This window comes from Micromonospora globbae, from assembly GCF_003610785.1.
Classification (GTDB): Bacteria; Actinomycetota; Actinomycetes; order Mycobacteriales; family Micromonosporaceae; genus Micromonospora; species Micromonospora globbae.
The window spans coordinates 113,860-168,919 of sequence record NZ_RAQQ01000005.1; the positions used below are offsets into that span (position 1 = coordinate 113,860).

General features: G+C 73.5%; 58 protein-coding genes, 1 tRNA gene and 1 pseudogene (2 of these 60 running past the window's edge). 28 read left to right on the forward strand and 32 right to left on the reverse strand.

The window, feature by feature from the left end; all coding sequences use genetic code 11:
* Positions 1-258 carry the 5' end (the start) of a DUF3027 domain-containing protein gene (locus tag D7I43_RS08500; protein WP_396843830.1) on the reverse strand. Its footprint begins 672 nt before the window's first position, so the window shows 258 of its 930 coding nt (coding positions 1-258); the start codon lies at positions 256-258; the stop codon falls past the left edge of the window.
* Between D7I43_RS08500 and D7I43_RS08505 the strand changes: the two genes are divergently transcribed.
* A complete protein-coding gene (locus D7I43_RS08505) occupies positions 257-1,873 on the forward strand; it encodes an MFS transporter (RefSeq protein WP_120328065.1) in 1,617 nt (538 codons plus the stop codon). The genes D7I43_RS08500 and D7I43_RS08505 overlap by 2 nt on opposite strands.
* Complete coding sequence (locus tag D7I43_RS08510) at positions 1,870-2,520, forward strand: futalosine hydrolase (RefSeq protein ID WP_120327871.1); 651 nt, start codon at positions 1,870-1,872, stop codon at positions 2,518-2,520. Before D7I43_RS08505 ends, D7I43_RS08510 begins: the two co-directional genes overlap by 4 nt.
* Here the strand turns inward: D7I43_RS08510 and D7I43_RS08515 are convergent.
* Entirely contained in the window at positions 2,515-3,354 is an 840-nt protein-coding gene (locus D7I43_RS08515) for a GNAT family N-acetyltransferase (protein WP_120327872.1), read from the reverse strand. The two genes, D7I43_RS08510 and D7I43_RS08515, sit on opposite strands and share 6 nt — an antisense overlap.
* A gap of 678 nt (positions 3,355-4,032) precedes the next feature.
* Between D7I43_RS08515 and D7I43_RS08525 the strand changes: the two genes are divergently transcribed.
* The gene (locus tag D7I43_RS08525; protein WP_120327873.1) at positions 4,033-4,863 is read left to right on the forward strand and encodes a 1,4-dihydroxy-6-naphtoate synthase; all 831 of its coding nucleotides are present in this window, start codon (positions 4,033-4,035) and stop codon (positions 4,861-4,863) included.
* Here D7I43_RS08525 and D7I43_RS08530 read toward each other — a convergent pair.
* Positions 4,824-5,210 (reverse strand): cold-shock protein, encoded by a 387-nt coding sequence (locus D7I43_RS08530; protein ID WP_120327874.1) that lies wholly within the window; start codon positions 5,208-5,210, stop codon positions 4,824-4,826. The genes D7I43_RS08525 and D7I43_RS08530 overlap by 40 nt on opposite strands.
* Positions 5,211-5,238: 28 nt before the next feature.
* On the reverse strand, positions 5,239-5,862 hold the full coding sequence (locus tag D7I43_RS08535) for an HAD family hydrolase (protein ID WP_120327875.1): 624 nt from the start codon (positions 5,860-5,862) through the stop codon (positions 5,239-5,241).
* A gap of 77 nt (positions 5,863-5,939) precedes the next feature.
* Here D7I43_RS08535 and D7I43_RS08540 point away from each other — a divergent pair, with 77 nt between their 5' ends.
* Positions 5,940-8,417, forward strand: a complete 2,478-nt coding sequence (locus D7I43_RS08540; RefSeq protein WP_120327876.1) for a helicase-associated domain-containing protein — start codon at positions 5,940-5,942, stop codon at positions 8,415-8,417.
* A 112-nt stretch (positions 8,418-8,529) separates the two neighbouring features.
* Here the strand turns inward: D7I43_RS08540 and D7I43_RS08545 are convergent, their stop codons facing one another.
* On the reverse strand, positions 8,530-8,760 hold the full coding sequence (locus tag D7I43_RS08545) for a hypothetical protein (protein WP_120327877.1): 231 nt from the start codon (positions 8,758-8,760) through the stop codon (positions 8,530-8,532).
* An 87-nt stretch (positions 8,761-8,847) separates the two neighbouring features.
* Positions 8,848-9,738 carry a L,D-transpeptidase family protein gene (locus D7I43_RS08550; protein WP_120327878.1) on the reverse strand — a complete coding sequence of 297 codons (891 nt, stop codon included), beginning with the start codon at positions 9,736-9,738 and terminating at the stop codon, positions 8,848-8,850.
* 179 nt (positions 9,739-9,917) lie between these two features.
* Here D7I43_RS08550 and D7I43_RS08555 point away from each other — a divergent pair, with 179 nt between their 5' ends.
* The gene (locus tag D7I43_RS08555; protein WP_120327879.1) at positions 9,918-11,597 is read left to right on the forward strand and encodes a DNA repair helicase XPB; all 1,680 of its coding nucleotides are present in this window, start codon (positions 9,918-9,920) and stop codon (positions 11,595-11,597) included.
* A gap of 160 nt (positions 11,598-11,757) precedes the next feature.
* Here D7I43_RS08555 and D7I43_RS08560 read toward each other — a convergent pair whose 3' ends face one another.
* Positions 11,758-11,985 carry a winged helix-turn-helix domain-containing protein gene (locus D7I43_RS08560; protein ID WP_192902106.1) on the reverse strand — a complete coding sequence of 76 codons (228 nt, stop codon included), beginning with the start codon at positions 11,983-11,985 and terminating at the stop codon, positions 11,758-11,760.
* Between the two features lie 358 nt (positions 11,986-12,343).
* Here D7I43_RS08560 and D7I43_RS08565 point away from each other — a divergent pair, with 358 nt between their 5' ends.
* Both D7I43_RS08565 and D7I43_RS08570 read left to right on the forward strand, forming a co-directional pair.
* Entirely contained in the window at positions 12,344-12,622 is a 279-nt protein-coding gene (locus D7I43_RS08565; RefSeq protein ID WP_120327881.1) for a DivIVA domain-containing protein, read from the forward strand.
* The gene (locus tag D7I43_RS08570) at positions 12,619-12,885 is read left to right on the forward strand and encodes a hypothetical protein (RefSeq protein WP_120327882.1); all 267 of its coding nucleotides are present in this window, start codon (positions 12,619-12,621) and stop codon (positions 12,883-12,885) included. Before D7I43_RS08565 ends, D7I43_RS08570 begins: the two co-directional genes overlap by 4 nt.
* Positions 12,886-12,974: 89 nt before the next feature.
* On the opposite strand, the gene D7I43_RS08575 is transcribed toward D7I43_RS08570, so the two are convergent.
* Positions 12,975-13,937 carry a zinc metalloprotease gene (locus D7I43_RS08575; RefSeq protein ID WP_120327883.1) on the reverse strand — a complete coding sequence of 321 codons (963 nt, stop codon included), beginning with the start codon at positions 13,935-13,937 and terminating at the stop codon, positions 12,975-12,977.
* 401 nt (positions 13,938-14,338) lie between these two features.
* Here D7I43_RS08575 and D7I43_RS08580 point away from each other — a divergent pair, with 401 nt between their 5' ends.
* The 3 genes from D7I43_RS08580 (at position 14,339) to D7I43_RS32720 (ending at position 15,289) form a co-directional block, all read left to right on the forward strand.
* Positions 14,339-14,530: a type II toxin-antitoxin system HicA family toxin gene (locus D7I43_RS08580; RefSeq protein ID WP_120327884.1), complete on the forward strand. Its 192-nt coding sequence runs from the start codon at positions 14,339-14,341 to the stop codon at positions 14,528-14,530.
* A 12-nt stretch (positions 14,531-14,542) separates the two neighbouring features.
* Positions 14,543-14,983 (forward strand): type II toxin-antitoxin system HicB family antitoxin, encoded by a 441-nt coding sequence (locus D7I43_RS08585; protein ID WP_120327885.1) that lies wholly within the window; start codon positions 14,543-14,545, stop codon positions 14,981-14,983.
* Between the two features lie 147 nt (positions 14,984-15,130).
* A complete protein-coding gene (locus tag D7I43_RS32720) occupies positions 15,131-15,289 on the forward strand; it encodes a hypothetical protein (RefSeq protein WP_158610084.1) in 159 nt (52 codons plus the stop codon).
* A 3-nt stretch (positions 15,290-15,292) separates the two neighbouring features.
* On the opposite strand, the gene D7I43_RS08590 is transcribed toward D7I43_RS32720, so the two are convergent.
* The 6 genes from D7I43_RS08590 to ligD (D7I43_RS08615) form a co-directional block, all read right to left on the reverse strand.
* Positions 15,293-16,138 (reverse strand): patatin-like phospholipase family protein, encoded by an 846-nt coding sequence (locus D7I43_RS08590; RefSeq protein ID WP_120327886.1) that lies wholly within the window; start codon positions 16,136-16,138, stop codon positions 15,293-15,295.
* 114 nt (positions 16,139-16,252) lie between these two features.
* A complete protein-coding gene (locus tag D7I43_RS08595; RefSeq protein ID WP_120327887.1) occupies positions 16,253-17,008 on the reverse strand; it encodes a TIGR03089 family protein in 756 nt (251 codons plus the stop codon).
* A 61-nt stretch (positions 17,009-17,069) separates the two neighbouring features.
* Positions 17,070-17,423: a TetR-like C-terminal domain-containing protein gene (locus D7I43_RS08600; protein WP_120327888.1), complete on the reverse strand. Its 354-nt coding sequence runs from the start codon at positions 17,421-17,423 to the stop codon at positions 17,070-17,072.
* 52 nt (positions 17,424-17,475) lie between these two features.
* Positions 17,476-18,345: a GNAT family N-acetyltransferase gene (locus D7I43_RS08605; protein WP_120327889.1), complete on the reverse strand. Its 870-nt coding sequence runs from the start codon at positions 18,343-18,345 to the stop codon at positions 17,476-17,478.
* Positions 18,346-18,416: 71 nt separating this feature from the next.
* Positions 18,417-19,331, reverse strand: coding sequence for a non-homologous end-joining DNA ligase (gene ligD, locus D7I43_RS08610; RefSeq protein WP_120327890.1), 915 nt, complete (start codon positions 19,329-19,331; stop codon positions 18,417-18,419).
* Positions 19,321-20,262, reverse strand: a complete 942-nt coding sequence (gene ligD / locus D7I43_RS08615; RefSeq protein WP_120327891.1) for a non-homologous end-joining DNA ligase — start codon at positions 20,260-20,262, stop codon at positions 19,321-19,323. The genes ligD (D7I43_RS08610) and ligD (D7I43_RS08615) overlap by 11 nt, the downstream gene beginning before the upstream one ends.
* A gap of 84 nt (positions 20,263-20,346) precedes the next feature.
* On the opposite strand from ligD (D7I43_RS08615), the gene ku reads away from it, so the two are divergent.
* The gene (gene ku, locus D7I43_RS08620) at positions 20,347-21,375 is read left to right on the forward strand and encodes a non-homologous end joining protein Ku (RefSeq protein ID WP_120327892.1); all 1,029 of its coding nucleotides are present in this window, start codon (positions 20,347-20,349) and stop codon (positions 21,373-21,375) included.
* Between the two features lie 51 nt (positions 21,376-21,426).
* Here ku and D7I43_RS08625 read toward each other — a convergent pair whose 3' ends face one another.
* The gene (locus D7I43_RS08625) at positions 21,427-21,819 is read right to left on the reverse strand and encodes a PPOX class F420-dependent oxidoreductase (protein ID WP_120327893.1); all 393 of its coding nucleotides are present in this window, start codon (positions 21,817-21,819) and stop codon (positions 21,427-21,429) included.
* 120 nt (positions 21,820-21,939) lie between these two features.
* Here D7I43_RS08625 and D7I43_RS08630 point away from each other — a divergent pair, with 120 nt between their 5' ends.
* The 7 genes from D7I43_RS08630 (at position 21,940) to D7I43_RS08660 (ending at position 27,487) form a co-directional block, all read left to right on the forward strand.
* Positions 21,940-22,329 carry a MerR family transcriptional regulator gene (locus tag D7I43_RS08630; RefSeq protein ID WP_120327894.1) on the forward strand — a complete coding sequence of 130 codons (390 nt, stop codon included), beginning with the start codon at positions 21,940-21,942 and terminating at the stop codon, positions 22,327-22,329.
* Complete coding sequence (gene trxA, locus D7I43_RS08635; RefSeq protein WP_120327895.1) at positions 22,302-22,646, forward strand: thioredoxin; 345 nt, start codon at positions 22,302-22,304, stop codon at positions 22,644-22,646. The genes D7I43_RS08630 and trxA overlap by 28 nt, the downstream gene beginning before the upstream one ends.
* Positions 22,647-22,772: 126 nt before the next feature.
* Entirely contained in the window at positions 22,773-23,417 is a 645-nt protein-coding gene (locus D7I43_RS08640; protein WP_120327896.1) for an FKBP-type peptidyl-prolyl cis-trans isomerase, read from the forward strand.
* Positions 23,418-23,599: 182 nt separating this feature from the next.
* Positions 23,600-24,424, forward strand: coding sequence for an SCO6745 family protein (locus D7I43_RS08645; RefSeq protein ID WP_120328066.1), 825 nt, complete (start codon positions 23,600-23,602; stop codon positions 24,422-24,424).
* A gap of 106 nt (positions 24,425-24,530) precedes the next feature.
* Positions 24,531-25,184, forward strand: coding sequence for an HAD family hydrolase (locus D7I43_RS08650; RefSeq protein WP_120327897.1), 654 nt, complete (start codon positions 24,531-24,533; stop codon positions 25,182-25,184).
* A gap of 41 nt (positions 25,185-25,225) precedes the next feature.
* Positions 25,226-26,362, forward strand: coding sequence for a glutathione-independent formaldehyde dehydrogenase (locus tag D7I43_RS08655; protein WP_120327898.1), 1,137 nt, complete (start codon positions 25,226-25,228; stop codon positions 26,360-26,362).
* A 108-nt stretch (positions 26,363-26,470) separates the two neighbouring features.
* Positions 26,471-27,487 (forward strand): NADPH:quinone reductase, encoded by a 1,017-nt coding sequence (locus D7I43_RS08660; RefSeq protein ID WP_120327899.1) that lies wholly within the window; start codon positions 26,471-26,473, stop codon positions 27,485-27,487.
* A gap of 199 nt (positions 27,488-27,686) precedes the next feature.
* Here D7I43_RS08660 and D7I43_RS08665 read toward each other — a convergent pair whose 3' ends face one another.
* On the reverse strand, positions 27,687-29,321 hold the full coding sequence (locus D7I43_RS08665) for a fatty acid--CoA ligase (RefSeq protein WP_192902111.1): 1,635 nt from the start codon (positions 29,319-29,321) through the stop codon (positions 27,687-27,689).
* 98 nt (positions 29,322-29,419) lie between these two features.
* Here D7I43_RS08665 and D7I43_RS08670 point away from each other — a divergent pair, with 98 nt between their 5' ends.
* Positions 29,420-29,911, forward strand: coding sequence for an NUDIX domain-containing protein (locus tag D7I43_RS08670; RefSeq protein ID WP_120327901.1), 492 nt, complete (start codon positions 29,420-29,422; stop codon positions 29,909-29,911).
* 243 nt (positions 29,912-30,154) lie between these two features.
* Here D7I43_RS08670 and D7I43_RS08675 read toward each other — a convergent pair whose 3' ends face one another.
* Positions 30,155-31,831 (reverse strand): MDR family MFS transporter, encoded by a 1,677-nt coding sequence (locus D7I43_RS08675; RefSeq protein WP_240032862.1) that lies wholly within the window; start codon positions 31,829-31,831, stop codon positions 30,155-30,157.
* Positions 31,832-32,039: 208 nt separating this feature from the next.
* Positions 32,040-32,588, reverse strand: a complete 549-nt coding sequence (locus tag D7I43_RS08680) for a type 1 glutamine amidotransferase domain-containing protein (protein ID WP_120327902.1) — start codon at positions 32,586-32,588, stop codon at positions 32,040-32,042.
* A 179-nt stretch (positions 32,589-32,767) separates the two neighbouring features.
* Here D7I43_RS08680 and rfaE2 point away from each other — a divergent pair, with 179 nt between their 5' ends.
* Both rfaE2 and D7I43_RS08690 read left to right on the forward strand, forming a co-directional pair.
* Positions 32,768-34,717: a D-glycero-beta-D-manno-heptose 1-phosphate adenylyltransferase gene (gene rfaE2 / locus D7I43_RS08685; protein WP_120327903.1), complete on the forward strand. Its 1,950-nt coding sequence runs from the start codon at positions 32,768-32,770 to the stop codon at positions 34,715-34,717.
* Positions 34,714-35,592, forward strand: coding sequence for a glycosyltransferase family 2 protein (locus D7I43_RS08690; RefSeq protein ID WP_120327904.1), 879 nt, complete (start codon positions 34,714-34,716; stop codon positions 35,590-35,592). The genes rfaE2 and D7I43_RS08690 overlap by 4 nt, the downstream gene beginning before the upstream one ends.
* Positions 35,593-35,673: 81 nt before the next feature.
* On the opposite strand, the gene D7I43_RS08695 is transcribed toward D7I43_RS08690, so the two are convergent.
* The 3 genes from D7I43_RS08695 to D7I43_RS08705 are packed head-to-tail and all read right to left on the reverse strand — an operon-like array spanning position 35,674 to position 37,867.
* Positions 35,674-36,777, reverse strand: coding sequence for a glycosyltransferase family 9 protein (locus D7I43_RS08695; protein ID WP_120327905.1), 1,104 nt, complete (start codon positions 36,775-36,777; stop codon positions 35,674-35,676).
* Positions 36,778-36,786: 9 nt separating this feature from the next.
* Positions 36,787-37,329: an Hsp20/alpha crystallin family protein gene (locus D7I43_RS08700; RefSeq protein ID WP_120327906.1), complete on the reverse strand. Its 543-nt coding sequence runs from the start codon at positions 37,327-37,329 to the stop codon at positions 36,787-36,789.
* A gap of 31 nt (positions 37,330-37,360) precedes the next feature.
* Positions 37,361-37,867, reverse strand: a complete 507-nt coding sequence (locus tag D7I43_RS08705; protein WP_120327907.1) for a DUF2231 domain-containing protein — start codon at positions 37,865-37,867, stop codon at positions 37,361-37,363.
* 180 nt (positions 37,868-38,047) lie between these two features.
* On the opposite strand from D7I43_RS08705, the gene D7I43_RS08710 reads away from it, so the two are divergent.
* The 3 genes from D7I43_RS08710 (at position 38,048) to D7I43_RS08720 (ending at position 40,854) form a co-directional block, all read left to right on the forward strand.
* On the forward strand, positions 38,048-38,665 hold the full coding sequence (locus D7I43_RS08710) for a pyridoxamine 5'-phosphate oxidase family protein (RefSeq protein ID WP_120327908.1): 618 nt from the start codon (positions 38,048-38,050) through the stop codon (positions 38,663-38,665).
* 142 nt (positions 38,666-38,807) lie between these two features.
* Entirely contained in the window at positions 38,808-39,533 is a 726-nt protein-coding gene (locus D7I43_RS08715) for a winged helix-turn-helix domain-containing protein (RefSeq protein WP_120327909.1), read from the forward strand.
* Positions 39,523-40,854, forward strand: coding sequence for an MFS transporter (locus D7I43_RS08720; protein WP_120328068.1), 1,332 nt, complete (start codon positions 39,523-39,525; stop codon positions 40,852-40,854). The genes D7I43_RS08715 and D7I43_RS08720 overlap by 11 nt, the downstream gene beginning before the upstream one ends.
* Before the next feature lie 76 nt (positions 40,855-40,930).
* Here the strand turns inward: D7I43_RS08720 and D7I43_RS08725 are convergent, their stop codons facing one another.
* Together D7I43_RS08725 and D7I43_RS08730 are read right to left on the reverse strand one after the other, a co-directional pair.
* Positions 40,931-41,602, reverse strand: a complete 672-nt coding sequence (locus D7I43_RS08725) for a GNAT family N-acetyltransferase (RefSeq protein ID WP_120327910.1) — start codon at positions 41,600-41,602, stop codon at positions 40,931-40,933.
* 70 nt (positions 41,603-41,672) lie between these two features.
* Entirely contained in the window at positions 41,673-42,368 is a 696-nt protein-coding gene (locus D7I43_RS08730) for a hypothetical protein (protein ID WP_120327911.1), read from the reverse strand.
* Between the two features lie 117 nt (positions 42,369-42,485).
* Here D7I43_RS08730 and D7I43_RS08735 point away from each other — a divergent pair, with 117 nt between their 5' ends.
* Positions 42,486-42,728 carry a hypothetical protein gene (locus D7I43_RS08735; protein WP_120327912.1) on the forward strand — a complete coding sequence of 81 codons (243 nt, stop codon included), beginning with the start codon at positions 42,486-42,488 and terminating at the stop codon, positions 42,726-42,728.
* Positions 42,729-42,827: 99 nt separating this feature from the next.
* On the opposite strand, the gene D7I43_RS08740 is transcribed toward D7I43_RS08735, so the two are convergent.
* Complete coding sequence (locus D7I43_RS08740) at positions 42,828-43,325, reverse strand: pyridoxamine 5'-phosphate oxidase family protein (protein ID WP_120327913.1); 498 nt, start codon at positions 43,323-43,325, stop codon at positions 42,828-42,830.
* A gap of 374 nt (positions 43,326-43,699) precedes the next feature.
* Here D7I43_RS08740 and D7I43_RS32725 point away from each other — a divergent pair, with 374 nt between their 5' ends.
* The gene (locus tag D7I43_RS32725) at positions 43,700-44,290 is read left to right on the forward strand and encodes a hypothetical protein (RefSeq protein WP_158610085.1); all 591 of its coding nucleotides are present in this window, start codon (positions 43,700-43,702) and stop codon (positions 44,288-44,290) included.
* A gap of 212 nt (positions 44,291-44,502) precedes the next feature.
* On the opposite strand, the gene D7I43_RS08755 is transcribed toward D7I43_RS32725, so the two are convergent.
* Positions 44,503-44,576: transfer RNA gene (locus D7I43_RS08755), tRNA-Thr, on the reverse strand.
* A gap of 145 nt (positions 44,577-44,721) precedes the next feature.
* Between D7I43_RS08755 and D7I43_RS08760 the strand changes: the two genes are divergently transcribed.
* Positions 44,722-46,464: a metallophosphoesterase family protein gene (locus tag D7I43_RS08760; protein ID WP_120327916.1), complete on the forward strand. Its 1,743-nt coding sequence runs from the start codon at positions 44,722-44,724 to the stop codon at positions 46,462-46,464.
* Positions 46,465-46,614: 150 nt separating this feature from the next.
* On the opposite strand, the gene D7I43_RS08765 is transcribed toward D7I43_RS08760, so the two are convergent.
* From D7I43_RS08765 to tmk, 6 genes and pseudogenes are all read right to left on the reverse strand, one after another.
* On the reverse strand, positions 46,615-47,454 hold the full coding sequence (locus D7I43_RS08765) for a PSP1 domain-containing protein (protein ID WP_120327917.1): 840 nt from the start codon (positions 47,452-47,454) through the stop codon (positions 46,615-46,617).
* Positions 47,455-47,900: 446 nt separating this feature from the next.
* Positions 47,901-48,587 carry a hypothetical protein gene (locus D7I43_RS08775; RefSeq protein ID WP_120327919.1) on the reverse strand — a complete coding sequence of 229 codons (687 nt, stop codon included), beginning with the start codon at positions 48,585-48,587 and terminating at the stop codon, positions 47,901-47,903.
* Entirely contained in the window at positions 48,587-48,892 is a 306-nt protein-coding gene (locus D7I43_RS08780) for a hypothetical protein (protein ID WP_120327920.1), read from the reverse strand. Before D7I43_RS08780 ends, D7I43_RS08775 begins: the two co-directional genes overlap by 1 nt.
* Before the next feature lies 1 nt (position 48,893).
* Positions 48,894-49,223, reverse strand: coding sequence for a YbaB/EbfC family nucleoid-associated protein (locus D7I43_RS08785; protein ID WP_120327921.1), 330 nt, complete (start codon positions 49,221-49,223; stop codon positions 48,894-48,896).
* A 152-nt stretch (positions 49,224-49,375) separates the two neighbouring features.
* A pseudogene (locus tag D7I43_RS08790) lies at positions 49,376-50,566 on the reverse strand (DNA polymerase III subunit delta'); the annotation flags it as partial.
* A 65-nt stretch (positions 50,567-50,631) separates the two neighbouring features.
* Positions 50,632-52,695: a dTMP kinase gene (gene tmk, locus D7I43_RS08795; RefSeq protein ID WP_240032878.1), complete on the reverse strand. Its 2,064-nt coding sequence runs from the start codon at positions 52,693-52,695 to the stop codon at positions 50,632-50,634.
* Positions 52,696-53,097: 402 nt separating this feature from the next.
* Here tmk and D7I43_RS08805 point away from each other — a divergent pair, with 402 nt between their 5' ends.
* A complete protein-coding gene (locus tag D7I43_RS08805) occupies positions 53,098-54,306 on the forward strand; it encodes an amino acid deaminase/aldolase (protein WP_120327924.1) in 1,209 nt (402 codons plus the stop codon).
* Between the two features lie 262 nt (positions 54,307-54,568).
* Here the strand turns inward: D7I43_RS08805 and D7I43_RS08810 are convergent, their stop codons facing one another.
* Positions 54,569-55,060, reverse strand: partial view of a TetR/AcrR family transcriptional regulator gene (locus D7I43_RS08810; RefSeq protein WP_120327925.1) — the 3' portion only. 84 nt of this gene lie beyond the right edge of the window; only the last 492 of its 576 coding nucleotides appear in the window; its start codon lies off the right edge, out of view; the stop codon is at positions 54,569-54,571.

Consider the following 55,060-nt stretch of genomic DNA (forward strand, 5'->3'; position numbering starts at 1 on the left):
CGTCACCAGCCGCTCGCCCTCGGCCACCGCCTGGAGGTGATCGCCGACGTCGGACGGGTCCACCTCGGTGATGCCGGCGCGCGCCACGTCGACCGCGGCGGCGCAGATCTGGTCGAGACGGGCGGCACGGGTGGAGGCGGGCCTGGTCACCCGACCATTGTTCCCCATGCCTACGCCTCCTGCGACAGGGACTCCCCGACCACGTTCTGCGCACATGGTGCGGCACGGGAGGATCAGATGGGCGAGGATGGTGCACATGCCGCTGTCCTCCCGCCCTAAGCGATCCGTCCTCGGGCGGACCGTCGGCACCGGCATCCGCTTCGTCCGGCTGCTGCTGCGCGGCTCGATCGGCAGCGGCCGGTGGGTGACCCGGCGGGCCGTCCGGGTCCGGGCCCGTGGTGCGGGTGGCGAGGTCGGGATGGTCCGCCTCTTCGACCTGCACGCGGTCTCCTGCGCCGGGGACACGCTGATCGCCATCGGCCTGGCGGGGACGATCTTCTTCAACGTGCCGCTCGGCGAGGCGCGCAGCAAGGTGGCGCTCTACCTGCTGGTGACCATGGTGCCGTTCGCCATGCTCGCGCCCGTGGTCGGGCCGCTGCTCGACCACTTCCGGCACGGCCGCCGGTACGCGCTGGCCGCCACCATGCTCGGTCGGGCGTTCCTCGCCTGGCTGATCTCCGACTACATCCACGGCTTCGGGCTCTATCCGGCGGCCTTCGGGGTGCTGGCGCTCTCCCGGGCGTACGGGGTGGCGCGCTCGGCCGCCGTACCGCGGCTGCTTCCCGACGGGCTGGGCCTGTCCCAGGTGGGCGCACGGGCGAGCGTCTACGGCACGGTGGCCGGCGCGCTGGTCGCCCCGATCGGCCTGGCCGCGTTCTGGTTCGGGCCGCAGTGGCCGCTGCGGGTCGCGTCCGTGATCTTCCTGGTCGGCATGGTGATCGCGCTGCGGCTGCCACCGAGGGCCGACTCGGAGCCGCCGGAGCGGGTGCCCCGCCCGCTGCGGGCGCTGCTCCGCCGCTCCGGCGACCGGCCGCTGGGCCGCGGGCGCCCGGCGGGCCGTCTGGTGATCGCCTCCCTGATCGGGGCGGCCACCCTGCGCGCGCTCTACGGCTTCCTGCTGCTGTTCCTGGCCTTCGCCATCAAGAAGGGCGATCTCACGACGGCCGCGTTCGGCCGCGACCTCACCGACGAGGCGGCGCTCGGCCTGGTCGGCGCGGCACTGGCCGTGGGGACCTTCCTGGCCACCGCCATCGGCACCCGGCTGCGCATCCACCGTCCGGCCGCCATCCAGTCCAGCAGCATGATCATCGTGGCGGGCGTGGCGGTGCTCGCCGTGGTGAAGTTCTCGCTGCCCATGGTCGCCCTGCTCTGCCTGGTCACCGCGCTGTTCAGCGGCGTCGCCAAGCTGGCCGTGGACGCGTCGATCCAGGAGCGCATCCCGGAACGGCTGCGGGCCAGCTCCTTCGCCCACTCGGAGACGGTGCTGATGCTCGCGTTCGTGGCCGGCGGCGGCCTCGGGCTGGTCCCGTTCAACGGCCTGACCGGCATCGCGGTCGCCGCCGGGGTCGGCGTGCTCGCCGCCGTGCGCGGGGTGCTCGTGGCGGCCCGGTTGCGCGGCGAGCGCCTCGCCGGCCGCCCGCTCGGCGACGACGAGCTGATCGACGAGTCGAGCGACGACCTCACCGGCGGCGCCGGGCCGGAGGGCGACGATCCCCGCCCGACGTCGCCCCCTCCGGCGCCCAGTGAGACCGCCGGCTACGAGCCGGGGCTCGCCCCACCCGGCTACCACATCTACCGTCCCTCGTCGGCAGTCGGCGGCGCGGGCGGGAGCGACGACGAGTCCCGCCGGGGGCCGCGCGGGCCGGTGTCGTGAGCGGTCTGCTGGTGGTCACCGCCGTACCCGCCGAGGCGGACGCGATCCGGGCGGGCCTCACCGATCCCGCGGTGACCGTAGCCCCGGTGGGGGTGGGCCCGGCCGTCGCGGCTGCGGCCACGGCGCGGCTGCTGGCGCTGGCCGAGGCGGCCGGCCGGCCGTACCGGGCCGTGGTCAGTGCCGGCGTGGCGGGCGGCTTCGCCGAACGGGTCGCGGTCGGCGGCACCGTGCTGGCCACGGCGAGCATCGCCGCCGACCTCGGCGCCGAGTCCCCGGACGGCTTCATCCCGATCGACGCGCTCGGCATGCCGCCGGCGCTCCTGGGCGGCGGCAGCACGATGCCCGCCGACCCGGATCTGCTGGCCGCGCTCCGGGCGGCGCTGCCGGAGGCCACGGTCGGGCCGGTGCTCACCGTCAACACGGTGACCGGCACCGCGGCGAGCACCGCGGCGCTCAGCCGCCGCTACCCGGACGCCGTGGCCGAGGCCATGGAGGGGTACGGCGTGGCGGTGGCCGCCGCCCAGGCCGGGCTGCCCTTCGCCGAGCTGCGTACCGTCTCCAACCCCATCGGCCCCCGCGACCGGGGCGCCTGGCGGATGCGCGAGGCGCTCGCCGCCCTGACCGAGGCCGCCCCCGCCCTGTCATGACGCGCGCGGGTGTGCCGCTGTGCGGTCGAGCCGCAGCGCCACCGGCCGGCTCGCCGACTCGGTGAAGCCACACGCCGCCAGGAACCGGATCTCCTCGAACTCCGCCACGGCCCGCACGGTGTGGATCCCTGCGCGATCCATCTCCGCGGTGAGCCGGCCGATCAGCCGCCGACCGATACCCAGCAGGCGAAGTTCCGGGATCACGACCACGCCGTCGAGGATGAGCTCGCGCTGGTCGCCAAGGTTCTCTCCGAGCAGCAGGTCCGTGCTCCGCTCGTGAGCGCGCAGTTCACCGACCGGTGCGCCGTCGGGCAGCTCGGCGAGAAGCCGCCACGAGCCCTCCGGCAGCTCACCGGTGACCCGCCGCAGCCGTACCTGCTGACGTACCCGTTCGCGCCAGCGACGTTCGTCCCGACGCCGGCGGTCGAGGTCGTACGTCACCGCCGGCACCCGTAGCGGCCACCGTTCGCGCGGCAGGGTGTACCAGTGCGCCCACCACGCGCCCGGCCAGTCGGTGAGCTTCCGTACCTCCCGCAGGTCGAGGTGTGGCGGGTAGCGCCGGCCGGCCTCGTCCCGCCGTTCGTCGTCCGGCGTGGCCGGCACCTGGCCGAGCCCTGGAGGGCCGGAGACGCCGATCGTCATCGCTCCACCCGCCGCGCGTACCAACCGTTCCACGGTCGCGAACCCCGGCTCGGCGCCACGGCCGCTCTCGATCCTCGCCAGCGTGCTCTTGGGTACGCCCGACCGCTCAGCCAGCTCCCGCTGGCTGAGGTCGGCCTGTCGCCGCAACGCGCGCAGCACCGCCCCCACGTCGATCGGCTCGGTGCCCGTCACCCCGCGATCGTCCCGGTAGGAGCCGCCGGGCTTCAACAGCCTTCCCGTGCTTGTGGACAACCCTGTGGACAGCCGCCTTCCGGGGCGGCTGGGCGGCGCGCCCGCTGTCGAGCTGCCCCAGATCTGAGACTGAGCGCATTCCGGACCAAGCGGTATCAACAGGCGCACACGGAGGATCGAGCGCAGCGAACCGAACGATCAGCCGTTTCCACAGCTGCGGCGACCACGGGCCTGCCGGCCGGGTCGATCGGTGGTCACCACGGCCCCCGGCGGCGCTCCCCGCGACGCTCTCCCGTCAGCTCTCCCGTCAGCTCTCCCGGCGGCTCTCCGGCGGCGCTCTCCGGCGGCTCTCCCGTCAGCTCTCCCGGCGGCTCTCCGGCGGCGCTCTCCGGCGGCTCTCCCGTCAGCTCTCCCGGCGGCTCTCCGGCGGCGCTCTCTGGCGGCTCTCCGGCGGCTCTCCGGCGGTGCTCTCCGTCGGCACTGGCTGCATCGTCTTCGAGCTGCCCCATATCTGGGGCAGCTCGACAGCGTCCCGCCGACCCTGCCGCGGGCCTCCGGGCGGCCGCCGCGGGCCTCCGGGCGGCCACCGCACCACCACGGTGCAGCAGGCACCGCCTACGTCACAGCCTTCGGGGGCCGGCAGGATCGGCCCGACGGGGGCGGGGCTACGGTGGGGTCGTGGCGCTCTCGCTGGCGATCTCGCCCTGCCCCAACGACACGTTCATCTTCCACGCCCTCGTGCACGGCCGCGTTCCCGGCGCACCGCCGGTCGAGGTGACGTACGCCGACGTGGACGTGACCAACACGGCGGCCGAACGCGGCGCCTTCGACCTGGTGAAGGTGAGCTACGCGGCGCTGCCCTGGCTGCTGGACCAGTACCACCTGCTGCCCTGCGGTGGCGCGCTCGGTCGCGGCTGCGGTCCGCTGCTGCTCACCCGCGGCGACCGCACCGACCTGACCGGCGCGACGGTCGCGGTCCCCGGCGACCGGACCACCGCGTACCTGCTCTTCCGGCTCTGGGCGGCCGACCGCCCGCCGGCGCGCATCGAGGTCGTCCCGTTCCACGAGATCATGCCGGGCGTGGCCGCCGGCCGGTACGACGCCGGCCTGGTCATCCACGAGGCCCGGTTCACCTACCACCGGCACGGCCTCACCGCCCTGGTCGACCTCGGCGAATGGTGGGAGGCCGACACCGGCCTGCCGATCCCGCTCGGCGCGATCCTGGCCCGGCGCGGCGCGGTCGACCCCGAGGCCGCCGCCGGGTGGATCCGCGAGTCGGTCCGGCAGGCCTGGGCCGACCCGGCCGCCAGCCGCGACTACGTGCTCTCCCACGCACAGGAGATGGAGCCCGACGTGGTGGACCGGCACATCGGGCTCTACGTCAACGAGTTCTCCGCCGACCTGGGAGAGGCGGGCTTCGCCGCCGTGGACGCGCTGCTCGGCCGGGCCGCCGACGCCGGCCTGGTGCCTCAGACCTCCAGCTCGCGCGCCACCGCGTGGACCAGCTGAGCGATCTTCTGGGCGGTACGCCGGTCGGGGAAACGGCCGCGGCGCAGGTCCGGCTGCACCTTCGCCTCGAGCACCTTGATCATGTCCTCGACGAGGCCGTGCAGCTCCTCGGCCGGCCGGCGGCGCAGCTCGGCCACCGACGGCGGCGCCTCCAGCAGCTTCACCCCCATGGCCTGGGCGCCCCGCCGGCTGTCCACCACGCTGAAGTCGACCCGCTGGCCACCCTTGAGGTCGGTGACGCCCGCCGGCAGCGCGGTCTTCGGCAGGAACACGTCGCCACCCTCGTCACTGGTGACGAACCCGTATCCCTTGGCCGCGTCGTACCACTTCACTCGACCCGTAGGCACCTGTGATCCCCTGCTTCGCTAGAGACGTCTACTGCTCCAAGGCTAGCTGGATCATGCGGTCGAGCGCCCCCGGGAATCCGGTGAGATCGTCGAGCACCACGTCCGCCCCGGCCGCCCGCAGCTCCTGCGCCGAACACGGGCCGGTGGCGACCGCGATCCCCGGCACCCCGGCCGCCGCGGCGGCCACCATGTCGGCCACGTGGTCCCCCACGTAGTGGGTGGCGCCGTGCTCGCGCAGCGCGGTCGCCTTCTCCTCGGCGAACAGGTCACCGGCCACCTCGTCCACCTCCAGCCCCAGGTGATCCAGGTGCAGGCGGGCCAGCCGGCCCAGCTTCGAGGTGACCACGAGCACCCGGCCGCCGCGTGACCGGACCGCCGCGATCGCCTCCCGGGCGCCGGGCAGCGGGACGGTCGGGGTGATGGCGTACGCCGGATAGAGCTCCCGGTACAGCGTGACCGCCGACTCGACCTGCTCCGGCGGGAACCAGTGGGCCATCTCCGTGCGCAGCGGCGGCCCGAGCCGCGACACCACGGCGTCGACGTCCACCGGGACGCCGGTACGCGCGGTCAGCGCCCGGTAGGCGGCGGCGATGCCGGGACGCGAGTCGACCAGGGTCATGTCGAGATCGAAGCCGACGGTCAGTGGAGGCATGCGGACGAACGTACCGGTCGGCCACCCCGACGTCCGAGGGGCGGGACCACCCCGCGCCGGGCTAGCGTGGAACGACGATGACCACCTCACTCGCCGACCACCTGCGGTCGCTGCCCGACGAGTCCCTGGCCGCGCTCCTCCAGCTGCGGCCGGACCTCGTCGTACCCGTGCCGGCCGACGTCTCCGCGCTCGCCACCCGGGCGCAGTCCCGCGTGTCGGTGGCCCGGGCGCTGGACGGGCTGGACCAGTTCACCCTCCAGATCCTGGACGCGGCCCGGCTCACCCGGGACCCGGCCGACGGCACGACCTCCACCGAGGCGGTTCTCGCCATGGCGACGGCCGGTCCGCGACCGCCCGCGCCGACCACCGTCCGGGGCGCGGTCGACCGACTGCGCGCGCTCTTCCTGCTGTACGGACCGGAGAACGCGCTCACCGTGGTGGCGAGCGTCGACGAGGTGTCCCCGTACCCGGCGGGGCTGGGACGGCCGGCCGCGGAGCTGGACCCGCGCACGGCCGCGCTCTGCGCGGACCCGGCGAAACTGCGGCGGACGCTGCTCGCCGCGCCGCCCTCGGCGCGGGCCATCCTGGACCGGCTGGCGGCCGGACCGCCGGTCGGCAGCGTGCCGCCCGGCGCGTTGCAGGCGCCGCCCGTCGGCGAGGAGGACGCGCTGCCGCCCGACCCGGTCAACGGCGGCGCGCCGACCGGTTCCCCGGTGCGCTGGCTCGTGGAGCACCGGCTGCTCGTGCCGATCTCGGCGGGGAGGTCCGGCTCGACGGGCACCGTCGAGCTGCCCCGCGAGATCGGGCTGCTGCTGCGCCGGGACAGCGGGCCGCTCGGGCCGCTGCGGACCAGCCCGCCGCCCGTGGCCTCCGCACCCCGCGAGCCCAAGGCGGTCGACTCGGCCGGGGCCGGGCAGACCATGGAGGTCGTACGGCACACCGAGGGGCTTCTCGAACAGCTGACCGCCGAACCGGCGCCGGTGCTCCGCTCCGGGGGCATCGGCGTACGCGACCTGCGTCGCCTGGCCCGGACCGCCGGTCTGGACGAGCCGACCGCGGCGCTGCTGCTCGAGGTGGCGTACGCGGCCGGGTTCCTCGGCGAGCTGGAGCTGCCCAGCGCGAGCGGCCGGTACGGCGCCGACCAGCAAGTGCTGCCGACCGCGGGTTACGAGGTGTGGCGGTCCGCCTCGCTGGCCCAGCGCTGGGAACAGCTCGCCCGGGCGTGGCTCACGATGACCCGGCAGGTGGGGCTGGTCGGCCAGCGTGACGACCGGGACCGGCCCATCACGGTGCTCTCGCCCGAGGCGGAACGCGCGGGGGCGCCCGCCGCCCGGCGCGCGGTGCTCGGGGTGCTCGCCGACCTGGAGCCGGCGACCGCGCCGACCCCGGACGAGGTGCTGGAACTGCTCGACTGGCGCTCGCCGCGGCGCAGTCGCGGCCGGGAGGCGGCGCACCGGGAGGTGCTCGCCGAGGCCGCCCAGCTCGGGGTCACCGGGCTGGGTGCGCTCACCTCGTACGGGCGGCTGCTGCTGGCCGACGTGACCGACGCGGACGACCACCCGGAGGACCCGCTCGGGCTGCACGCCGACGCCGACAGCGAGGAGCCGTCGACGGCGGCGCGGGCCCTCGACGCGTTGCTGCCCGCCCCCGTGGACCACTTCCTCGTGCAGGCGGACCTGACGGTGGTGGTGCCGGGCCCACCCGACCCGACGCTCGCCGCCGAACTGGACGCGGTGGCCGAGCCCGAGTCGGCGGGCGGGGCGAGCGTGCACCGGGTCACCACGGCGAGCGTCCGCCGGGCGCTGGACGCCGGCTACACGGCGGACGACCTGCACGCGCTGTTCCGGCGGCGGTCCCGGACCCCGGTGCCGCAGTCGCTCACGTACCTCGTGGACGACGTGGCGCGCAAGCACGGCGGCCTGCGGGCCGGCTCGGCCGGGGCGTACCTGCGCAGCGACGACGAGGCGCTGCTCGCCGAGGTCTTCGCCGACCGGCGGTTGGAGTCGCTGTCGCTGCGCCGGCTCGCGCCGACGGTGCTGGCCACGCCGTACCAGGTGGGGCGGCTGCTCGGGGCGCTGCGCGACGCCGGGTACGCCCCGGTGCCGGAGGACGCGAGCGGGGCGGCCGTGCTGTCCCGGCCGAGGGTCCGGCGGGCGCCGGCCCGGGTGTCGGTGGCGACCCGCACGCTGGACCCGCTGGCCGCGCCGAAGGTGCCGATGCCCCGGCTGCTCGGGGTCGTCGAGCAGATCCGGGGGGGCGACGCGGCGGCGCGGGCGGCACGGCGGGCTCCGGCCGCGGTCCGGGGCGGCGGGCGGGGCGCCACCGGGCCGGTGCCGGTGCAGGGCCACGCGGACGCCCTGGCGGTGCTCCAGCAGGCGGTACGCGACCGGGCGCTGGTCTGGGTCGGTTACGTCGACGCGCACGGGGCGACGGCGTCCCGACTCGTCAAGCCGGTCTCGATCGGGGCCGGCTACCTGCGGGCCGAGGACGAGCGGACGGAGATGCTGCACACCTTCGCCCTGCACCGCATCACCGCAGCAGTCCTGGCGGACTGACCCCGCACGCCCCGCAGGGACACCCGTCGATCTTGCACTTTCCGCCCTCGTTCTGCGGCTTTTATCCGCTATGTCGGGGCAGGAAGTGCAAGATCGCGGAGGAGGGGTGGGGTCAGCGGCGGCTGCGGCGTACGGTGCCGACGATCGAGACGACCAGCAGCAGCGTGAACGCGGTGCCGGCCGTCTCGCCGAGCGAGCTGACGAAGCCCTGTTGCAGCACTAGCCACCCGAAGAGGAACCAGCCGAACAGCAGCACCGCGGCGACCAGGTACGCGACCACGGTCCCCGTGGACACCTCGTCGGCCCGGTCGCCCTCGCCCATCACCTCACGGTCGACCGTCATGACCGCCTCCCCGTCCGGTGCGACGCCGGATGTCCAGCTTGGCACCGGCGCCGCCCGAGTGACAGGGGTGAAAACCCCGACGCCGCCTCAGGTGCCGGGACGCCGACCGACCAGCACCACCTTGCTGCCGACCTTGCCCAGCTCCCAGTAGCGGACGGCGTCGGCGTGCAGCAGGTTCACGCAGCCGTGCGAGCCGATCGACTTGTCGTGCAGGTACGTGGTGGTCTCGTGGAAGCCCATGCCCTGGGTGAAGTGCTGCCAGTAGGGCAGCCAGACCTCGTACGGGTCGGACCACTCCTTGATGTTGCGGTAGTTGATCCGGAAGGTGCCGGCGGGCGTCCGGTAGCCGGCCATCCCCGTCCGGGTCACCGTGGGCTTCACGATCACCTTGCCGTTGCGCATCACCCAGGTGGTCTGCCGGGTCAGGTCGACGCAGAACGTCAGCCCGGAACCGGCCTTGCAGCGGCTCGTGTCGGTGGTGGCGAGGCGCTTCGCCACGTCGTACGTCGTCGGCCCGGCGCGGCCCTGGGGCGGGCGGATGTCGTACCGCTTCTGGAACTTCTTGATGGCGGCGCAGTCGGCGGCCGACTGCCGGCCGTCGACGGTCACCCGGCCGAAGCCGCCGAGCTGCGCGAGGTACGTCTCCACGGCGCGCTGGTGCTCGCCCTGCGGGCAGCCGGCCGGCTTGGTGCTCGTGCTGTCGGGCGTCGGCGCGGTGCGCGTCGGCTTCGGCTTCGTCGCCCGGCTCGGCGTCGGCTTCGCGGGCGTCGGCGTGGTGGGCTTCGGCTTCGGTGCGGCGGCGCGCTGGTCCGGCCCGGGCGTACCGTTCGCCCCCGTTACCGTCTCCGCAGCGCCGACCGGGGCGGCTCTCCCGCCCCCACTCCCGCCGGCTTGCGGATCGAACGCACACGCACCGGCGCCGACCAGCGTGACCACCGCCAGGGCGACCAGCCGGGAGGTGATCCGGAGATGTCTCATGGGGCCTCCCGAGGGCAGCGGTCTCGCTGTTAGACGCATGGGGGTACGGGCATGGTTGCGCCCGATGCCCAATTTTTCTGCCGGCGTTCGGCCGCGTGCAACACTGGATGGTCGGCCTGCGGTGGGTCAGCCGCCGCCGACCGGGCACTCGACGGGCTCATCCGAGAGAGGACGCTGGCGTGAGCGGTGGACCACTGATCGTGCAGTCGGACAAGACCCTGCTGCTGGAGATCGACCACCCCGACGCGCAGGCGTGCCGGATGGCCATCGCCCCGTTCGCCGAGCTGGAACGCTCCCCGGAGCACGTGCACACCTACCGGTTGACCCCGCTCGGCCTGTGGAACGCCCGGGCCGCCGGGCACGACGCCGAGGGCGTCGTCGACGCGCTCATCAAGTACTCCCGCTACCCGGTGCCGCACGCGCTGCTGGTCGACGTGGCCGAGACGATGGACCGGTACGGCCGGCTCCAGCTCGTCAACGACCCGGTGCACGGCCTGGTGTTGCGGGCACTGGACCGGGTGGTGCTGGTCGAGGTCGCCAAGAGCAAGAAGCTCGCCGGCATGCTCGGCGCGAAGATCGACGACGACACGATCGCCGTGCACCCGTCCGAGCGGGGGCGGCTCAAGCAGGCGCTGCTGAAGCTCGGCTGGCCGGCCGAGGACCTGGCCGGGTACGTGGACGGCGAGGCACACCCCATCGAGCTGGCCGAGGCCGGCAAGGACGGCCGGAAGCCGTGGACGCTGCGGTCGTACCAGCGGGAGGCCGTCGAGGCGTTCTGGGCCGGCGGCTCCGGCGTGGTGGTGCTGCCCTGCGGCGCCGGCAAGACGCTGGTCGGCGCGGCGGCGATGGCCGAGGCGAAGGCCACCACCCTGATCCTCGTGACGAACACGGTGGCGGGCCGGCAGTGGAAGCGCGAGCTGGTCGCCCGCACCTCCCTCACGGAGGACGAGATCGGCGAGTACTCGGGCGAGCGCAAGGAGATCCGCCCGGTCACCATCGCCACGTACCAGGTGCTGACGTCGCGGCGCGGCGGCGCGTTCACCCACCTCGACCTGTTCGGGGCCCGCGACTGGGGCCTGGTCATCTACGACGAGGTGCACCTGCTGCCCGCGCCGATCTTCCGGTTCACCGCGGACCTCCAGGCCCGCCGCCGGCTCGGCCTCACCGCCACGCTGGTCCGGGAGGACGGCCGCGAGGGCGACGTGTTCAGCCTGATCGGCCCGAAGCGGTACGACGCGCCGTGGAAGGACATCGAGGCGCAGGGCTGGATCGCGCCGGCCGAGTGCACCGAGGTACGCGTGACGCTGACCGACGCGGAGCGCATGGCGTACGCGACGGCGGAGGCCGAGGAGCGCTACCGGATGGCGTCGACCGCCCGGACGAAGCTGCCCGTGGTCAAGGCGCTGGTCGACCGGCACCCGGACGAGCAGGTGCTGGTAATCGGCGGGTACATCGACCAGCTGCACCAGCTCGGCGAGTACCTGGACGCGCCCATCGTGCAGGGCTCCACGACGAACAAGGAGCGGGAGCGGCTGTTCGACGCGTTCCGCTCCGGTGAGGTGCGCACGCTGGTCATCTCGAAGGTCGGCAACTTCTCCATCGACCTGCCCGAGGCGGCCGTGGCCATCCAGGTGTCGGGCACGTTCGGGTCGCGCCAGGAGGAGGCGCAGCGGCTCGGGCGGGTGCTGCGCCCGAAGGCGGACGGCCGGCAGGCGCACTTCTACACGGTGGTGTCGCGGGACACGATCGACACCGAGTACGCGGCGCACCGGCAACGCTTCCTGGCCGAGCAGGGGTACGCGTACACGATCGTCGACGCCGACGACGTCCTCGGCCCGACGCTGCCGTCGTTCGACTGAGGCGGCGAGCCCTCAGTTCGCGCCGTCCTCGGTTCACGCCGCCCTCGGTGAGCGGTTGCTCCGGGTGTTCGCTTCAGAGCTGATGTCGTCAGCGATTCAACCGGCCGCCGGCTGATCAGATATCCCGAGCTTCCGCTGGACGCGCTGAGCGCGACGCGGGTCAGCGCCGGGTGGACTCAGCGACGAACACGCCTCGACCCGGGCGGCCGACCAGCACGCCCTGCCCTCGCAGCTTCGCCACTGCACGGTGGATAGTCGACACCGATACGTCGTAGTGGTCGGACAGCTCCTGAGTGGACGGGATCTGTGACCCGGGCTGGAACTCGCCCACCTCGATCCGCCTCAGCAGATCCTTGATCAACTCGTCCATGGTCGGCGGAATCGGCACGTGAGGGCCCCTTGCAGTCGGTTGGCCCTCCCAGTATCGAGCACTAGGTGAGAGAGCAGCAATAACTGGAATAGGGGCGGTAGGCACAGCGCGAGCCAGATTCGATAGGTAAGAGAGCGTTGACAGAGGTGAGAGGTATCGGTAGCGTCGCTCTCGGTGATGCGGTGCCGCTGCGGTCGGTTGGCGCCTCTCGTACCGGTCTCGCATCGCCGCCGAGACCTCAACCCTCCGCGCTCCCCCGGCGCGGCCCTGCCGCCGCACCATCACACCGTCGCGGCAGGGCGGAGCGGCCTCCGCCGGCCACCACCGGCGGAGGCCGCTCCCACCACATGACGTGTAGGACGAAGGGCGGTCACCCGTGCGCAACCTGATCCGTCGGCTGGCGGGCCGGCGCCAGGAACCACGCTTCACAAGCGTCCCGGCACCTCTGCGGCCCTGGCACATCCGTGAGCGGCACTTCAACGTCCGGCGGCGCGGCCTCGATCCGGTCGAGATCCGCGCCTTCCTGCACCAGGTGGCCGACGAACTCACCGTCGCGCAGACCGCACTGGCCGCCGTGCAGGAGGAGAACGTACGCATCAAGAACGCCCTGCGCGCCTGGCAGAGCGCCCAGTCGGCGAACCGCCGCTACCGATGAGCGACCGTTGGGTGATCCACGTGCCGGTCGCCGCGCCCGACCTGGTTCGCGCGCGGATCTTCGCCCGGACCGCCGCGCGGGTGCTGGCCCGGCTCAGCGTACGGGTCGAGCCGGGCGGGGTCACCGTGTCGGCCGAGGACCAGCAGGGCGTACGCCACTGGGTCTTCTGCGACCGCCCACTGCCCGGCGGCGCGCGGTGTGCCCTGCCGGTCGACCACACCGCGCCCTGCTCGCGGCGCGCGCCCTGGCGCGACCGGGCCTGAGTGGGTCCACGACGGCGGTACCGACCGGCGGGCACAAGGAAGGGGTTGACGGCCGCCGTGCCGCGGCCCGTCAACCCCGCGATCCTTGGTCAGCTCTTGCCGCCGCCGGCCCGGAAGGCGACCCAGGCGTCGCTCATCCGGTCCGCCTGGCCCGGCGTGAACATGTTCATGCACGAGTCCTGCGTGTAGTCCATGAAGTTGTGGATCGGGTCCAGCCCGGGCGCGGTGCAGGTGTCCGCCCCCACCGGGCAGTCGAACTGCGGGTGCGCCTCGCGCGGCGTGTCCGCGACGAAGTCACCGGACGCGGAGCACCCGTGCGCGAAGGTGTGCTCCAGCATCAGCCAGTGCCCGACCTCGTGGGTGAGGGTGTCACCCAGGGAGTACTTGCCGGCCGTGCCGCCCGGCATCGACTCGTCGAGCATCACCACGCCGTCGATGTAGTCGCGGCCGTTGTTGTAGCCCTTCGGGAAGTACGCCCAGCCGAGCAGCCCGCCGCCGATGTTCGCCGCGTACACGTTCAGGGTGCGGGCGTCGCCGGTGTACAGCGCCTTCTTCATGTCCCGCTCGTTCTTGCCCGGCACGACCGTGTACCAGTCGCTGTTCACCGTCCACGTGGTGTCGACCAGCTCGAAGCGGAACGGCGTGTCGGAGGCGTCCGGCGCGGTACGGCCGGCAAACGAGTCGTTCAGCACCTCCATCTGGTCCGCGATCATCGTCTTCCACCGGGCCGTCTCGGCCGCGGTGAGCGGGTGGTCGGAGATCATGTGGAAGACCGTGGGCACGGTGACGCTGCCGTTGGGCAGGCGCGGCGAGTCCTTGATGACCCCGTACGCGTTCGCCTCGTTCTTGGAGTACAGCTCCGGCTCCTGCGCGGTGGCGCCCTCGGCGACGCGGGCCGCGCTGTGCGCGTCGGCGCCCGGCTCACACGCCGCGACGCCCGGGGAGACGGGCGCGGGGGCCGCGGCCACCGCACCGTAGGCGCCACCGGACGCCAGGAACGTCGCGGCGGAGGCGGTGAGGACCGCCAGTCGGAAGATCGGTCTCCTGTGCATCGGTGCACCTTTCAGGGAATGGAGAGCGGTGCGGAATCGACGCGGGGTTGCCATGACCAGATGTCGATGGCGTCGTCTTCCCGGTATGAGAACACGTCCGGCGGCACGACAACAGGCCCCCTGAGCAGGGCTCTTGCCGGTGTAACAGCATGCGGCGCGGGAGCGCTACTACAGAGGCGCTCGGGACGATCAGGTGCGTCATCAGCGCGTACATCGACCAACTGCACCGGCTCCGCGAGTGCCTGGCCGCCCGCACCGTGCAGGGTTCCACCACGAAGAAGCCAGCGGGGCAATCCACCCCGGCAGATCGTCTCGCGTTGCCGTAAGAGCTGACGCCGGAACACCAGGCAGTTAAGTCTAGGGGGCTCTACTTATCGAATCTAGTAGACTAGACTACGGGCGTGAAGCGGGTCGATCTGATCAACAAGATCAACAAGGCTGCTGCCGATGCTGGCGTGACCTTTGAGAAGGTGCGCGAGGGCGGCAGCCACACGATCTACAGATTCGGCTCGCAGAACGTGGTCATCCCTCGACACAAGGAGATCAACGAACTGACGGCGCGGGGTATCCTGCGCAGCCTGGGCTTGAGGTAAGGGGGGTCGTTGATGAAGTACACCGCGCGGTGCGTCCGATCGGGCGCGTGGTGGGCGATCAGCGTGCCGGAGATCAAGGGCGTCTTCTCTCAGGCTCGCCGTCTTGACCAGGTTGAGGGGATGGCACGTGAAGCCATCGCCCTCATGCTCGATGTCGACCCGCAGAGCTTCGACGTTGAGGTGCAGCCCGACCTGCCGCAAGAGGTGACCCGCGCTCGCAAGGCCCGCAGCGCCCTCCGCAAGGCCGAGGAAACCGCCGAAGAGGCGACGGTCACCGCAGCACGCGCGCTACTCGCCAAGGGCTACACGGTCCGCGACGCCGGCGCGCTTCTCGGCATCTCTCCGCAGCGCGTGTCACAGCTGGTGCCGCGGAAGGCTGCCGGGCATGCCGGGAAGCTGAGCAAGGGCGGGAGAGCCGCGCTGAAACAGGAACAGGAGACGGCCGCCGCTTGATGCGACCCCTGCGGCGCAGATTCCTGTTCGCCGACCTGGCGTTCTCCCGACAGGCCCGTGTCCTCCTGACGTGCCGTCTTTCGACTGGCTGGACCGTCGATGGAGCGCCGGGAGCATCGTGTCGTACCCGGCTGGGAGCCTGGGGCCATGGCGACGTCGAAGCAGCCGGTGACCGTGCCGGCCCAGGCGAGTGTCGACGAGTTCCTCGCGGCCGTCCCCGACGACCGTCGGCGGGCCGCGCTACGCGAACTCATCGACCGCACGGTGCGGGTGCACAAGGGCGTCGACCGGGCCGGCGAGCGGTAGCCGTCAGCCCCACAGGGCGGCGACCGCGTCCGCGTGCGCCCTGCCGACCGCCCGGCCCGCCTCGGCGGACGGCGCCCGGGTCGCGGGCGACAGCGCGTTGGCGCCGAACGCGTCCACGGACGCCTGGTCGGCGCTGACCACGTGGACCCTGGCCGGCGCGAGCGCGGCGATCTCGTCGTCGAGGCTGCCCCACGGCTGCGGCGTGCCCTCCAGGACGGGCTGGATGACGAGCACCCGTTCGGCGCCCGCGGCCAGGTCGGCGTTCGTCATGGACCGCACCCCGCCGTCGACGTAACGGCGGTCACCGATCGCGACGGGCGGCCAGATGCCGGGCACCGCGCAGCTCGCGGCCACCGCGTCGCGCAGGCTCACGCCGGACCGGCGGGTGAAGATCGCGACCTCGCCGGTCTCCGCGTCGACGGCCGGCAGGCGTACGTCCCGTCCCGGCCACTCCTTCACCGGGAGCCGGGCGTCGATCGCGCCGAGCCGTACGGCCGGCTCCACGGTCTTCGCGGCCAACGCGAGCGCGCCCAGCCGACGGCGCGCCTCCTGCGGGTCGGACACGCCGCCGAGCACCGCGCCGTACTCGGCGAACAGCTTCTCCGTGTCGACGTCGACCTCGATCTCGGCGGTCTCGGGGCGCAGCTGCGCCGCGTACAGCTCGTCCAGCGGGACGCCGCTGGTGATCTGCGCGGCCACGGCCGAGCCCGCGGAGGTGCCCACGACCAGGTCGGCGGCGATGACGCGCTCGGCGAGCGCGCGATCCGCGTCGGCGATTCCCCGCAGGACGCCCAGTTCCCAGGCGATGCCGGCCACCCCGCCGCCGGCCAGCACGAGTGCGCTGCTCATGCCGTCAGCCTTCCACCGTGACGAGCGTCCAGGAAGATCACGATCGTGTGACCTGCGCGTCGTGACCGCCCGTCCACCCCGTCCACACTGGCCCGCCCGTCGGGCCTGCCCGGCCTACAGCACCCGGGTGACCTGCTCGGCGGCGATCCGGGTGTCGAGCGTCGACCGGTCGAGGTTCGCGCACACCACCACGGACGCGCCGACGGAGAGCGGGGCGAGCAGCCACTTCAGCGGCTGCTCGTGCTCGGCGGCGTCGACCAGCAGCCGGTCACCGGCGCGCAGGTCCCACATCTGGGCCATCTCCCGCGCGAGCCCGCCCCACTCGCCGTACGTGGTGCCGTCCGGGGTCGCCGCGTCGGACGAGCGGATGGCCGTGTAGTGGGGGACGGCATCGCCGTGCCGGAGCACCTCGGTGGACCAGTCCAACCAGCCCACCGGCACGCCGGCCAGCGGCCCGGGCTTCGTGCCGACGAGGTAGCGGTGCGTCCCGTCCGGCACGTCCTCCAGCCAGTCGTCGAGGCGTTCCGGGGTCACGAACACCGCGTCGTACGGCATGTCGCCACCCGGCTCCAGCACCGCCAGCCCGGCGGTGGCCCGCGGCCGGAACGACACCGCCAGGCCGAGCGACCAGGCGCCCAGCAGCACGGCGGCCGTACGCCAGTGTGGCGGCAACAGCACGGCGACCCGGTCGCCGGCGGCCAGCCGGCAGCCGTCCCGCAGCAGTCCGGCGCTGCGCGCCGCCCACTCACCGAGCTGGTGCGCGGTCAGGTCGACCCGCTCCCCGGTCGCGTCGTCGAGATAGGTGAACAGCGCGCGGTCGACCTCGCGCGGCGCGTGGGCCGCCACGGTCACGGGGGTGCTGGCGGTCATCGGGCGTTCCTCCCTGCCGGTCCGTCCCACCATAGTCACCGGCGCGCCGGCCGGTGTGCAGTCACCGGGCGCGGCAGACGAGGTCCACGAGGAGCGCCAACCGCCGCTGCTGCTCCGCACGCCGGAGCCGCCCACTGCGCATCAGCGTCACGAGGCCGTGCAGGCCGGCCCAGAAGGTCTCGGTGAACGTCTCCAGGTCGTCGTCGCCGGCGAACGGCCGCAGGGTCTCGGTCAGCTCGGCGAACCCCCGGGCCAGGTCGACCGGGGTCTCCTGACTGGCGAACCGCAGGTCGACGTTGAGGGTGAACATCGCGTCGTAGAGCGCGGGCCGCCGCTCGGCGAACGCCGAGTAGGCCGCCGCGACGCCGGCCACCGCCTGTCCCTCGTCGCTGACCCGCTCCGGACTGCCGACCACGCCGCGGCCGGGAGTCCGTCGACTGTGGTCGCGCGGTCCGTCGCCGACGGCGTCAGGGGTGGCGCAGCAGGTAGCGGGCGCGGCGGCCCGCGTCGGCGAAGCCCAACCGGCGGTACAGGGCGGCCGCGGGGTTGTCGTCGTTCACGCAGAGCCAGGCGTCCCGCGCCCCGTCGGTGGCCAGCGACCGGAGGGCGCCCGCCACGAGGTACGCCCCGAGCCGCCGGCCCCGCCACGCCGGGACGACGCCGACCTGGTCGATCCAGTTGTCGATGACGTTGACGAACCCGACGGCCGTGCCGTCGGGGCCGCGCGCGATGAGCGACAGGTCCGGCCGGTACCCGTCGTCGTCGCGCAGGTCGCCCAGCCACTCGCCGGCGTCCCGCTCCTCGAAGCCGGGCCGGTCGGCGAAGGACGCCCGGTAGGTGGCTAACAGCTCCGGCCCGGCCTCCCAGGTCACCGGCTCGGTGCGGACGCCGGCGGGCGTCGCCACGTCGGGGAGGGCGGCGAGGTCGTGCCGCAGCACCCACTCGACGAACGTGCGGTCGAAGCCGCGCCCGGTGAGCAGCGCCTCCCCGGCCGGGCTCCACGTCTCGGTGGTCACCAGCAGGTCGGCGTCGCCGGCCTGCTCGCCGGCCCAGCTCAGCAGCCGTCCGCCGAGGCCCCGCCCGCGCCAGTCGGGGTGCACGACACCGGTCGCGGTGGCCGGCCGGCGGTCGGTCCCGACGCCGACGGCCGCCACCGGTACGCCGTCGTGCCAGGCGGCGAGCGTACGGCTCTGGAGCAGCCGCGCCCGCAGCAGCCGCGGCGTGGCGAACAGCGGCAGCCCTCCGTCGGCGGCGAGGCACGCCTCGGCCAGCGTGGTGAGCGCCGGGAGGTCGTCCTCGCCGCACGCGCTCCAGGTGAGGGTGTCGATGGTGTCCACCGTCGTCCTTCGTCCGGGGGCCGGGTCCGGCGCACAGTAGGCGTCGCGACCGGCGGCGGTGTCAACCGGATTCAGGGGTTGGGCAGCTCGGGACCGCCGTCGAGGATCGGGGCGAGCAGGTCGCCGGACTTCGCCACCCGCCTGAGCACCTCGTCGGCCGTGTACGGCTTCGTGGCGGGCCGCTTCCCGGCCGCGCCCGCCTCCACCTCGTCCCAGGTCAGCGGCGTCGACACCGACGGCACCGACTGGGCCCGCAGCGAGTACGGCGCGACCGTCGTCTTCGCCGCGTTGTTCTGGCTCCAGTCGATGAAGACCTTGCCGGGCCGCAGGTTCTTGGCCATCTTCGACACGACCAGCTTCGGGTGGGCCCGCTCCAGCTCCTGCGCGATCCGCTTGGCGTACGCGGAGACGTCGTCGGAGGACTGGGTGCCGGCGATCGGGCAGCAGAGCTGCATCCCCTTCTTGCCGGACGTCTTCGGGTAGCTGTCGATGCCGTCGGCGGCCAGCCGGTCCCGCATCAGCAGCGCCACCTGGCAGCACTGCCTCAGCGCGGCCGGGGCCCCCGGGTCGAGGTCGACCACCATCATGTCGGGGTGCTCGCCGACCTTCCACTGCGGCGTGTGCAGCTCCAGCGCCGCGAGGTTGGCGAGCCACACGAGGGTGGGCAGGTCGTCGGCCACCACGTAGTCGATCGTCTCCCGCCCCTTGCTCGACCCGGGCGCGGGCAGGTTCTCCGTACGCACCCAGTCCGGCGTGGCCGCCGGGGCGTTCTTCTCGAAGAACGAGCCCCCGTCGACGCCGTTCGGGTAGCGGATCCGGGTCAGCGCCCGGTCCCGCAGGTGCGGCAGGAGCACCGGGGCGATCCGGGTGTAGTAGTCGATCACCTCGCCCTTGGTGAACCCGGCGGCCGGGTAGAGCACCTTGTCCAGGTTGGACAGCTCCAGCGAGCGGCCCTCGACGTCCACCCGGAACCGGTCAGCCGGCATCGTCGACCTCCTCGGGCGGTTTGTCCGGTCGCAGCCGCAGCACCCGGGGGAACCGCAGCCGCCCGTCCGGCGTGCGCTGGCCGTACTTCACCTCCACCACGACCCGGGGTGTTACCCAGATCGCGCCCCGGGCATCCTCGCGCGGCACGTCCCCGGCGAACGGGGAGGCCGGCGCTCGCAGCGGCTCCAGCTCGGCGAGGAGCTGGCGCTCGATGGCCGCGCCGATCCCGCCGCCGACCCGGCCCCGGTAGGTCAGCCGGCCGTCGGGGCGGGGCACCCCGACCAGCAGCCCACCGATCTTCCGCGCGCCCGGCCGCCACCCGCCGACCACGAAGTCGCCGGTCACCTCGAGCTTGACCTTCACCCAGTCGGGCGAGCGCACGCCGGGCCGGTAGACCGACCCGAGCCGCTTGGCCATCACCCCCTCCAGGCCGTTCTCGCCGGCGGCCGCGTAGGTGGCCCGGCCGTCGGCGAAGGTCGGGGGTACGGCCCACCGCGCGCCGCCCAGGCCGAGGCCGTCGAGGGCCTCGCGCCGGCGTTCGTACGGCCAGCCGGTCAGGTCGTCGCCGTCGAGGCGGAGCAGGTCGAAGATCATGTACGTGACGGGGATGACCGCCGCGAGCCGGGCGGCCTTGTTCCGGTCCCGCACGTGCATCCGCTCGGCGAGCGCCGTGAACGAGGGCTGCCCGGTCTCGCCGAGGAGCACCACCTCCCCGTCGAGCAGCGCGTCGTCCACCTGGTCGCGGAGGGTGGCGAGTTCCGGGTACGCCGCGGTGATCTCCACGCCCGACCGCGCGTACAGATGCTGCTGGCCGCCGGAGATGTCGGCGAGCGCGCGCACGCCGTCCCACTTGAACTCGTACGCCCAGCCGTCACCCGCCGGGAGCTGCCCGGTCGTCGCGAGCATCGGCTTCACAGGCGCGCCGGGCACCTCCTGACTGTAGTTCGCGGCGGAAGTCCTCGCGCCCGCTTCGATCCTTTGCGATCCTGATCTGTACCGGGGAGAGGAGCCGACATGCGGGCCATCTGGAAGGGAGCGGTCTCGTTCGGGCTGGTCTCGATCGCGGTCAAGCTCTACTCGGCCACCGAGGAGAAGGACATCCGCTTCCACCAGGTGCACCGGGAGGACGGCGGACGGATCCGCTACAAGCGCACCTGCTCGGTCTGCGGCGAGGAGGTGAGCTACGACGACATCGCCAAGGGGTACGACATCGGCGGCGGCGAGATGGTGATCCTCACCGACGAGGACTTCGCCGAGCTGCCGCTGAGCACGTCGCACGCGATCGACGTGCTGGAGTTCGTACCGGCCGAGCAGGTCGACCCGATCCTCTACAACAAGGCCTACTTCCTCGAACCGGAGGGCACGGCCACCAAGCCGTACGTCCTGCTGCGCGACGCGCTGCTCGACTCCGAGCGGGTGGCCATCGTGAAGGTGGCGCTGCGCCAGCGCGAACAGCTCGCCACGCTGCGCGTACGCGAGGGCGTGCTGCTGCTCAACACCATGCTGTGGCCCGACGAGGTGCGCAAACCCGACTTCGGCTTCCTCGACGAGGACCTCAAGGTGCGCCCGCCCGAGCTGGCCATGGCCAGTTCCCTGATCGACTCGATGACCGGCGACTTCGAGCCGGACGCGTTCACCGACGACTACCGGGCCGCGTTGCAGGAGGTCATCGACGCGAAGGTCGAGGGCCGTGAGGTCGTCCAGCCGGAGGAGGTCGAGGAGGCCCCGCCCGCGGCCGTCGACCTCATGGCCGCGCTGAAGGCGTCCGTGGAGCGGGCCCGGGCGGCCCGCGGCGAGCCGGCGGGCGGGGGCGCCGCCGAGCCGACCCCGATCTCGGCGGCCCGGTCGGCGCAGAAGAAGGCGGCCGAGAAGAAGGCCACCGCGGAGAAGAAGGCCGCGAAGGCGCCCGCGAAGAAGGCCGCCGAGAAGAAGGCCGCGCCCAAGAAGACGGCGGCCAAGAAGGCCGCCCCGAAGAAGGCCGCCGAGAAGAAGACCACCGAGAAGAAGGCCGCGCCGAAGAAGGCCGCCCGCAAGACCGCCTGAGGGCGGCCTCCTCGCGTACGCGGTGGTGGCCGGTCGCCTCGCCGGGCCGGCTCAGCCCCGGCCGAGCTTCTGCGTCGGCGTGACCCGGACGATCACCCGCACCTCGCCGGGCCGCCGGAACGGGTAGGTGTCCTGGCCGAGGTACTTCTTCGCGAGCTGGTCGATGTGCGCGTCGGCGCCCTCCGTCACCAGTTCGGCGGTGCCCTTCACCCACAGCGTGCGGAAGTCGTCCGCCCGGTCGGAAACCGAGATCGACACCCGCGGGTCGCGCCGCAGGTTCTCGTACTTCACCCGGCCGGCGACGGTGTTGAACAGGATGTGCTCGCCGTCGGTGTCGATCCAGACGGGCGTGACGTGCGGACTGCCGTCCTCCTCGATGGTGGCCACGTGGGCGAGCTGCGGCTCGCGCAGCAGCGCGAGGTCTTCGTCGGTGAGGATCTGCATGGCCGGAATCTACCGGGACGTCCGGGCGCCGTGCCCGGTTCCCCGCCCGGTCCGTGTTTGCCTTGACGTCGGCGGCAAGGTCTAGCGTTCGGCGTGACGCCGGCGGCGAGGGAGGTTCCAATGTTGATCGGCGAGCTTGCGGAGCGCGCCGGCACGACCACCCGGGCCCTGCGCTACTACGAGACGCAGGGGCTGGTGCGGCCGGCCCGCTCAGCCAGCGGCTACCGGGTCTACGACGAGGCGGAGCTGCGGGTCGTCCGCGAGATCCGGTCACTGCTCGCGGTGGGGTTCGGGCTCGACGACATCCGGCCGTTCGTGGCCTGCCTGCGCGCCGGCAACACCTCCGGGCACGTCTGCCCGGATTCGGTCGCCGTGCTGCGCCGGAAGCTCGCCGAGGTCGACGCCGGCATCGAGCGGCTGCACGCCGTCCGCCAGGAGCTGCGGGAGCAGCTCGCCCACGCCATCGCCCAGCGGGAGGAAACATGTCTCAGGTCGCGCCGCACGCGCTGACCGCCGTCACCGACGGCACCTTCGCGAGCACCGTGCTGGCCGCGGACCGACCCGTGGTGGTCGACGTGTGGGCGGAGTGGTGCCCGCCCTGCCACGCCATCTCGCGCAGCCTCGCCGAGCTGGCCGAGGAGTTCGCGGGCCGGCTCACCATCGTCACCGTCAACTCCGACGAGAACCCGGAGGTCACCCGGCGCTACCGGGTGCTGTCGTTGCCGACCCTCCTGGTGTTCCGGCACGGTGAGCTGGTCGACTCGCTCGTCGGCGCCCGGCCGAAGGCCCATCTGCGGCAGGCGCTGGCCCGCTGCGTCGGGGAGTGACGTAGCCGGTTTCCGCGATCGCGGCGTTCCGGGGTGGCCACATCGGGCGTCCGGGCAGGTACCGTGTGCGTCGGCTGTCCCCCCGGCACGCGCTGCCGGCCACCCACCTCTTCAGGGAGTCGACGAGTGAGCGAGCGGACCCAGAACCGGGCTAAGTCGGAGCGGCGGTTGGCCGCCCAGTTGGCCGCGCAGAAGGAGGCCGAGGCGAAGCGCCGCCGCCAGGCGTGGCTCGGCGGTCTGGCCGGCCTCGCCGTGGTCGCCGTGCTGATCACCGTCTTCGTGATCGTCGGTCAGGGTGGTGACGACGACGCGGCTCCGCAGGCGGACGCCACCCCGTCCGCGAGTGCCCCGGCCGACCAGCCCGCCGCCGCCCCCAGCCCGCAGCTGCCCGAGGGCGCCGACCCGGCGCTCGGCACCAAGCCGACCGTCACCGCCGGCACCGGCGAGCTGAAGAAGCTGACCGTGACGCCGCTGATCAAGGGCACCGGCCCGGCGGTCAAGGCCGGCCAGACGATCACCACGAACTACGTGGGCGTGCTCTACAAGGACGGCCAGGAGTTCGACTCGTCGTGGTCGCGTGGCGAGCCGGCCAGCTTCCCGATCGGCGTCGGGCAGGTCATCAAGGGCTGGGACCAGGGCCTCGTGGGCGTCACCGTGGGCAGCCGCGTGCAGATCGACATCCCCGCCGACCTGGCGTACGGCGAGAACCCCCAGGGCGGTGCGCCGGCCGGCCCGCTGCGCTTCGTCGTGGACGTGCTGGCCGCTCAGTGAGCCACCGGTTCGTCCCGGTCCGTCACCGCTTGGCGATGCAGTTGCCCACAGAGGGCTTCCAGCTCGTTACGCACGTCCAGTAGGTTCCGGGTCACCCTGGGCCGCCGCGCCCGGGGTGTCCCGGAATCGACGCGGAGGTGCACGTGACGGCGCTGGACGGCCTTGGGCGGACCGCCCGGCTGATGTGGACACACTTCGAACCGGTACACGCCGTCACCTACTTCCACCCGCGAGCCCGCGCCGCCTACGAGGCGGCCGGGCTCCGCGGCTACTGGCGCGGCTACTTCGCCGGGCGCGCCGCCCCGCTCGGCGCCGTCGACGCCGCCCCGGTGACCGCGGCGTTCTTCAGCTTCGCCCCGCCCATGGTGAGCCGCGCGCTGCCGGCCGTCTGGCGGCTGGCCACCCCGGCGGAGGCGCTGCGCGCCCGGCTCACCGGCGCGGTGCAGGCCCTCGCCGAGCTGACCTACGAGCTGCCCGAGACGCACCTCGTCGAGGCCGCCGACCTGCTGGACGAGGCCGCCGGCGCGGTGGAGACCGCCGGCCGGGTGCTGGGCGCGGCGAACGCGGCGCTCCCCGCCGGCGAGTACCCGCTGGCCCGGCTCTGGCAGGCCGCCACCACCCTGCGCGAGCACCGGGGCGACGGGCACGTCGCCGCGCTGGTGGCCGCCGACCTCGACCCCGTGGAGACGCTGGCCTGGCGGGTCGCGGTGGACATGCCGGCGCACAACCTGCTCGGCCGCGGCTGGACCGAGGAGGAGTGGAAGGCCGCGCGGGAGCGGCTGACCGTCCGTGGCTGGCTCACCCCGGACGGGGAGCCCACCGAGCGCGGGCGGGCCGGCTTCCAGGCCGTCGAGGACGCCACGGACACCGCGGCGGCCCGCCCCTGGCGCCTGCTCGGCACGGACCGTGCGGACCGGCTGCGCGACCTGCTCTACCCGATCGCCCGCGCCTGCCACACGGTCATCCCGCCCGACAGCCCCATCGGACTGCCCGCCCTGCCCGCCTGAGCAAGCCGCGGAGCACGACTGCGGGCGGTGCGGGAAGGAGCCGGAGCGCCCGCCCGCCGTTCCGGCCCTGCCGCCGTACCGGCCGCCCATCGGGCAGGATGGGCACGTGGTGGATGCGGTGATCTTCGACCTGGACGGCGTGATCGTGGACTCCGAGCCGGTCTGGGAGGAGGTCCGGCGGGCGTACGTGGCGACGCACGGCGGCACCTGGCAGCCGGACAGCCAGCGCCGGCTCATGGGGATGAGCACCGGCGAGTGGGCCCGTTACCTCAGCGACGAGCTGGGCGTCGACCGCACGGCCGAGCAGGTGGCCACCGAGGTGGTCGACGAGATGACCCGGCGGTACGCGGCCCGCGTACCCCTCATCGACGACGCCGACCAGGTGGTGCGCCGGATGGCCGCGCGGTGGCCGCTGGGGCTCGCCAGCTCGTCACCGACCCGGCTGATCGCCGCGACGCTGGCCGCGACCGGCCTGACCGGCGTGTTCCGCGCGACGCTCTCCACCGAGGAGACGGCGCGCGGCAAGCCGGCGCCGGACGTCTACCTCGCCGTGGCGGAGCGGCTGGGGATCGACCCGGCACGCTGCGCCGCCGTCGAGGACTCCTCCAACGGCGTACGCTCGGCGGCCGCCGCCGGGATGCGGGTGGTGGCGGTGCCGCACGGCGCGTACCCCCTGGACCCGGACGCCGCGCAGCTCGCCGCCGTGACCCTCGGGGCGATCGACGAGCTGACCCCCGAGGTGGTGGAGCGGCTCGGCTGAACGGCCACCCCGGGCGTCCCGACCGGCCTACGGTCGGTGACATGAGGGCAGTGGTGTACCAGGGGCCGCGCGACGTCACGGTGACCGAGGTCGAGGACCCGCGCATCGAGCACCCGAACGACGTCATCGTCAAGATCACGACCACGGCGATCTGCGGTTCGGACCTGCACATGTACGAGGGCCGCACGGCCGCCGAGCCGGGCATCGTCTTCGGCCACGAGAACATGGGCGTCATCGTCGAGACCGGTCCCGGCGTCGTGAGTCTGCGCACCGGCGACCGGGTCTCCATGCCGTTCAACGTGGCCTGCGGCTTCTGCCGCAACTGCCGGGAGGGCAAGACCGGCTTCTGCCTCACGGTGAACCCGGGCTTCGCGGGCGGCGCCTACGGCTACGTGTCGATGGGGCCCTACCGGGGCGGGCAGGCGGAGTACCTGCGGGTGCCGTTCGCCGACTTCAACTGCCTGAAGCTGCCGCCCGGGACGGAGCACGAGAACGACTTCGCGATGCTCGCCGACATCTTCCCCACGGGCTACCACGGCGTGGCGATGACCGGGCTGCTCCCGGGCGAGAACATCACGGTCATGGGTGGTGGGCCGGTCGGTCTGATGGCGGCGTACTCCGCGATCATCATGGGCGCGGCCCAGGTCTTCGTGGTGGACCGGGTGCCGGACCGGCTCCGCCTGGCCGAGTCCATCGGCGCGATCCCCGTCGACTTCAGCAAGGGCGACCCGGTCGAGCAGATCCGGGGGCGGACGGACGGGGTCGGCACCGACAAGGGCGTGGACGCGGTGGGCTACCAGGCGTCCGCGCCGAGCGGCGAGGAGCAGCCGGCGCTGGTGCTGAACACACTGGTCGACGTGGTGCGCGCGACGGGCACGATCGGCGTGATCGGGCTGTACCTGGCGGAGGACCCGGGCGCGCCGGACCCGCACTCGGGCCGTGGTGAGCTGCTGTTCAAGGTCGGGAAGTTCTTCGAGAAGGGCCTGCGGATGGGCACCGGGCAGGCCAACGTCAAGGCGTACAACGAGCACCTGCGGAACCTCATCGTGGCCGGGCGGGCGACGCCGAGCTTCGTGGTCAGCAAGGAACTGCCGCTGGACGCGGCGCCGGAGGCGTACGAGCGCTTCGACCGGCGCGAGGAGGGCTACTCGAAGGTCGTGCTCAAGCCCGCCGCGTGAGCGGACTCCCGCCGCCAGCCGCCGCCGACCGGGTCGTACGGTGGGGGCGGCCGGAATGATCGGTGGGCGCCCGGGTAGGGCGGACGGGGACACCGGGAGGAGACATCGATGAAAGCGATCGTGTACGAGCGGACCGGTGACCCGTCCGTGCTCCAGCTGGTCGAGCGGCCGGTGCCCGAGCCGGGGCCCGGCGAGGTGCTGGTCCGGCTGGCCGTGTCCGGTGTGAACCCCACCGACTGGAAGGCGCGGCGGCTCTGGCCGATGCCGCCCGAGGGATGGCAGATCCCGGGGCAGGACGGGGCCGGCGTCATCGAGGCGGTCGGCGAGGGCGTCGACCAGATCCTCATCGGCGAGCGGGTCTGGCTGTGGGAGGCCGCCTGGCAGCGGCCGTGGGGCACCGCAACCGAGTACACGGTGGTGCCGGTGCGGCACGCGGTGAGCCTCGGCAGCGCCTCGTTCGACCTGGGCGCCTGCCTCGGCATCCCGTTCCTCACCGCGCACCGCTGCCTCACGGCCGGCGAGTACATGCCCGAGCGGCTGCACGCCGGCGCGCTGAGCGACCACACCGTGCTGGTCCAGGGCGGGGCGGGCGCCGTCGGCAACGCGGCGATCCAGCTCGCCCGCTGGGCGGACGCCTGCGTGGTCGCCACGGTGAGCAGTGCGGAGAAGGCGCAGCTCGCGGCGGCCGCGGGCGCCTCCTACGTCATCAACTACCGGGAACAGGACGTGGTCGAGGAGGTCCGCAAGATCGCGCCCGACGGGGTGCACACGATCGTCGAGGTCGCCCCGGCCGCCAACGCGGCCGTCGACGCGCAGATCCTGCACAACGGCGGCGCGGTCTGCGTCTACGCCGACGAGGGCGGCAGCGACGTCACGATCCCCGTCCGGCCGTCGATGATGCCGAACGCCCGGTGGCAGTTCGTGCTCGTCTACTCGGAGCCGAAGGCCGCCAAAGCGCAGGCCATCGTGGACGTGTCCGCGGCGGTCGCCCAGGGCGCCGTCCGGGTGGGCGAGGAGGCGGGGCTGCCGCTGCACCACCACCCGCTCACCGCGACCGCCGCCGCCCACCAGGCGGTGGAGAACGGGGTGGTCGGCAAGGTGCTGATCACCACGAGCGAAGGGTGACGCCGGGCGCAGCGGATCCCACCAGGAGATTTCGCCGTCATCGGGACAGAGGCGAACAACTTTCGCAATAATGGTCGTGCGGGTCGCCCCGCAGAGAAGGGGCGGCCCCGGCGCGGTGCGAACGCCGGGGCCGCCCTCGGGGAGGTAGGTCTCGGGAGGAGCTCTCCTACCCGTACAGGCGTCAGCCCGCGGGGAAACGTTACGGGGCGGTCAGCTCTCGCACGGTGAGTTTTCCCTCCGCGTACCGCGAACGGACGACCTTCTTGTCGAACTTGCCGACGCTCGTCTTCGGCACCGCGTCGATGAAGGCCCACCGCTCCGGCAGCTGCCAGCGGGCCACCGAGGCGGACAGGAAGTCCCGCAGCTCCTCGACGGTCACCGAGGCGCCCTCGCGGACCACGACCGTCGCCAGCGGCCGCTCGTCCCAGCGCTCGTCCGGCACACCGACCACACAGGCCTCCAGCACGGCCGGGTGCGCCATCAGGGCGTTCTCCAGCTCCACCGACGAGATCCACTCACCGCCGGACTTGATGACGTCCTTCGCCCGGTCGGTGAGCGTGATGAAACCGTCCGGTGAGAGCGTCCCCACGTCGCCCGTACGCAGCCAGCCGTCGCGGAACTTATCCTCGTCCGGCGTCTCGTCGCCCACGTACCGTGCGGTCACCCACGGCCCGCGGACCTCGAGTTCCCCCACGGACGTGCCGTCGGCGGGCAGCGGCTCCCCCGCGGGCCCGACGATGCGCGCCTCCACACCGGCCGGCACCCGGCCCTGCGTGTAGCGGTAACGCCACGCCTCCTCGGCCGTCAGCCCGGCCGGCGGCCGGGACACCGACCCCAGCGGCGACATCTCCGTCATCCCCCAGGCGTGGATGACCTCGATGCCGTGCCGCTCGGCGAACGCGTGCATGAGCGCCGGCGGGCAGGCCGAGCCGCCCACGATGACCTCCTTCAGCGAGGAGGTGTCCACCTCGTGACCGTCCAGGTAGGCCAGCAGGTCGGTCCAGATGGTCGGCACCGCGCCCGCCAGGGTGGGCCGCTCGGCGGCGATCATCTCGGCGATCGGCGCGGCCTGGAGGAAGCGGTCCGGCATGATCAGCGAGGCGCCGGAGATGAAGGCCGCGTACGGCAGCCCCCAGGACATCGCGTGGAACATCGGCACGATGGCCAACTCCCGGTCGCCGGGGCCGAGCCCGAAGCCCTCCGGCATGCACACCTGGAGGGAGTGCAGGTAGATCGAGCGGTGCGAGTACGCGACGCCCTTCGGGTTGCCCGTCGTCCCCGAGGTGTAGCAGAGCGCCGCGGCGTCCCGCTCGTCCACCTGCGGCCAGTCGTACGTCTCGGGCCGGCCCGCGACCAGGTCGTCCCAGCGGTGCACGGTGATCCGGTCGCCGGCCGCCTCCACCAGCGGGGCGGGATCGCCACCGCCGACCACCACCACGTGCCGGACCGTCGTCATCGCCCCGATCGCCCGCGCCAGCAGCGGGATCAGCGTGGTGTCGACCAGCACCACCCGGTCCTCGGCGTGGTTGGCGATGTAGGCGACCTGGTCCGGGAAGAGGCGGATGTTCAGGGTGTGCAGCACGGCGCCCATGCTGGGCACCGCGAAGTACGCGACCAGGTGCTCGTTGTTGTTCCACATGAACGTGGCCACCCGCTCGTCGCCGGTCACGCCGCACTCGGCGCGCAACCCGTGGGCCAGCCTCGCGGCGGCCCGGCCGACCTCGGCGTACGACATCCGGCGCGGTTCCGCGCCGGTCCACGTGACCACCTCGGCGGTGCCGTGCACGGTGGAGCCGTGATCGAGGATCCGGGAGACCTGGAGAGGGGCGTCCATCATCGTGCTCCGCATGGGTGACAAGCTAGTGGCGCCGGTCACACCTTGGGAACCCCGGAAACCCCGTCGCCCCGGGCCGTGCCTCGTAGATTGTCCGGGTGAGCATCTCCTGGGCCGATTCGTACGTGGGGCAACTGCGCGCGCTGGCCGGGGACCGGACGCTGATGTTCGTCGGTGCCCGCGCGGTGGTGCGTGACAACGCGGGGCGCGTCCTGCTGATCCGCCGGTCGGACAACGGCCAGTGGGCGATGCCCGCCGGCGCCATGGAGCTGGGCGAGTCGATCGCCGACTGCGCCGTCCGCGAGGTACGCGAGGAGACCGGGCTGCGGGCGCTGCGGGTGAGCGCCTTCGCCCTCTACACCGGCCCGGACCGTACGCACACCAACATGTACGGGCACACGTACCAGATCTTCACGACGGCCTTCCGGGTCGAGGAGTGGGACGGGACGCTCTCCCGGGTGACCGACGAGACCACCGACGCCGGCTTCTTCCACCGCGACCAGTTCCCGGGGCCGCTCTCCCCCTCGGTGCCCGAGACCCTGGCCGACCTCGACGTCTTCGAACAGACGAACCGGCTCATCCTGAAGTGAGCCCTCCGCCCGCGCGACGGGGCGTGGCTGAGCGGCCGGCTGTGGCACGCCCCGCCGTTCAACCGGGGGCGGCCGACAGATCGCCCGGGCGGGCCGGGGCGGAGGCCGACCGATCGCCCGGGCGGGCCGGGGCGGAGGCCGACCGATCGCCCGGGCGGGCCGGGGCGGAGGCCGACCGATCGCCCGGGCCGGGTACGGCCGGCCTCCGTCCCGGCGGGCGAGGCCGGCCCGGCCCGGGCGCGGTCAGAGCATCGTCTGGGACTTCGCCTCCATCTCGGCGGCGGCCTCGTCCTTCGACTCCCGCGTGAGCGGCTTGCCGCCCGGGGCCGCCGCCTTGCCACCCAGCGGGTCCGCGCCGCCGGTGGCACCCTGCGGTCCGGTGCCCCGCAGCTGCGCGTTCGGCATGGCGAGGGTGACCAGCACCGCGGCGATGGCGATGAGCCCGGCGGTCAGGAAGACCATGTGCAGGCCCTCCACGAACGAACTCTGGATGGCCGCGCGGACCGGGCCCGGCAGGGCCAGGATGGTGGCCGGGTCGTTGATCGAGATGTTCGCGCCGCCGCTGGCACGGACGGCCGCCTGCTCGGCCGGCGGGAGCTGGGCGATCGCGCCGGGCAGCCGGCTGGACAGCTCGGTGGCGAGGCGCGAGGAGAGCACCGCGCCGAGGATGGCCACCCCGAACGAACCGCCGAGCGACCGGAAGAACGTCGCCGAGGACGTGCCGGCGCCCAGGTCCCGCATCGAGACGGCGTTCTGCACGGCGAGGATCAGCGACTGCATGCAGAGGCCCAGCCCCACGCCGATGACCACCATGAACCCGAACGCCGTCCAGAGCGAGCTGTCGACGTGCAACTGGGTGAAGAGCAGCATCCCGGCGAGCAGGACGGCCGAGCCGATCACCGGGAACCACTTGTACCGGCCGATCCGGCTCATCGCCCGGCCGGTGAGGACCGAGGTCACGATGATGCCGGCCATCATCGGCAGCATGAGCAGACCGCTCTGGGTGGGCGAGGCGCCCTTGACGATCTGGAGGTAGAGCGGGATGAAGATGATCGACCCGAACATCACCAGACCGAGCACGAACCCCGCGCCGTTGGCCAGGGCGAACGTGCGGTTGCGGAACAGCCGCAGCGGCAGGATGGGCTCGGCGACCCGGGCCTCCTGGAGCAGGAACAGCACACCCAGCACGGCGCCGGCCGCGAAGAGGCCGAGGATCACGCCGGACCCCCAGGCGAACTCGTTGCCGCCCCAGCTGAGCGCCAGCAGCAGGCTGCTCACCCCGGCCACCAGCAGCGCCGCGCCGAGCCAGTCGATGGCGTGCTTACGGCGCTGGAACGGCACCAGCCGCATGACGTGGTAGCAGACCACGATGGCCAGCAACGCCAACGGGACGTTGATGTAGAAGATCCACCGCCAGTTGGTCTCCGCGAAGTACCCACCGACCAGCGGGCCGGCCACCGACGAGATGCCGAAGACCGCGCCGAAGAGACCCTGGTAGCGACCGCGGTCTCGCGGCGACACCACGTCCGAGATGATCGTGAACGCGAGCGTCATGAGGCCACCGGCGCCCAGACCTTGGATGCCCCGCGTGATGATCAGCTGGGTCATGTTCTGGGACAGCCCGGCCAGCAACGACCCGAGCAGGAACGTGCCGATCGAGAACAGGAAGACCGGACGCCGCCCGAACAGGTCGGCCATCTTGCCGTACAGCGGGGTCGACGCGGTCGAGGCGAGCAGGTACGCCGTCACCACCCACGAGTAGTGGTTGATGCCGCCCAGCTCGCCGACGATGGTCGGCAGGGCGGTACCGACGATGGTCTGGTCCAGTGCCGCCAGCAGCATGCCCGTCATCAGGCCGAGCATGAGCAGGCGGATCTGCCGGCTGTTCAGTACCGGTGCGGCATGCGTCTCCGTGGTCACCCGCCCTTCTTCCCCCACGCACGGGCAGCCATGCTCGCCCCGCCCAAACTCCTCGCGCCCCGGCCCCCGCTCTCCCCGGTGATCATGAGGTTGGCGGGGCTATGGGAGATCGAACTCGCCGCTAACCTCATGATCACCGGGGTCGGGCGGGGGCCGAGGGGGGCCGGGGGGCCGGGGCGGGGCCGGGGGGTCGGGGTTGGGCGGTGGGTCAGTGGGGGCCTTCGGCGAACTCTTCGACGATCTTGGCGCAGAAGGCCGGGAGGTCGTCCGGCTTGCGGCTGCTCACCAGACCGTTGTCGGTGACGCAGGGCTCGTCCACCCAGGTGGCGCCCGCGTTCACGAGGTCGGTGCGCAGGCTCGGCCAGGAGGTGATCCGGCGCCCGCGCACCACGTCCGCCTCGACCAGCGTCCACGGACCGTGGCAGATCACCCCGACCGGCTTGCCGGCGTCGAAGAACGCCCGGACGAAACGGACCGCGTCCGGGTCCGTACGCAGGAAGTCCGGGTTCGCCACACCGCCCGGCAGCACCAGGCCGTCGTACCGGCCGGCGTCCGCCTCGGCGACGGTCACGTCGACGTCGTACGGCTTGGAGGGGTCGAGGTGGTTGAAGGCCCGGATGGTGCCCGGCTTGAGCGAGACCAGCTCGGCCGTGGCGCCGGCCTTCTCCACCGCCTCGCGCGGCTGGACGTACTCGACCTCCTCCACGCCGTCCGCGGCGAGGAAGGCGATCCGCTTGCCCTGAAGTGTCGTTGCCATCTCGATGCATCTCCTCTCCGGGGGTACGTCTGGATCGTGCCCGGGACGGACCGGGCGAAACGCACATCGGCGTGACACCGACCACCTGCGCGACCGGCGAGCGGAGAGGACCGAGCGGACCGACGGGGGCCGGACGGCCGCCATGTTTGACCCATCGGGCCGGGGGGATCCCGGAAGGCATGGCAGGAGCAGCAGCGGAACGGCGGCGGCTCGCCGGCGTCGTGGAGAGCTGGCAGGGCCGCCCGGTCCTCGTGATCGGTGACGCCATGCTCGACGAGTGGCGGTTCGCGGAATCCGACCGGCTCTGCCGGGAGGCGCCCGCACCGGTACTCACCCTCCGCCGGCGGATCTCCGCGGCGGGCGGCGCGGCGAACACCGCCGTCAACGTCGCGGCGCTCGGCGGCCGGGCCGTCCTGGTGGCCCCGGTCGGCGCCGACGTGGCCGGCGACGAACTCCACGACTGCCTGGACCGCGCCGGCGTGTGGGACCGTACGGTCAACCAGCCCGCGCGACCCACGCCGGTGAAGCGGCGGATGCTCGCCGGCAACCAGATCCTGCTCCGGGAGGACTCCGGCGAACCGGACGACCCGCTCGACCCGGACGGGGTGCAGCGGCTGCTCACCGCCCTGGACTGCGCCACGGAGGAGTTGCGCGCCGCGGCCGGCGGCGAACGGCCCACGCTCGTGGTCTGCGACTACGGCCTCGGCGCGCTGCCCGAGCCGGTACGCGCGTGGCTGGTCGCCAACCGCGAGCGCTACGCGACCGTGGCCCTGGACGCGCACGACCTCGCCGACTGGCGTGGCCTCGCCCCGACCGTGGTGACCCCGAGCTTCGCCGAGGCCACCCGGCTGCTGGCCCGCGCCTCCGGTGCCGCCCGCCGTACGACCGGCCCCGACCTGCACCTGGACCATCCCGACGGCGATCCGGCCGACGGGCCGTCCGAACTGTCCGTGGGCGCCGCCCCCGGCGACCGCGCTCCCCGTGTCCACAGCGTGCAGGGCCCCGGAGCGACGCACCGGGCGGGCGACCCGATCGACCACGCGACCGCCAACCCCGACGGCCACGCGACCCCGACCGGCCTCGACGGCCACGCGACCGCCGGCCTCGACGGCCACGCGACCGCAGGCCTCGACGGCAGCGCCACGGCGGCGAGGCTCGACCGGACCGGCCCGACCGGCGAGGCGGCGCCCGACCGGGTGGCGCTGACCGGTGACGGGCTGAGCGTGGCCGCCACCGGCCTGACGGTGAGCGCGGCCGACGGCGAGGCCGTCGACCGGGCGAAGGTGGCCGAGTCGCGCCTCGCGGAGCTGCACGTCCACACCGGCGCGGACGTGGTGGCCGTGACCCTCGACACCGAGGGCGCCGTCGTCGGCGGCGCCGACGGCGAGCGCCGGCGCAGCCACAGCACACCGGTACCGGCCAGCCACGCGGTCGGTGCGGGGGACGCGTACCTGGCCGCCATGACGCTGGCCCTCGCGGCCGACGCGCCGCTGTCGACGGCCGCCCAACTGGCCCAGCTCACCGCGACCATCACCGTCTCGGACACCGGAACCTGCGTCTGCCGGCGGGAGGACCTGCTGGCGGCCCTGGACCGGCCGCACCGGGACGGTGAGCATCCGGTGCTGGTCGACGCGGCGGAGCTGGCCGCCATCGTGGCCGAGCACCGGCGCGCCGGACGCGCGGTGGTCTTCACCAACGGCTGCTTCGACGTGCTGCACCGGGGTCACGTGCGGTACCTGGAGCAGGCCCGCACCCTCGGCGACCTGCTCATCGTGGCGGTCAACTCGGACGAGAGCGTACGCCGGCTCAAGGGACCGGACCGCCCGGTGAACCCGGTGGAGGACCGGGCCGCGCTGCTCGGCGCGCTCTCCTACGTGGACCACGTGGTGGTCTTCGAGGAGGACTCGCCGGCCGAGCTGATCCGGGCCGTACGCCCCGACGTCTACGTCAAGGGCGGCGACTACCCGCCGGAGATGGTGCCGGAGGCGCCGCTGGTGCGCCGGCTGGGCGGGCAGGTCCGGACCCTCGGGTACGTGCCGGACCGCTCCACCTCGCGGATCATCGATCGGATCCGGGCGCACGGCCAGGAGCGGGAGTCCGACCCGTCGTTCTCCAGCAAGCCGTCGTGAACCGGCCGCTGGACCCGGGAACCCCGGAGCGCTTCCGCGCCGACCGGCTGGTCGACGTGCTGATCCCCACCCGCAACCGGCCCGCCGAGCTGGCGGTCACCCTCTCCGGGCTCGCCGCCCAGGAGGGGGTGCCCGGTTTCGGGGTGGTGGTCAGCGACCAGTCCGACGGCGAACCGGCGTTCGCCCACCCGGCCGCCGCCACCATGGTCCGGGCGCTGCGCCACCGCGGGCATCCGGTGCTGCTCACCCGCCGGTTGCCGCGCCGGGGGCTCGCCGAGCACCGGGCGTACCTGCTCGCCACCTCGGCGGCCCGGTACGTGCTCTGCCTCGACGACGACGTCTGGCTGGAGCCCGGTGCGCTGCACCGGCTCGTGACGGCCCTGACCGAGCTGGGCTGCGGGTTCGTGGGCAACGCCGTGCACGGCCTGTCGTACGTCGACGACGTCCGGCCGGAGACCCACGTCCACTACGAGGAGTGGCAGGGCCGACCGGTGCCCGAGCGGGTCCGGCCGGGCACCCCGGAATGGGACCGCGCGCAGATCCATCCGGCGGCGAACCTGCTGCACGTCACGCAGAAGCTGGCGCTGCCACCGGGCGCGTGGCGGGCGTACAAGGTCTCCTGGATCGGCGGCTGTGTCCTCTACGACCGGGAGAAGCTCGTCGACTCGGGCGGCTTCGACTTCTGGCGCCGCGTGCAGGAGAAGCACCAGGGCGAGGACGTCGCCGCCCAGCTCGCCGTGCTGGAGCGCCACGGCGGCGCGGGGGTGCTGCCCAGCGGGGCGTACCACCTGGAGTCGCCGACCACCGTCACCGACCGGGACGTGGAGGCGTGGGAGGTCGTGCTCGCCGACGAGGACGCCGCGCAGCCGGCCTGAGCCGGGCGCGGCGCGGTCGTCAGCATGGCGGCGCGGCCTGAGCCACGCGGCGCGGCCTGAGCCACGCGGCGGGGTGGAGTCTCAGGTCAACAGCTCGCGGGCGGATTCCAGCACCTCGGCCACCGGCACGTCGGTGACGAACGAGTCCCGGTGCGGGCATTCGCCGTCGCCGGGGCGGTGCGGGTAGATGCCCGGCGTGCAGTCCACCCCGCAGACCGGGCAGTGCACGGTCCACGAGCTGATCGGCCGGTGCCGGCCGCGCAGCGGGTTCGCGGTGTTGATGAAGTTGCCGACCCAGAAGATGCCAACGGTCGGGGCGCCGACGGCCGCGGCCAGGTGCAGCGGCCCGGTGTCGTTGGAGATCACCAGCGCGCAGTCGGCATAGCAGCCGGCCAGCCCGCCGAGGCTGAGCGTGCCGACCTGGGGCCGTAGCGGCACGCCGGCCGCCTCGACCACCCGGTCCACCACCTCCCGCTCCGAGGGCGTGCCGGTGACCAGCACCTCGTACCCGTCGCCGGTCAGCTCGCGGGCGACCTCCCCGAACCGCTCGGCGGGCCAGCGCCGCCGCGTGTCCGTCGCGCCGGGGTGCAACGCCACCCGGGGCCGCCGCGCCGGGCCGAGCACCCGCTCCGCCTCGGCCCGGTCCGATGCGGTGACGGCGAGCGTGGGCACGATCGTGGTGGCCGGGGCGCCCACCAGCGCCGCCACCTCCAGGTAGCGGATCACCTCGTGCTGGTAGTAGACGTACCGGATCCAGCGGTCCAGCGGCGGCGCGTTCTCGGCCCGCAGCCCGGCCGTCACGCGGGCGCCGAGCGCGGCGACCAACGGGTTGGAGTTCGCGCCGCCGCCGTGCAGCTGCAACGCCAGGTCGAAGCGTTCGGCCCGCGCCGCGGCGAGGAAGTCGTCCATGGCGGCCGGCTCCTCGTCCGGCTCCGGGTAGCGGATGCCGTCCGCCGGCGGCACCACCAGCACCCGGTCGACCGGGCCGGGCCGGTCGCGCCAGAGCTTCGCGTGCCACGGCGCGCCGAGCAGCACGATCTCCACCTCGGGGTACGCGGCCCGCAGCGCGTCCAGCGCCGGCAGCACGAAGATGAAGTCGCCGAGCGCGTTGGCGCGCAGCACGGCGATCCGGTCGACGTCGGGTACGCGCTCGGCGGCCGGGCCGAGCAGGGACGGGGCGACCACGCGGTCCCGCTACGGCCGGTCGATCTCGCCGGTCGCCGTGTCCGGGCGGTGCAGCTCCCGGTCGGCGGCCGGGTCGCCCGGCGTCGGCGTACGACCGCCGAGGGGTCGCGGGCCGGCGCGGCCCACGGTGATGGTGCGCGGCGCGGGTCGGGCGGCGCGCGGCAGCCGTACGCGGAGCAGGCCGTGGTCCATCACCGCGTCGATGGCGTCCGGGTCCACCCGCGACGGCAGGTCCACCCGGTACTCGAAGCCCCGGGTCTCGAAGCCGCCCGGGATGCCCTGGTCGGCGTTGACCTCGGCCTCGGAGCGGGCCCGTACGCAGAGTTCCCGGTCGTCCAGCTCGACCGCCACCTCCTCGGGCGCCACGCCGGGCAGGCGGACGACCACCTCCCAGCCGTCCGCGGTCTCCGACAGCTCCACCTCCGGCGGCCCGGACCGGCCGCCGACGAGCCGGCGCAGCTCCGTACGCAGGGACTGGAGCTCCCCCATCGGGTCCCAGCCCTGCTGCCGGCCGCGCCAGCGTCCGAACCCGCCGCCGCCCTGTTCGCTCATGCCGCCGCCTCCCGTCGCTCGCCGCTCCCGCTCATCGCGCCTCTCCGATCCGCTGCGTGGCCGCGGGAGGCCGCAGCGAGCTGGGCGCGTCCAGGCCGGCCTCGGCGTCCACGCCCACGCCGAGCCGGTCGACCAGTTCGCCGCCGAGCCAGGCGCTGACCCCGAGGATGGCCACCGCGACCACCTCGATGGCGATCAGCGCGCCACCGGCCGCCCGGGACTCGGCGTTGAGGCGTACGACCCAGATGGCGGCGAAGAGCAGGATCACCGCCAGGTTCGCCGCCGCGTGGCTGAGCGCCACCCGCTTGGCGCGGGTGCCGGTCGGGATGGCCAGCAGGTCGAACGCGCCCGCCATCGCCGCGAGCAGACCACCGATCAGGCCGACGGTGATGTTCCAGTAGGCGACCTCGCCGAGGAAGTCGGGCCCGCCGAGGGCGTCGACCACGTCGAAGATGACGGCGGTGACCAGCAGGCCGATCGGGAACATCACCAGCATCGGATGGACGGGATGGCCCAGCACCTTGAGTCGGCTCTCCATCTCCGGCCTCCACTGGTCTGGTCTGCGCGTCGTGTTGGGGGCGGTACCCGGGGCCCCGCCGGGCAAACCTCGCGTGTCGGCGCTCGCCTAGGCTGGCGGAGCGGGTCGCCGCGCGGCGGCGGCACGACCCACGGCCGACAGCGGCGTCGGCGCGACCAGGCCGAGGCCCAGGAGGATCACGTGACCGTGGAGATCACCTCACCGGAGGAACTGCGCGAGCTGTTGGGGGAGCCGGTCCCGCGGGCGATCGCGAAGGAACGTACGCGGCTGCACGAGCGGGACCGGCAGTGGTTGGCCGCCTCACCGTTCTGCCTGGTGGCCACGTCGGGCGCGGACGGCAGCTGCGACGTGTCGCCCAAGGGCGACCCGGCGGGCTTCGCGCTCGTACTCGACGACCGGACGATCGCCCTGCCGGAGCGCCCCGGCAACCGACGGGCGGACGGCTACCGGAACATCCTGGAGAACCCGCACGTCGGGCTGATCTTCCTGATTCCCGGGCGGACCGACACGCTGCGCGTCAACGGTCGGGCACGCCTGGTGCGGGACGCTCCCTGGTTCGACGACATGGTCGTGAAGGGTCACCGGCCGATCCTCGCCGTGGTGGTCGAGGTCGAGCAGGTCTTCTACCACTGTGCGAAGGCGTTCCTGCGCTCGCAGCTGTGGAAGCCGGAGACCTGGCACCCGGACGTGCTGCCCTCCCGGGCGCGCCTCGTGAAGGAGCTGGAGGCCCCCGAGGAGAGCCTCGAAGCCCTGGAGTCCCACTACGGCCCGACGTACCTGACAAAGCTCTACACCTGACCCTGGCCCCCTTTCACCCCCGCGATCTTGCACTTTCGGCCCTCAAGACGCGGCTTTTGTGCGTGTTTGACGGGGCAGGAAGTGCAAGATCGCGGGAGTGGGGCGGTTGCTAAAGACATCTTTCTAAAGATAGCTTTAGCGTATGGCTCTGCCCGCGTTCAAGCTCACCGACCCCAAGGCACTGCGGGGGTACGCGCACCCGCTGCGGATGGCCCTCATCGGGCTGCTCCGCAACCAGGGGCCGATGACGGCCACCCGCGCCGCCGAACTGCTCGGCGAGAGCGTCCCGAGCTGCTCGTTCCACCTGCGCCAGCTCGCCAAGTACGGGCTCGCCGAGCGGGCGCCCGGCGCGGACGCGCGGGAACGGCCCTGGCGGGCCACCGCGCTCACCACCTCCTGGGACGACGACTCCGACGACCCGCAGGTGCGGGCCGCCACCGACGAGCTGAGCGCCGCGCAGCTCGCGCTCTACGTCCGGCGGGCCGAGGAGTACGTGGCCCGGCGCCCCGAGGAGCCGGCGGTCTGGCGGGCCGTGACCGGCTTCGGCGACTGGACCGTCTACGTGACGCCGGAGGAGATGGCCGAGCTCAAGGAGCGGATCGACGCCGTGCTCTCCGAGTACGACGACCGCGTGACCGACCCCTCCCGGCGGCCCGCCGGCGCCCGCCGGGTCAGCATCATGCGCCTCGCCGTGCTGCCGCCCGAGATTGCCGGGACCGGCCCTAGCGGCGCTGCCGGGACCGGCCCTGCCGACGGGGCCGGCCCTACCGGCCCTACCGACGACGCCGGCCCTGCCGACGGGGCCGGCCCTACCGGCGGGGCCGGCGCGGCCTCCGCCGACCCGGCCGGTGACGCTGATGAGCGCTGACCTGCCCGGCCCTTCGGTCGGCGCCCCCACGGCGACCGTCGCACCCTCCCCGACCGGAACAGCCCCCACCACGCCACCGCGCCGTGGCCGCCTACCCCGGCTCCTGCGCGAGGTGGGCTTCCGCCGCTACTGGTCGGCGCAGACCGTGTCGTACTTCGGGGACGAGATCTCGACCCTGGCGCTGCCGCTGCTCGCCGTGCTCATCGCGGGCGCGGGGCCCGCCGAGATGGGCTACCTCACGGCCGCGCTGCTCACACCCAACCTGCTCTTCTCGCTGGTGGCCGGCGCCTGGGTGGACCGGCGCCCGCACAAGCGGCGCATCATGATCCTCGCCGACGTGGGCCGGGCGCTGCTGCTCGGCACCCTTCCGGTCGCGTACGTGCTCGACGCGCTCACCATGCCCCAGCTCTACGCGGTGGCGTTCGCGATGGGCACCCTCGCGGTGCTGTTCGAGGTCGCCCGGGGGCCGCTCTTCGTGTCCCTCGTGGACCGGCGGGCGTACGTCGAGGCGAACACGCTCATCAACGGCAGCCGCGCCATGTCGCTGGTGGCCGGGCCGAGCATCGGCGGCTTCCTGGTGCAGCTGCTGACCGCCCCGATCGCCCTGGTGGCCGACGCACTGAGCTACCTCGTGTCCGCGTACTTCCTGACCCGGATCCGCCCGACGGAGCCGGCGCCGGCCCGCGGCGGCGGCCTGGGCATCGGCGAGGGGCTGCGCTTCATCACCCGTACGCCGATGATGCGGTCGATCCTGCTCGGCACCACGACGGTCAACCTGTTCAACTTCATGTTCGCCGCGCTGTTCGTGCTCTACGCCACCCGGGACCTGCACCTCTCGCCCGGTCTGCTCGGCACCGTGCTCGGCGCGGGCGCCGTGGGCGGGCTCATCGGCGCCGCCGTCACCGGTCGGGTCACCCGCCGGTTCGGCATCGGGCCGACGTTGGTCTTCTCCTTCGTGCTCTTCCCGGCGCCGCTGCTGCTCGTCCCGCTGGCCGACGGGCCGACCCCCGTGGTGCTCGGGATGCTCTTCGCCGCCGAGTTCCTGTGCGCCGTCGGCGTCATGATGCTCGACATCGTGAGCGGGTCGGTCCAGACCGCGCTCACCCCGGAACGCCTGCTGGCGCGGGCCAGCGGCGTCCGGCGCACCATCAACTACGGCATCCGCCCCATCGGCGCGCTGATCGGCGGCGGCCTGGGCGCCGCCCTCGGCGTACGTGAAGCGCTCTGGATCGCGACGGCCGGCGCGCTGGCCGGCGTGTTCTGGGTGTTCTTCTCGCCCGTCCGGCGCCTGCGCGAGCTGCCGGAGGCGGCCGGCGCCTGACCATCCGCGCGGCGCCGGCCCGGCCCGCGCGGGTCGACTGCCGGGGTCTGGCTTCCGAAGGTAGGGCTGCCGGGGGTCAGGCCGTCGGGGGTACGCCCGGGGCGCCCAGCCCGAACAGCTCGCGGCAGCGATCGTCGAGGCCCTCGACCGTGACCGCGGGCCGGTCGGACGCCACCCAGTCCCGCCGGGTCAGGCGCAGCCGCTGCGAGACCCGCACCTGGCCGTCCAGCACGTCCCTGCTGGTCCCGTCCGGCCGGTAGCCCAGCTTGCGGGACACGGCCAACGGGGCGGGGTTGTCGGTGAACGACTCGGTGACGGCGTGCTCGGCGTCGAGGCCCGCGAACGCCAGATGCAGCATGGCCGCCCGCATCTCGCTCCCCACGCCGCGCCCCTGGTGTTCCAGGCCCAGCCAGGACGCGCTCTTCACCTCGCGGAGCACCGCGAAGTCACGCGCCCGCATCTGCTGTACGCCCACCGGTCGCCCGTGCGCGAACACGGCCAGCTCCAGCGTCCACTGGTACGGGGTCCACAGCCCGCGGTCCCGCCAGTGCCGCTGCACCACCCCTCTGGCCAGCTCACGGGGCGGCAGGTCCGTCCACGGGGTCAGGAAGGGACGTTCGTCCGGCCGGTGCACGCCGCGCGCGGCCAGGTCGGCCAGTTCGGCGAGCTCGTCGTCGGTGGGAAGCCGCAGCTCGAGACGGTCGGTCCGGACGCGCAGCCCCACGAGGGGCCAGTGATCGATCAGCACGGGGCATTCTCCCGCCCGCGTCCCGGGTCGTGCATCCGAGTTCGGGCTGCCGCCCGGGCGCGGCGCACGTTCAGGTCCCGGCCGTTCCCGGGGCCGACGCGGCGGCCGGCGCGGGTGCGGCTGCGGCTCCCTGGGCGGTCGCCGGTGCCGGAACGGCCGCTGCTTCCGGCGCGGCCGCCGGGGCAGATGCGGGTGCCGGCGCTGCCCGCCGGCGCAGGAAGCGTCCGTGCCGGGCGCGCACCATCTCCCGGAGCCGGTACGACCACGAGGCGAGGAGCAGCACCAGCATCCCCGCCCCGATCGACCAGGCGATCACGTCGGACGTGCTCCGCACGCTCGGCAGGGTGACGGCCAACGCCACCGTCGACACGCCGGGGAAGATCAGCCCCATCGCCAGGGCCTGGGAGAGGTGCCCGTCGTACTTCCGCTTCCAGTAGAACGTCTCCCAGCCGAACAGCGTCCTGTCCCCTGTGTACCGGGCGACGGCCGGGCTCAGGACCTGCTCGATGTACTCACCGGCGATGCGGATGTCCCGGTACTGCGAGGCGACGTTGAGACCCAACGCCGCGCTGATGAGCGGCAGGAGGAGCAGGAGCCGGGGGTCGGCCTTCTCCGCGAGGATGAAGCCGGCCACCGCCGCGACGACCGTCAGATGCAGGCCGATGACGTTCTGGTTGTGGTTCGCCTTGCGTTCGATGGTGCTCCGGATCGCCGCCGCGTCGGCCAGCACGACGGTGAGGGCCCGGTCCTGCATCTCCTCGGTCATGGCGCCCCCTCCCCGCACCCTCTATACCAACAGCCGTCAATGCCGGTAGCGACCCGGAACCGCCGCGATCGATTCGTCCGACCCCATGGAAGCGGGTTCCGCGGCGATACTGTTGCGATGCTGACGTGGATCGGGCGGGCAGCGTCCCTGCTGGTGGCGCTTGCCCTCGCAGTCGTCGGGGTGTTGTTCCTCGGCGGTGTGTGGAGCGCGTGGGATCCGATGCCGCCGAACGGGCCGCCACTCAACGACGCCTCCAGGGCCTACGAGCTGGTCGTGGCCCTGTTCGGTCTGAGCCTCCTGGGCGGCGGCGTCTGGATCGCCGTCCGAGTCGTCCGTGGAACGGTCCGCCGGACCGCGTGACCCGGGTACGCCAGCACGATTCGTCAGCGACGACGGCGAGGTCGTACGCAGGCGGATGGAGTTGGCCGGAGGGCTGCCGGTCCTCCCGCCATGTGCGGTTCAGGCGCGCTGACGCTCGGCCCGCTGCCGGACCAGCTCCTCGACCGCGGAGGGAAGGGTCGTCTCGAAGTCGATGAGTTTGACCCACGTCGGAGTGATGACGATCCGGACCATGCCGTCGTAGAGCGAACGGACCTCGGCCTCCCACTCGACACGCTGCTCGGGAGTCATCTCGTAGCTGCCGTTCATCTGCAGGTACTCCTCCGGGATGCCGTCCACCACGTCCAGGGCCGCTCGACCGCGGATGAGCAGGATCTTCGGCGGGTGCACCTCGGTGTCGATCGTCAGCGCGACCTCGGGACTGTGCCGCAGGGCCGGCAGCTTCGGAGCGTTCTTCGTGGTGCACACGACGATCTCCGAGCCGTTCCAGGTGAAGGCGATCGGGATGTTGCGCGGGGTGCCGTCCTTGGCGACGTACGCCATGCGGAGCAGGTCGCGAGACAGGAGCTCCTGGCTGATCGGGAGGTTCAGGATCGCGGTGATCTCGTTCTGCTGCATGGCGGTCGCTCCTTCGTCGATGTCGTCGAGGCCGGTTCGGCTGCTCGTACCCCGGGGACGGAGCCGCCCGCGCGTTCTCGACATCCACAACGCAGGTTCAGCGGACTTCCCTGACCGCTCGTGACGACGATCGAGCAGCTTGAACGGGACGTCTGGCCGGACCCAGGCCCGGACGCTACCTCTCTCGTCAGGCGTTGCACGGAGCTGCGGCGCAAGCCGTTGGCGGAGTTCACGGTCGACGGGGTCGAGGTCGCTCGGATGATGGTGTCCTATGCCGCCAGCGGGGCCCGTAGACGATGCCGTTGCCACCTGCGGACCAGATACGGACCGGCGACGGCGGACGGCGTGGGACAGGTCGGCCCTATGCTCCTGGCATGGCAACAGAGCACGGGTTCATCGACCTGGATCAGAGAGAGGGGGATCCTGCCGGGTCGGACGAGAGTCCGGGTGAACGCGTGCCGTCGAGACAACGTACGGCGCTGTACCTCGTCGGCGCCTTCGCTCTCGGTGCGGCGCTTGGCGGTGCCGGTGTTGCCACATTCCAGGAACGCCGCGCACAACAGGCACAACCGGCCAGGGTCGCGGTCGACGCGATGGCCGGCCCCACCAGCGGGGGCACCGGACGCGGCGGGAACGCCGAGGTCGACGCCCAGCTGACGGTGGTCAACGCCGGTTCCATACCGGTCATGGTTCGTTTCGTCGGAGCGCAGGAGACGGGCGTACTGGTACGCGAGAGCGACCAGTCACTGTTGCTGGTCCCGGGCAGCACAGGCGGGATAGACGTCCGGCTGACGGTTGATTGCCGCATGGTGAGCCCGAATGCTCTGCCGATGCGCTTCTCGGTGCAGACCCCCGACCAGCTGACCGCCGAGGTCACCATGCCGGTGGAACTGGGCACTTGGTACGAGAGCGTCGGTGCACTGTGTAGCGCCTCGCCTGCGGCGACGGGGCGGAGTCCCGCCTAGGTTCTGGTCGTCCGTCAACGCGGCCGGACCGGCCCGGCCGAATCCGACCGGAGGTCGCCAGCAGGCCAGGTCCGGGCCGGCGCGGCCCGGCCGCGTTGACGAGGCGGCCGCCGCACGGGGCAAGGACCATCCAAGGACTCGACGGGCCGGCGGCGGCGTGGTCGACAGCGAAAACGGCGAAGCCCAGGTCCGTGACCTGGGCTTCTTCACCGAGCCGCCTGTGAGAATCGAACTCACGACCTACGCATTACGAGTGCGTCGCTCTGACCGACTGAGCTAAGGCGGCAACGACGCCCAAGTGTACGGCACGCGCCCGCCGCCGCCGAACCCGATACCCCGGGTCCTCGTCGACGCCGACAAACCGGACAGGGCGCACCAAGCCGTCGTTCGCCGGACAGCAGGAACGACAGGGCCGGGACTACGCTGCGGCGGTGACCGATGATCGTCCCCACCCCGACCCGGTCTCCGCGCGACCCGGCGAGCCGGTCGGTGAGCGGGCGGCCCGCCGCCCCCGGAGCACCGACCCGCTGGAGCTGGGTTTCACCCCGCGCAAGCCGGTGCCGTGGCTCGCGCCGTTCCTGCTCGTCAGCACCGGCATCCGTACGCTGCTCGCGATGCTCTTCGGGGCGTACCTCGACAAGCGGGAGCTGCAGAACTCCCTCGAGGCGCGCATCGAGCGGCAGGTGGGGCCGGACGGCGGGCTGTGGCTGGACTACGTGGCCGACCTCGGCGACGGCTTCAACGCCACGTACTCGGTCGCGTACCTGCTCGCCCAGCCGGAGCTGGAGGTCGACGGGCACCGCCTCCCGCGCGCGCAGACGCTCGTGATGGGCGGCGACCAGGTCTACCCGTCGGCGGCCTTCGAGGCGTACGAGGACCGCTGCAAGGGCCCCTACCAGGCCGCCCTGCCGGCCACCCCGCCCGAGCGTCCCACCCTCTTCGCGGTCCCCGGCAACCACGACTGGTACGACGGCCTGACCGCCTTCCTGCGGCTCTTCGTCCGCTCCCGGGACCGGCACTTCGGCGGTTGGGGCACCGGCCAGTCCCGCTCCTACTTCGCCGTGGAGCTGCCCGGGAACTGGTGGCTGCTCGGCCTGGACGACCAGTCCGGCTCGTACCTGGACGACCCCCAGCTGGCCTACTTCGACACGGTCGCGGGCAAGCTCGGCCCGCAGCACCGGGTGATCCTGGCGGTGCCGGCGCCGACGTGGGTCAAGGCCGTCGACCACCCCACGGCGTACGACTCGATCGACTACTTCATCCGTACGATCATCGCGCCCACGGGCGCGCAGGTCCGGCTGCTGATCTCGGGCGACCTGCACCACTACGCCCGGTACGCCGGCCCGGACCGGCAGCTCATCACCTGCGGCAGCGGCGGCGCCTACCTCTACCCGACGCACAAGCTCCCCGAGCGGATCCAGGTGCCCCCGAAGGACACCCTCGCGCGGCGCGCCAGCCTCTCCCGCCCGTACGACCTGAAGGCGCGCTACCCCGACGCGGCCCGCAGCCGGCGCTACGGCTGGGGGATCCTCCCCCGGCTGCCGCTGCGCAACCCGGGCTTCACCACCCTGCTGGGCACCCTGCACACGCTGCTGATGCTCGCCATGGCGGGCGTGGCGACAAACCGGGCCGGCACCAGCGAGCAGCGGCTGTTCAGTGTGCCGCTGGTGCTGATGCTCGGGGTGACGCTGCTCGGGGCCGCGTTCTTCGCCAAGCCGCCGAGCGCCGGCGGCAAACGGCACGCCCGGCACTGGATCCTGGGCGTCACCCACGGGTTGGCCCAGGTGGCGCTGGGCGCGGCGGGAACGTGGCTCTGGTTGCAGCTGCCGTTCTCCGACTGGCCGTGGCCGCTGCCCGTGGTCGCCGCCGCGGTGGTGTACGGCCCGATCAGCGGGCTGGTGGCGAGCCAGTTGGTGGCGGCGTACCTGCTGATCGCCGGCACGTTCGGGGTGAACCTGAACGAGCTGTTCGCCGGGCAGGGCATCGAGGACTCGAAGGCGTTCCTGCGGATGCGGATCGACCCGGACGGGAGCCTGACGATCTACCCGGTCGCCGTGGACCGGGTGGCCCGCGACTGGCAGGTCAACCCGGATCAGACGCCGACCGCCTCCTGGCTGGTACCGAAGACCCCGCTGACCCCCCGCCTGGCCGAACCCCCGATCACCCTGACCTAACCCCTGGCCCCCGCCCGCCCCCCGGCCTCCCCGCCCGGCCCGGTCCCCGTTGATCATGAGGTTGTTGCCACGACACGCCGAGGCGGAGGGCGATAACCTCATGATCAACGCGCCGGAAGAGGGCGGCCAGGACGGGCGCGCGGGGCGGGGTCAGGGGTTGTAGTGCTGGTCGTGGGCTTGGCGGGGGGCGCACACGGAGGCGCGGGAGCAGGAGCAGCGGGAGCCGTCCGCGTCCAGCCGCACGGTGACCGAGTCCCGGGGAACGCTGTGGCCGACCACCCGGCCGTCGCCCTGCGGTGTGGTGACGCGGGTGCCGACCGGCGGCGCGGACTCCTGGAATTTTTGATACAGGGGATGTTCGTACTTGAGGCAGCACATGAGCCGGCCGCACGCCCCGGAGATGCGCAGCGGGTTGAGCGGCAGGTCCTGGTCCTTGGCCATGCGGATGGTCACCGGCTCGAAGTCGGTGAGGAACGTGGCGCAGCACAGGTCCCGGCCGCAGGAGCCGATGCCGCCCTGCACCCGCGCCGAGTCGCGCGCCGAGAGCTGGCGCAGCTCGACCCGGCAGTGCAGGGTGGCGCCGAGGTCGCGGACCAGTGAGCGGAAGTCGACCCGGTGCGGCGCGGTGAAGTAGACGGTCGTGCGCTCGCCGCTCCCGTCGGCGGAGCCGAGCACGTGGTCGACCGCCACGACCTTCATCGGCAGTCCGTGGGCCCGGATCAGCCGCTTCGCGGCCACCTTCGCCTCGGCCTTGCGGCGGCGCAGCGCCTCGTCCCGGCGCAGGTCCTCCTCGCCCGCCATGCCGACGAGCTTCGGGAAGCCGTCCGTGTCCTCTCCGACCCACTGCGCGGCCCACACACACTCGGCCACCTCGGGCCCGTCGTCCGTGGGCACCAGCACCTTGTCGCCGACCTGCGGACGCAGCTCGCCCGGATCCAGGTAGTAGAGGCGCCCGTACCGGTTGAAACTGACCGCGCAGAGCATGCCCATGCCCCCACCCTACGACGGGACGCGGATTCGGGGCCCGCCGGGCGTCGCCGGACGACTACGCCGTGCAGCCATCCACGGCGGTCGACTCGACCGATACGCGGACCGGACCGACGTGCCGTTGGGCCTCGCCCGGACGGTTGAATCCGGGCCGGCACGGGCGACAAACGACCTGCGGCGGCGTTGAGTGGAGACCATACCTGCGGGGGGTGCAGGGAAAGGCCACGGCGTCGCCGCCGGTGCCCGGCTCGACCGGGCGCCCGCGCGCGACGCCGTGGACCGTCCCGGACCGTCCCGGACAGGCACCATCACCGGCACCAGCACCAGCACCGGCACGACGTGGATCGGCGGCCGGGGAGCGGACCGGGCCGGCCAGGGAGCGGACCGGGACGGCGCGCTGACCTCCGGAGAGGAGCGCGAGGTGCCCGGCGGCGGGAACCCCCGCCCGCTCACCACCCGACGCGGGTAACCGTGTCGTAGCGGGGCCGACCGGCCACCGGCGGACGCCACGTCGACTCGGCGAGACTCGGGCCCCACTGGCGCAGCAGCGTCTCCGCACCGTCGTACGCCACGGACAGCACCGCCAGCACGCGGGCGCCGATGTCGGCGGCCTCGACGGTCCGCGGCCCGGCCGACCCCGATCGGGTCGTCGCACCGGTCAGCACGGAGGTGGCGGCGACCACCGCCACGGCCTCGGACGATCGCAGCACGTCGGCGAGCGCCCGGGCCAGCGCGAGGCGGCTGCCCTCGATCCAGTCGGCGAGCGCGTCGGCGTAGCCGGCGGTCGACTCCAGCCGGCCGACCATGCTGTCCGGCCCCTCGTCGAGGTGGCGCAGCAGCGCGGCGCGCGACTGCGCGTACGCCTCGGCGGCCGGCCCGGACCAGAGCACCGGGTCGGTCAGCGTGGCGGACACGTCGTCGTACCCCCGCACCAGCCGGCGCACCCCGTGCCCGGCACCGGACAGCGGCCCGGGGCGCAGGTCGAGGAAGTGGCGCACCGCCTCGCCGGGCAGCACCTGCATGCGGCGCAGCAGCGGCCAGACCCGGTGCCCCTCGGGGGCGCCCGCGGCGAGCAGCGTGTCCACCCGGCGCAGCAGGTCGAGGCCGGGCTCGGCGAGCCGGTCGAGCGCGTCCATCACGCCTCACCGGCCAGGCGCCGCCGGGCCCCGCGGTCGGCGTCGGCGTAGTGCTCGGCGGCCTCGCGGACGGCCGCCGCGGCGGCGCCCAGCCGGCCGGCGGCCGCGCGCGCCTCCCGCGCCCGGTTGTCGGTGGCGGCCGTCCACTGCCGGTGCAGCGCGCGCCCGATCTCGCCCGGCCGGCCGGGTGCGTCGGCGCCGAAGGCGGCCTGCGGCGGGTCGTTCGCGGTGACGGTGTGCGAGAGCGTGGTGAGCGTGGCGGCCGCCTCGTCGAGCCGGGCGGCGAGAGCGCGAAGGGCGTCCATCTCAGGCTCCCGCGAGCGGTCGGTAGGCGGCGAACGTCTCGTTGTGCAGCTTCTCGCGGGCCCACTCGGCGGCGTCGGCCGCAGCGGTGACCGCGGCCCGCACGGAACCGGCGACGTCGCGGGGGTTGCGGTTGTGCAGCGGGCCGAGGAAGCGGACGTCGGTGATCCGGCCTGCGGCCGTCACGACCACCTCGACGAGGCCGTCGGGCGAGCGCACGGTGACCTCCACGGTCGACACCGCCTGGTCGAACTCGGCCTGGAGCGACTCGATGCGGTGGTAGCGCCGCACGGCCTCCTCGATCCAGGCCTCGTCGATCTCCCCCCGTGGCATCGGCCACTCCTCCCGGACTGATCCTCACTGAGCGTGTCGTCACCGTCACCACGGCATTCCCGGACCGTACCGCATGGAAATCGCGGCTGTCGATGCCTGTGGACGACGGGTCCGGCGCGTGGGACCAGGCCGGGTGGAGGGGGCGGTGCGGCTCAGCCCCGCCAGAGGGCGAGCATCATCGCCTCCACGGCGATGCGCGGCTTCACGTTCGCCTCGATGGCCGCGCGGCAGGCCAGTACCGCCTCCAGGCGGCGCAGGGCCCCCTCGGCGTCCCACTTCTGCGCCCCGGCGGCGGCCAGCGCGGCGGCGTCGGTGTGCACCGGCGCGACGGGCGCCCGCAGGGCCATCGTGAGCGCGTCCCGGTAGAAGCCGGCGAGGTCGACGAGCGCCCGGTCCAGTGCGTCCCGCTGGGCGCGGGTGGCCCGCGACTTCTGCCGCCGCTCCAGGTCCTTGAGCTGGCCGGCCGCGCCGCGGATGGCGCCCGCCGCGCCCCGGCCGGTGCCGCCCGCGCCGAGCGCCGTCTCCAGCGCCGCGCGCTCGGCCGCGTCGGCCTCCGCCACCGAGGCCTCGGCCTCCGCCTCGGCCGCCTCGATCAGCGCGGACGCCGCGTCGAAGGCGGCGCCCACCCCGGTGAGCCGGCGGGGGATGGCGAGCACGGCGTCCCGCCGCTTGCGCGCCTCCGGGTCGCGCGCCAGCCGTCGCGCCCGGCCCACGTGCCCCTGGGCGGCGGCCGCCGCCCACTGCGCCACGTCGGGGGCGATGCCGTCGCGGCGGACCAGCACCTCGGCTACCGCGTCGGCCGAGGGCTGTCGCAGGGGTACGACCCGGCAGCGCGACCGGATCGTCACCGAGATGTCGTCCGGGTGGGTGGACGGGGCGCAGAGCAGGAAGACGGTACGCGGCGGGGGCTCCTCGATGGCCTTGAGCAGCGCGTTGCCGGCGGCCTCGGTGAGCCGGTCCGCGTCCTCGATCACTACCACCTGCCAGTGCCCGCCGGACGGGGTGCTGGCGGCGCGCAGGACCAGCGCCCGCATCTCGTCGACGCCGATGGAGAGCCCCTCCGGCACCACGAGCCGGACGTCGGCGTGCGTACCGGCCATCGTGGTGTGGCAGCCGGGGCACTCGCCGCAGCCCGTGCCGTACGCGCACTGGAGGGCGGCGGCGAAGGCGCGCGCCGCCACGGACCGCCCGGAACCGGGCGGCCCGGTGAAGATCCAGGCGTGGGTCATCCCGGCGCCCGGGTCGCCGGATCCACCGGCGGACTCGGCGGAGTCCGGGGCGGCCGGGGTGAGCGCGAGCGCCCGCTCGCCGGCGGCGTGCCGCAGCACGGCCGCCGCCGCGGTGGCGGCCCGGCGCAGCGTGGCGACCGCCTCGTCCTGACCGACCAGGTCGGCGAAGACGTCGGGCATCAGGTCCGTTGCTCCATCGTCACCAGCTCCGCGTCGGATAACTCCGGCTGCACCGAGGTGTCGGGTCCCTGGGCCGGGCGCGGGTGCACGATGCCGGCGGGGTTGCCGAGCATCTCGTCGACCCGCCGCGCCACCTGCCGGGCGATCTCCTCGACCGGACGCGCGGCGTCGAGCACCAGGTAGCGCTTCGGGTCGGCGGCGGCGAGGTCGAGGAACGCGTACCGGACCCGCTCGTGGAAGGCGACCGACTCGGCCTCCAGCCGGTCGGCCTCCTCGCTGCGGGCCGCCACCCGGGACAGCCCGGCGTGCGGCTCGATGTCGAGCAGCACCACGAGGTCGGGCTTGAGCCCGCCGGTGGCCCAGGACGAGAGCCAGGAGACCTCGTCGACCGGGAGCGTCCGCCCCGCGCCCTGGTAGGCGAGGGACGAGTCGACGTACCGGTCGCTGATCACCACACCGCCGCGCGCCAGCGCCGGGCGGACCACGGTGGCCACGTGGTGTGCCCGGTCGGCGGCGTAGAGCAGCGCCTCGGCCCGCGGTGACGGCGCCTCGCCGTCGGAGGTGCCGAGCACCAGCGACCGGATCCGCTCGCCCACCGCGGTGGCGCCCGGCTCGCGGGTGACCACGACGTCGCGCCCCTGACCGCGCAGCCGGTCGGCGAGGAGCGCGAGCTGGGTGGACTTGCCGGCGCCCTCGCCGCCCTCGAAGACCACGAAGAGCCCGGTGGAGACGAACGGCTCGGCCGGCATGAGCGGACGGCCCCGGATCGAGCCCCACAGGTCGGCCAGGACCGGCACGCCCTTCTTGTCGTCCATCTGCCCGAACGCGCTGATCCCCGCGAAGATGCCGGCCGCGCCCGCCGCGAGGAGCAGCAGGCGGGTCGACGACACCGAGACGCCCAGGTCGGCGATCTCCAGCTTGCGGGAGCCGCCGACGCCGGCGAGCACGCTGCTCAGCGTGATCGCCAGGAGGAGCACCAGCCGCGTGCCGATCTGCACCACGGCGAAGACCCGGCCGCGCACCTCGTCGGCGATCTCCCCGCCGAGCAGCGTGGTGCCGGCCAGGAAGGCCATCCCGGCACCGGCGCCGACCAGGATCGCCCCGACGATGGCCATCGACAGGTGGATGGCGAACGCGAGGGTCATCACCGCCGCGCTGGCGAGCACGATGCTCATGCCGAACCAGCGGCGCCGCGACATCTCCTTGACGATCATCGGGCCGAGCCCGATGCCGATCGCCAGCCCGATGAAGATGGCCGCGAAGAGCAGGAAGAACGCGGCGTCACCGGCGCCGAGCGAGTTGGCGAAGAACCGGGCGGTGCCGATCACGATGCCGCCACCGGCGAAGGCGCCGAAGATGCCGAGCACCAGCCCCCGGACGAGCGGGGTCTGGGAGATGAAGCGCCAGCCCTCGACGAACTGCCGGGTCATGCTCTGTTCGGCGCGCTCGTGCCGGGCCGCCCGCGCCTGGCTGATCTCCTTGATCCCGAACGCCACCACGACCGCCGTGGCGAGGCGGGAGAACGCGTTGAACCAGAGCGCCAACTGGGCCGGTTCCGCCCAGCCGGGGACCTCGCCACCGGTCGCGGCCCGCACGCTGCGGTCGAGCACCGCGATGGCGAGCGCCGCGAACACCGGCGTCAGGCCGTACGTGGTGATGAGGGTGAGCTGGTTGGCCGTCTCCAGCCGGGCGCGCGGGATGAGGTTGGGGACCGCGGCCTCCTTGGCCGGAATCCAGAGCAGGGTGATCGACTCGACCAGGAACGTGGCGATCGTCGCCCAGCCGACCACCAGCCCGCCGCGGAGGCCGAGCAACGCGACGAGCGGGATCGAGGCGAAGAGCACGAACCGCAGCAGGTCGCAGATGACCATCGTCCAGCGCCGGTCGAACCGGTCGGCGAGGACGCCGGCGATCGGCCCGAGCACCAGTGCCGGCAACAGCCGGATGCCGATCACGAGGCCGAAGGCGGCACCCTTGGCGGTGCTGCCCTGCACCTGGGACGCGGCGAAGACGGAGGTGGCGAGCAGGCCGAGCCAGTCGCCGAAGGAGGCGGCCCCGAGCACGATCCAGAGCCGGCGGAACGGCCGGATGCGCAGCACCGAGCGGATGGCGCCGATGCCGGACCGGTCGGTCTGGGGTGCGGGGGGCGACTGGCTCGCCGCGCCGCCGATCTGCCCCGCGGCGCTGCCGATCGGGGCGCTCTCCGGGCGGCCGGCAGGACCGTCGGGCTGGTTACCGGACGGCGACACGCCGGACGACTCGCCGTTGTTCTGGCTTTCGATGGCCGTACCTCCACGTGCCGGCCCATCGCTGGGCATCCCCGGTGGAACACTCTAGTCCCGGTGGGCCGCGGCCCCACCGGGACATTCTCCTGCTCGCCGAGCCTAGGCCGCCGGGACCACCCGCCGCAGCCGGGCATACGCGAGGGTGTTTCGCATTGACCGCCCGACAGTTAGCGTGCACACGTGGCCATCGACAGTGACGAACTTCGCGGACGCCTGGACCGGGCGACCGCACACCTCGACCCGCCCTACGCCGTGGTCGACCTCACGGCCTTCGACGCCAACGCGCTCGCGCTGGCGGGCCTCGCCTCCGGCAAACCGGTCCGGCTGGCCAGCAAGTCGGTCCGCAGCCGGGAGCTGATCGGCCGGGCGTTGCGCCGGCCCGGTTGGCGGGGTGTCATGGCGTTCACCCTGCCCGAGGCGATCTGGCTGGTCCGGGCGGGGGTCTCCGACGACGTGCTGGTGGCCTACCCCACGGCGCATCGCGCCGCGCTCGCCGAGCTCACCTCGGACGCCGAACTCGCGGCGGCCGTCACGCTGATGGTCGACGGTACCGACCAACTCGATCTCGTCGACGCCGTACGCGGCCCCGACCGCCGCCCCGAGCTGCGGGTCTGCCTCGACCTGGACGCCTCCTGGCGGCCCCTCGGCGGACGGGTGCACGTCGGGGTGCGCCGCTCACCGGTGCACAGCGCCGCCGCGGCCGGCGCGCTCGCCGCCACCGTGGCCGGGCGCGCCGGCTTCCGGCTGGTCGGCCTCATGGCGTACGAGGCACAGATCGCCGGCCTCGGCGACGCGCCCCCGGGGCAGGCGGTGGTCGGAACGGCCATCCGGCTCGCCCAGCGTGGCTCGTACCGCGAACTGCTGAGCCGGCGCAGCGCCGCGGTGGCCGCCGTACGCGAGCACGCCGACCTGGAGTTCGTCAACGGCGGCGGCACCGGCAGCGTGGCGGCGACCAGCGCCGATCCCGCGGTCACCGAGGTCACCGCGGGATCGGGCCTGTACGGGCCGACGCTCTTCGACGCGTACCGCGCCTGGCGCCCCATCCCGGCGGCCTACTTCGCGTGCGCGGTCGTCCGCCGGCCGGCGCCCGGCCTGGCCACCGTGCTCGGCGGCGGCTGGATCGCCTCCGGCCCGGCGGCGGCCAGCCGGTTGCCCCGGCCGGTCCTGCCGGCGGGGCTGAAGCTGCTCGGCGCCGAGGGCGCCGGCGAGGTACAGACCCCGCTCGCCGGCCCGGCGGCGGCCACCCTCCGGGTCGGTGACCGGGTGTGGTTCCGCCACGCCAAGGCCGGCGAGCTCTGCGAGCACGTCAACGAGCTGCACCTGGTCGAGGGGGACACGGTCGTGGCGACCGTGCCGACGTACCGGGGCGAAGGCCACGCCTTCCTCTGACCGCCCGGTGCCGGCCGGACGCGGCCCCCGAGGGCGGCGTCACCCCGGTCGCACCCCGGGCCGTCGTCCGCACCGTCACCCCGTCGCACCCGGGGGCCGTCCGTCCGTACCGTGGCCCGGTCGCACCCCGGACCCCTCGTCACGTCGTCGCCCGGTCGCACCCCGGACCTTGCGTCACCCGGTCGCACCCCGGGCCCTGCCCTCGCCCGGTCGCACCCCGGGCCCCGCCGCCACCCGCGCACCTGGGTCGGCGGCGACTGGTTCAGCCGGCTCGGCCGGCGTCGGTCGTGGCGTCCACCTGGCGGTGCAGGTACTCCCGGATGAGCGACTTCGCCTCGGCCAGCACCCGCTCGTCACCCTCGGGCTGCCGGCGGAACGCCAGCTTGATGAGCGCGTCGGCCGTCTCCACGGCGACCTCCAGGTGGAAACGGAGTTCGGGGACACCGGTCAGCCCGAAGCGCTCGGTGAGCACGCGGGCCAGCTGGTCCGCGATCACCCCGTTGTTGTCCCTCTGCTCATCGAGCAGGTGTAGGTCGACCACGTCGCCGAAGTGCAGGGTACGGAATCCGGGGACGGTGCGGTGCATCGTGATGTACTCGTCGATGGCCGCGTCGACGCCGTCCCACCAGTGGGTCAGGTCGTCCGAGGCGAACCGTTCGTCGAGCCGCTGGAGGTAGGACTCCATCGTGCGCAGCGTCAGCGCCTGCACGATCGCCCGCTTGTCCGGGAAGAACTGGTAGACCGAGCCGATGGC

Coding starts and splice junctions, on each gene's coding strand:
- D7I43_RS08505 (WP_120328065.1), top strand. CDS start 257: ATGCCGCTGTCCTCCCGCCCTAAGCGATCCGTCCTCGGGCGGACCGTC.
- D7I43_RS08535 (WP_120327875.1), bottom strand. CDS start 5,862: ATGCCTCCACTGACCGTCGGCTTCGATCTCGACATGACCCTGGTCGAC.
- D7I43_RS08540 (WP_120327876.1), top strand. CDS start 5,940: ATGACCACCTCACTCGCCGACCACCTGCGGTCGCTGCCCGACGAGTCC.
- D7I43_RS08545 (WP_120327877.1), bottom strand. CDS start 8,760: ATGACGGTCGACCGTGAGGTGATGGGCGAGGGCGACCGGGCCGACGAG.
- D7I43_RS08550 (WP_120327878.1), bottom strand. CDS start 9,738: ATGAGACATCTCCGGATCACCTCCCGGCTGGTCGCCCTGGCGGTGGTC.
- D7I43_RS08570 (WP_120327882.1), top strand. CDS start 12,619: ATGAGCGACCGTTGGGTGATCCACGTGCCGGTCGCCGCGCCCGACCTG.
- D7I43_RS08575 (WP_120327883.1), bottom strand. CDS start 13,937: ATGCACAGGAGACCGATCTTCCGACTGGCGGTCCTCACCGCCTCCGCC.
- D7I43_RS08585 (WP_120327885.1), top strand. CDS start 14,543: ATGAAGTACACCGCGCGGTGCGTCCGATCGGGCGCGTGGTGGGCGATC.
- D7I43_RS32720 (WP_158610084.1), top strand. CDS start 15,131: ATGGCGACGTCGAAGCAGCCGGTGACCGTGCCGGCCCAGGCGAGTGTC.
- D7I43_RS08590 (WP_120327886.1), bottom strand. CDS start 16,138: ATGAGCAGCGCACTCGTGCTGGCCGGCGGCGGGGTGGCCGGCATCGCC.
- D7I43_RS08595 (WP_120327887.1), bottom strand. CDS start 17,008: ATGACCGCCAGCACCCCCGTGACCGTGGCGGCCCACGCGCCGCGCGAG.
- ligD (WP_120327890.1), bottom strand. CDS start 19,331: ATGCCGGCTGACCGGTTCCGGGTGGACGTCGAGGGCCGCTCGCTGGAG.
- ku (WP_120327892.1), top strand. CDS start 20,347: ATGCGGGCCATCTGGAAGGGAGCGGTCTCGTTCGGGCTGGTCTCGATC.
- D7I43_RS08625 (WP_120327893.1), bottom strand. CDS start 21,819: ATGCAGATCCTCACCGACGAAGACCTCGCGCTGCTGCGCGAGCCGCAG.
- D7I43_RS08630 (WP_120327894.1), top strand. CDS start 21,940: ATGTTGATCGGCGAGCTTGCGGAGCGCGCCGGCACGACCACCCGGGCC.
- trxA (WP_120327895.1), top strand. CDS start 22,302: ATGTCTCAGGTCGCGCCGCACGCGCTGACCGCCGTCACCGACGGCACC.
- D7I43_RS08645 (WP_120328066.1), top strand. CDS start 23,600: ATGTGGACACACTTCGAACCGGTACACGCCGTCACCTACTTCCACCCG.
- D7I43_RS08655 (WP_120327898.1), top strand. CDS start 25,226: ATGAGGGCAGTGGTGTACCAGGGGCCGCGCGACGTCACGGTGACCGAG.
- D7I43_RS08660 (WP_120327899.1), top strand. CDS start 26,471: ATGAAAGCGATCGTGTACGAGCGGACCGGTGACCCGTCCGTGCTCCAG.
- D7I43_RS08665 (WP_192902111.1), bottom strand. CDS start 29,321: ATGGACGCCCCTCTCCAGGTCTCCCGGATCCTCGATCACGGCTCCACC.
- D7I43_RS08680 (WP_120327902.1), bottom strand. CDS start 32,588: ATGGCAACGACACTTCAGGGCAAGCGGATCGCCTTCCTCGCCGCGGAC.
- rfaE2 (WP_120327903.1), top strand. CDS start 32,768: ATGGCAGGAGCAGCAGCGGAACGGCGGCGGCTCGCCGGCGTCGTGGAG.
- D7I43_RS08700 (WP_120327906.1), bottom strand. CDS start 37,329: ATGAGCGAACAGGGCGGCGGCGGGTTCGGACGCTGGCGCGGCCGGCAG.
- D7I43_RS08705 (WP_120327907.1), bottom strand. CDS start 37,867: ATGGAGAGCCGACTCAAGGTGCTGGGCCATCCCGTCCATCCGATGCTG.
- D7I43_RS08715 (WP_120327909.1), top strand. CDS start 38,808: ATGGCTCTGCCCGCGTTCAAGCTCACCGACCCCAAGGCACTGCGGGGG.
- D7I43_RS08720 (WP_120328068.1), top strand. CDS start 39,523: ATGAGCGCTGACCTGCCCGGCCCTTCGGTCGGCGCCCCCACGGCGACC.
- D7I43_RS08730 (WP_120327911.1), bottom strand. CDS start 42,368: ATGACCGAGGAGATGCAGGACCGGGCCCTCACCGTCGTGCTGGCCGAC.
- D7I43_RS08735 (WP_120327912.1), top strand. CDS start 42,486: ATGCTGACGTGGATCGGGCGGGCAGCGTCCCTGCTGGTGGCGCTTGCC.
- D7I43_RS08740 (WP_120327913.1), bottom strand. CDS start 43,325: ATGCAGCAGAACGAGATCACCGCGATCCTGAACCTCCCGATCAGCCAG.
- D7I43_RS32725 (WP_158610085.1), top strand. CDS start 43,700: ATGGCAACAGAGCACGGGTTCATCGACCTGGATCAGAGAGAGGGGGAT.
- D7I43_RS08765 (WP_120327917.1), bottom strand. CDS start 47,454: ATGGGCATGCTCTGCGCGGTCAGTTTCAACCGGTACGGGCGCCTCTAC.
- D7I43_RS08775 (WP_120327919.1), bottom strand. CDS start 48,587: ATGGACGCGCTCGACCGGCTCGCCGAGCCCGGCCTCGACCTGCTGCGC.
- D7I43_RS08780 (WP_120327920.1), bottom strand. CDS start 48,892: ATGGACGCCCTTCGCGCTCTCGCCGCCCGGCTCGACGAGGCGGCCGCC.
- D7I43_RS08785 (WP_120327921.1), bottom strand. CDS start 49,223: ATGCCACGGGGGGAGATCGACGAGGCCTGGATCGAGGAGGCCGTGCGG.